Below are 53,114 nucleotides of genomic sequence, written 5' to 3'. Positions count from 1 at the left end.
TGATCTGGCAATCGCTGCCATCACCATCACCGATGAACGCAAGCAGCAAATGCTCTTCACCGACCCCTACATCAACGCCGGGCAGATTGTGGTCATTCGCAAAGGGGATGAGAGCATCAAAACCAAAGACGACCTGGCCGGCAAGACGGTAGCCGCCCAACTGGGCACCACCGGCGAGATTGAAGCCCGCAAGATACCGAATGTCAACTACAAACCATACGACACCTACGATCTGGCATTCCTCGACCTTGCCAATGGTCAGGTGGATGCGGTCATTGCCGACTATCCCACCGCGCTGGGCTTCATCGGGCAAAATCCGGAAAAGTTGACGACTGTTGGTGAGGTATTCACCGATGAATCCTACGGCATCGCCATTTGTAAGAACCGTGAAGATCTGGTCGCTCCGCTCAATGCGGCTCTGGCCGAACTGAAAAACGAAGGCGTGATCGCCGAACTCGAGATGAAGTGGCTGGCAGGTGAATAAACTTCTTTTTTGATAGAATGTGATGCACGGGCAGATGGTTGGTAAACTCCAAAGACCGCCGCTGCCCGTGCTTTTTTGAAACTTCTGGGAGAATGGATACACGGTTCAAGGAGGCTTCTCCACATGCAAATCGCTAATCCCCCGCAGGCAAGCTCAACCGCACGAAAAACCAGCATAGACCAGTGGTGGCTGCTGGTCTTTGCTGTCATTGCACTGATTGTGATATTAGTCATCGCGCAACCAGATCCTTATCGGCGCATTCTCGTCTTTGTAGAAGATGGTGTCTGGGTCACGCTGCGCACGACCATGATTTCCTTCTTTCTGGTACTGATTCTGGGACTGGTAGTCGCTCTGGCGCGCCTTTCTAAGTTATGGTTATTGCGCGGAATTTTTACCATTTACGTTGAAATTATCCGCGGTATTCCGGTGCTGGTGCAGTTGCTCTTCTGGTATTTCGCTTTTCCTCCCATTATTCAAAATTTGGGAACTTCATTGAACAGTCAGGCGTTAATCAATTACAAGGCTGACCCGAACTTCATGGCCATCCTTGGGTTGACCATCTGCTACGCCGCCTACATGAGCGAAGTGTACCGCGCCGGTATTCAAAGCATCCCCAAAGGCCAGATGGAAGCAGCCCGCAGTTTGGGAATGACCTACTTTCAGGCAATGCGTTATGTCATCTTGCCGCAAGCAATCCGCGTCATCCTGCCCCCGGTAGGCAACGAATTTATCACCCTGCTCAAAGATACCTCCCTGATCAGCGTGGTGGCTGTTTCCGACCTTACCCGCCGCGGTCGCGAGTTTATGGCATCCAACTTCATCCCGATTCAACCCTGGATTATGGTATCCTTGCTTTACCTTGTCATGACTCTCATCTCGGCGCGGGTCGTTCACTACATTGAACAAACAACCAAAATCGAGAGGTAACCCCCATGACCTCTGAACCCATTATTCACATCGAAAATGTGCATAAACGCTTTGGAAACGTCCACGCGCTGCGCGGGGTGAATCTGGATGTCTACAAAGGCGAAGTGATTGTCATCATCGGCCCATCCGGTTCGGGTAAATCCACCTTGCTGCGCTGCATTAACCGGTTAGAAGAATTCGACGAAGGCAGAATTGTGGTGGACGGCATTCCGCTGGATACGGCTGCCAACATCAACGCCGTTCGCACCGAAGTCGGCATGGTCTTTCAGCAATTCAACCTCTTTCCGCACCTGACGGTGCTGGAAAACATTTTGCTGGCCCAGCGCATCGTCCGCAAGCGCAGCAAAGAGGAAGCTACCCGCATTGCCGTGGATTTGCTTCACAAAGTCGGCATTCCCGAAAAAGCCAATAATTACCCCATCCAGTTGTCCGGCGGGCAGCAGCAACGGGTAGCCATCGCCCGCGCGCTGGCGATGAACCCAAAAATCATGTTATTCGATGAACCCACCAGCGCGCTTGACCCGGAAATGATCCAGGAAGTTCTGGATGTCATGCTGACGCTGGCCAGAGAAGGCATGACCATGGTGGTCGTTTCGCATGAAATGGGTTTCGCGCGGGCGGCTGCCCATCGCGCCATTCTGATGGATGAGGGTCAAATCGTTGAAGAAGCACCGCCAGATGTCTTGTTTACCAACCCAAAACAGGAGCGCACCAAATCCTTTTTGAGCAAGGTGCTTCATTGAACCCAACCGAAATTATGTTTATTTCGCTTTGATTTTTGTCCCGCGGCAAAGGTATAATCAGTATCATTCGCATTCTGAATACCCACACTCACCCTTCACAGGCTCATGAACCACACTTCCCCTACTCTCAGCCCAGCCCAACGCCGCCCGCTTCAAAGCGCGGGGATTATCCGGCGTGTACTGGCTGTGCTGGCAGTATTCTTCATCCTGAGCCTGCCGCAATCTACCCGCGCCCAAACCGTCCAGTCCACCAGTTTAACCTTACAGGCTCCCGCAGCCTGCCCGCCGGCCGGATGCGCCGCCGGTCAGACCCTCAACGTGCGCGCCTCATTCGACCTGACCGCCTACCTCCCTCCACCAGGCGCGAATGTGCAGGTGTGTATCTACACCCCCATCAACTGGTCAGCAACGGATTTGCGCATCGGGTTGACTGGCGGTGTAACCGGCAACCCTTACCAGATGGGGATTACCAACTGCTCCGCTCCACCGACTGGTTATAATCTGCTGGGCGGTGTTCAAACCACCCTGGCCGTGGGTGCATTTGGCGACTGGCTGGATTTTTCTTTTCGTATCGGTAACACAGCCACCGCTGGCGGTTCGGTACTGACCAGGGTGTTGGAACGCACGGCCGGCGGATGGCAGCAAACCAGTCAGGCATTTTTGGGCATCAGTGTTACTGCCACTGCCGATGTGGTTTATGTAGCCAATGATGCTGCAGCCTGCGGCGCCAGTTCGCCATGTTACATCAACTCCGGAGAAGATTTACCCGGCGGGCTTGGCACAGGTTTAAAAGACGCGATTGACTCACACCCCCTGCCAGGTCAGCCGGCAACCATCCTGATCACAGGAAATTACCTCATCAAGAACAATGCCGTGCTGGTGGATAAACCCCATATCATTCAGGGGGTAAACGACGCGCGGATCACCTACCTGGGCACATTCTGCAGCCAGCCCATGCTGCGGATAACCGCCGGGGCTACCCTGCGCGATTTGACCATCAACGACGGAACATGCAGCTCAACCAGCCGCAGCCTCGTTCAGGTGGAAAGCCCACAAACCGTGAGTTTAATTTCCAACGATCTGACCGGCGGTCAGGATGCGGTTCGGATTCTGGATAACAACGGCGATGTCATTCTCCAATTCAACCACATAACCGGCAACAGCGGTTACGCAATCTGGCGGGAGGCAGGAGCGGGCAGTGGAAAGGTTCAGGCCGTTGCCAACAATTTTTATACCAACCGCAGTGGTTTTCAGGTGGAATGCAGTAACAAAGGTCGGGTGGATCATAACTTTTGGGGGTTCGGGGTCGACCCGCTCACGGCAATTTCACAGTGTACTTTCACCGTCGGCAAACGCCTGGGCGCACCGGCTCTGCCGCGCAGCAACGCCCCCGGTGTAACTGCTGAAAAAGTGACGGTTACATCCACCAAAACCTACACCAGCGACGGGAAGGTTGCCTTTCAACACGCCCCATCCGACAGCGATTTTGACCTGTTCATCGTTAATCACGGCTCCGGCAGCCCGGATAATGTCCCCTTCACCGGCGGTATGCCGGGCAGCCTGACCGCCTGCTCGAATTATTATGATATTTTCCTTGCCAGTGATGTGACCCTTCCACCCTCCTTACTCGATTTGTTCTTCCGCTACGATTCCAGCACGGGATGCACAGCCACGATTGAAAGCACTGCCTATTGTGGCAGCAACGACCCGGCGTTAATTCCTCTGTGGTGGTACGACCCCGCTGCCAATATAACCGATGGCTGGGATACCACCGCCCAAAACCCGGCTGGCAGCGGTGCGGCTGGGGCAACCGGTCAAACCACCGTTTGCAATCCCGTTCTCAAGGAAATTCAGGTTTCCATTGACAGCAGCGGCCGGCCCAACAGCACGGATGACCTCAACTTTACCCCGTTTGTGGTAGGGTTGCTCCCCCTGCCATCCAGTGTCATCTTCAGCCAGTTCACCGCGATTGCAGGCAACACTCAGGCGGCCGTTCAATGGACGACCGTCAGTGAGGTCAACACCAGCGGTTTTTACCTGCTGCGAAGTCAAAGCGAAAGCGGCGGTTTCAGCCGGGTCAGCCCGTTCATTCCGCGGCGCGGTTCCGGAATCGGCGGCGCTTTTTACGAAGTGGTGGACAGCGGTTTGACCAACGGCACCACCTATTACTACCGGTTAGAAATCATCAGCACCACTCAGGAATCATCCTTCAGCGGGGTAATTCGTGTGGTGCCCCAGCAAGCCACGCCAACTTCAACCGTAACCTCCACGCCGACACCTTCATCCTCACCCACACCGACCGCCACAGCCACCTCCACCCCCACTCCAACGGATACCGCCACCTCGTCGGCAACCCCTACCGCTACCGGGACTCAATTCACCTCCACTCCAACAGTTTCACCGACTGCTACGCTGACCTTAACACCCACCATCACCCTGACCGGGACAATTACCCCAACCCGCACAATTACCTTTACCCTCATCCCCACCCGAACTCGAACCCGTACACCGGTGATTTATCCAACGGTGGACTATCGCTCACCCACTTTACCCCCTACCCGAACGCGCTTTCCAACCCGAACCTTTACACCCTTTGGCGGCACTCCCGGCACCGGTACCCCCACCCTGGAAGGCTACCCGGCACCACAAGGAACCGGCAGTATAACCCCCAACCTGACCACCAGCCCTCAGCCGACTTTCCCGCCGGGCAGCGGTTACCCGATTGGTGAAGGCACACCCACGCTGCCCACCGGGGAAGGCTACCCACCACCCCCTGAACCAAATGAAACCCGCTCCACCAGCGGGGTTGAAACCCCTTCACCGCAAAGTACAGCGTGGACGGCAACCGCCTCTGCTACAGGCTCTCCCACCCTTCCGCCGCCTGAGGGTCCCAAACCACCTCTGGCAATCTCCTTTATGAAAGAATACTGGCAATATTTCCTGGGGGCATTGATTGCCGAAATTCTGATTGTTGCGGCGGCGGGATTTTATCTGTACCGTAAAGGTTTACTACGCTTTCCTTTACTGAGGAATAAAAATCAGGCTGACCAATAAACCATCATCCTGTCGAAGCGTTTTTTGACAATTGGCCTCTTTTATGCTATTCTTTGCACCTGTAAGATATCTCACAAACTCTCAATCCAATTCCTGGAGCAGGTATGCAGCGCGAGCGCATCTCTGAAAATGTTTACTGGTTTCAAAGTGAAATCTACGCTCAGGTTACTGCAGGGGCAATCACTGGCCCTCAATGGGCGGTGGTGATTGATACACTGGCAACCCCCGAAGAAACCCTCACCATGCGGTCTTTCATCGAAGAAACCCTTGGGGTACCGGTACGGTATGTCATCAATACCCATCATCATGCCGATCACACCTGGGGAAACTGTTTCTTTCCCGGCGCGACGGTCATTTCGCACGCTCTCTGCCGAGAATTGATGGAACTGCGCGGACCGGCCTCGTTGGAGTCGGCTCGCCGGCAAAATCCCGCTTTCCGGCAGGTAAAACTGGTCTATCCCCATCTCACGTTTGAAGGGGGCGACCTCTCTTTGCGTATTGGTAAAAAGAACTTGATTCTGACCCATACACCCGGTCACAGCCGGGATGGGATTTCGGTGTTGGTGGAAGAAGACCGCGTTTTATTTGCCGGGGATGCCTTCTTACCGCTGCCCTACGTCGTGGATGGCGATCCCGACGTTTTGAGCGAAACAATCCGTAAAATTGGCAAAATGGGACTGGAAAACATCATTCAGGGGCACGGAGACATTATCCTGCGTGGAGAAATTGATGATGCCGTGCAGGAAAACCTGAACTATCTGAATAACGTGCGAAAAGCCGTCCGTGCCGCTGTCCGGCGCAAGAACCCGTTAGAGGTTCTTTCGACGATTGATATAGAATCGTGCGGAAAGAGCCGCGTTTACCTCGGCGGCCTTGCGGAGGAATTGCACAAACGCAATGTGCGTTTTCTTTTCAAACAGATAGCCGCCGAAGAAGGCGTGGTTATCACCCCGGCCGATTAAAGACCTTTGCGGGCGTGTTCCTGTTGATGGCGGTTCGCTTTGAGCGAACCGTTTTCCATTTTTTTACTATTCTCACTTTGCAGTTCTTTGCGTTTTTGCAGATATGCACGCAATCCAACCGCCCGTTCGGTGCCGTTGCGTAAGCGCTCAATGTTGGGACGCAGCGACCACAGCACCGCAGCCAGCGCCCCCACCCCAAATGCCACATACTCCCATGGCGAAAGCCCTTGCAGCGCACGCACCAGAAAGATGATCGTGGCAAAAAAGGCAATGCTCATGGTGGTGACAGACGCATATCCAATCCCAACGTATACCAAGACTCCCAACGGGAAGATGATCAGCGCCGCCGGAGGAAAAAGTGCCAGGGTTGCCCCAAACGCCGGCGCACCCCCTGCACCACCGCGCAGCCGAATACCTCCCCTGGCGCGCGATTCGATCAAGAAGACGGAATAGTTGTGGCCGAGGATTGCCAGCAGACCAGCCGCAGCCCGCACCCAAACCTGTTCAGGGAAAACATAAGCCGCCAGCCAGACCGCTGCCGACCCTTTGAGCACATCAAAAATTGCGGTAAAAAGCCCCGCCAGAAATCCGGCAGCCCGCATGGCATTCGTGCCGCCCGTTCGGCCGCTTTCAATCTGGCGCAGGTCTTTGCCGCGCGCAATCCAGACAATTACCAAACCGAATGGCACCGATCCAATAATGTAAGCCCCCAGCAGTACAACTGCAAGTGTCAACCATCCTTCCATTGCTCTTCCTCCACCAGTTTATAACCCGTAACCTTCCATCCGGTTACGATTCTAACAAAACCAAGGGAATTTCTCGAAAGTTACAACCCTCAATGACAAACGCTTTGACACCCCAGCGGTTTTCATCCATAGGCGACCAGATCAGCATGGCAGTGCCGGGGTAGGCGAACTCCTGAATATCCGTTTCCGATGGATGGCACGGCCCCATTGGATGAGAATGGAACGTGGCAATCATCTCCATTTGCTGCTGCTCTAACCACTCGAAAGCTCGCAACATCTCAACCGGCTGCATGTAGTAGCGAACCGGGCTGTGCGCCTGATTGGTGATCGGGATGACTTCCTCGACCTGATTGCCGCGTCCGCCCAACATGCCACACGCTTCCTCCGGCAGATTTTGAAAAATGTGGTTTTCCATCTGTTGCAGATGTTGGGTTAACAATTTCAAGTCTTCCAATCACACCCTCACCAGCAAAGAAACCCCAACCAGTAACACCGCCATGACCAGAGGTTCCACCCAAACAAAACGCAGACCGCGGCCCTCTTCCAAACCGGCTGCCAGACTGGTTAATCCATACGCTGCTGCCAGTAAAAGCAAACCAAAGCGTAATGGAGTCAGCGGCAGGTAATGAAGAGCAGCCGCCAGCTGGCTCACCACGAGGGTAATACCCGCTGCCCAGCTCAGGTACCACTGCCCGCCGCTGCGCAGGTACAAAGCCCGCAGGCTGATCAGGAACAAGGTGGGGGCCAGCGTCAAAATCAACGTGTAAAGCCGCAAACCGGCTGCGCGTAAACTAACCGCCAGCACCAGATACAAAGCAAAAGAAACAGCGGTCAGGCCAATCGAAGCCAGCGCGTGACGAATGTCCTGCGGGTCAACCACAATGTATTCGGCGAGCACAACCAGAAGAAAAAGTACACCCCCCAATGTAAAAACCACCCACCATTCCACCCCAACTTGCAGCGTAGTCAGTGGCACGCCAATCGCCCAGGCCGTCAGGGCAGGCAGCAGCCAGTGCGGCAGGCGGACTTTCCCTTCCAGGTGAGGGTGGGTCTGAATCAGCCAGTCGGTACCCGCCGCAGCGATCAAGGAAACCAGAACAGCCACAATTGTGGAAAAGTTCAGGCGCAGCTCGAATAAAAACCCCGGCAGCTGCAGGCTGACAAGACGCTCGGGCAGGGAAACGAACGGCGTCAGCGCATACCCCAGCAGGATGACCGCCGCAACCACGCTCAAACGGTCAGCATCGGGCAAATGATGGTGGGTTTGCATGATTCGATTTTACCGCTGACAGGCGATCCCTGCCAGAGGGGATGAGTATGGTAAAATAAAACCTGTATGGCATCTGAAACGGAAATGAATTTAATCAGCCCGCCTCGCCTGATTCCAGCTCTCAGTGCGGGATTTAATACCGTTGCGAGCAGGATTTATCTGATCCTGCTGCCCGTAGTGCTGGATGTTTTCCTGTGGCTTGGGCCGCAGTTTCGCATTGACAAACTGTTTTCACCCTTGCTCACGGATTATGCCAACACCATCGCTCGTTTTGCATCGGCAGAAATCGCCGCTCAAATCAATGAGCTGACCGCCCTGTGGATTGAGAGCCTGAAAGACTACAACCTTGCCAGTACTTTACAAACCTTTCCCATTGGCCTGCCGAGTTTAATGGCAAACCGACCCAGCGGTCTGACCCCGTTTGGCAGCCCGGCCGTGCTGGAAATCAATTCCTTTTCGGCTGCCTTTGGCTGGTGGCTGCTTTTCCTGATTGCAGGTTTTGTACTCGGTTGTCTTTTCCTGAACACGCTGGCGCGTTCCTCCGGCGAAACGCCGGTAAAGTTTGAATTCAAAGCCTTTGCCATCCAGATCGCGTTATGCATGGTTTTCATCCTCACCTTGCTGGCAAGTGTAATCTTAATCAGTTTGCCGGCTTCGGTAATCGTTTCACTTCTCGCCATGGTCAATGCCAGTTTAGGCAGCATTGCCCTTCTGGCGGTGCTTTTCCTGATGATCTGGCTTTTTATCCCGTTGATCTTCACCCCCCACAGCATCTTTCTCGGGCAGCGCAGCCTGCTCGTTTCTGCCCTGACCAGCGTGCGTCTGGTTCGCAACCACCTGACCGGCAGCAGCCTTTTTCTGGTTGCCGCCATCTTAATCGCACAGGGCATGGATGTTTTATGGAAAATCCCTCCCAATAATTCATGGTTGACGCTGGTTGGGATTTTGGGACACGCGTTCATTTACACCAGTCTGCTGACAGCCAGTTTCATTTACTTCCGCAGCGGGTTGCGTTGGCTGATGGAATTGATCAAGCAGCAAAGTGCAAGAATGGTGCAGGCATAACCAAACAAACCCTTCCCTTGTCCATTCAGGGGGAAGGTTAAGGCGTTAAGTTTTTTTGGAGGATTATCCGTGGCTCAATCAATAGACATTTCTTCATACGGAGCAAAAGATATTCAGGTGCTGGAAGGATTGGAAGCCGTCCGCCGCCGTCCGGGCATGTATGTCGGCGGCACCGATCTCAAAGCCCTTCACCATCTGGTTTACGAAGTGGTGGACAACTCGATTGATGAGGCGCTGGCCGGTTTCTGTGACCGGATCATCGTCACCATTCACCCCGACAGTTCGGTAACGGTGGAGGACAACGGACGGGGTATTCCGGTGGACATTCACCCTGAAAAGAAAAAATCTGCGCTGGAAGTGGTCATGACCACCCTGCATGCGGGTGGCAAGTTCAGCCATTCCAGTTATAAAGTTTCGGGCGGTCTGCATGGGGTTGGTGTTTCGGCAGTCAATGCGCTTTCGGAATGGTGCGAAGTGATCGTCTTTCGCAATGGACAACAGTACTTTCAGCGTTACGAGCGCGGCGTTCCGCAGGAAGCCGTCAAGGTCATTGGCAAATGTGAGCCGAACCGCACCGGCACCATTACCACTTTCAAATTTGACCGCGAAATTTTCAAGGATGAGGTGGATTACAAATTTGAAACCCTCAGCCAGCGCTTTCGCGAAATGGCCTTTGTCACCCGCAGGGTATTGATCCGGCTGGTGGATGAGCGCAGTAACCGCGAAACCACCTATTACTTTGAGGGCGGCATCATTTCATTTGTGCGCTACCTGAACCGCAACCGCACAACGCTGCATCCGGTCTTTTTTGTGGAGAAAGAGGTGGACAACATCGGCATTGAGGTTGCTGTGCAATACACGGATGCCTACGCCGAATCGGTTTATTCCTTTGCCAACACCATCAACACCATTGACGGCGGCACCCACATGACCGGCTTGCGCACGGCAATTACCCGTGTCATCAACGACTATGCCCGGCGCACCAGTCTGCTGAAGGACGCTGACCCCAACTTCACCGGCGACGATACGCGCGAAGGCATGACCGCCATCGTCAGTATTAAACACCCCGACCCGCAGTTTGAAAGCCAGACCAAAGTCAAATTGATGAACCCCGAGGTGCAGACCTATGTTCAGCAGGTGGTTGGTGAGGCATTTTATGCCTTTTTAGAAGAAAACCCATCCGCTGCGCGCGCCATTGTTCAAAAGTGCCTCACTTCTGCCCGCGCCCGAGATGCTGCCCGCAAAGCGCGCGACCTGGTCATTCGTAAATCCGCTTTGGAGAGCCTGACTCTGCCCGGTAAACTGGCGGACTGCTCGGAACGTGACCCCAACAAAACCGAATTGTACATCGTTGAGGGAGAAAGCGCCGGCGGTTCTGCCAAACAGGGGCGCGACCGCCATTTTCAGGCCATTTTACCGCTGCGCGGGAAGATCCTCAACACCGAACGCGCCCGTTTGGATAAAATCCTCTCCAACAATGAAGTCAAAGCCCTCATTTCCGCATTGGGCACCGGTATTGGCGAAAACTTTGATCTTTCCGGCTTACGCTACGGTCGGGTGATCATCATGACCGATGCGGATGTGGATGGCAGCCACATTCGCACCCTGTTGCTCACCTTTTTCTTCCGCTACATGCAGCCGCTCATCGAGGCGGGTCATCTCTACATTGCTCAACCGCCCCTCTACCGCATTGCCTACAAAAATCAGGTCAAATATGTGTATACCGAAGCCGAAAAGGATAAAGCGCTCAAAGAATTGGGGGTTGCGGCTGATAAAGTCTCCATTCAGCGCTATAAAGGGTTGGGTGAGATGAACCCCCAGCAATTGTGGGAAACCACCATGAACCCCGCCAATCGCACGCTGCTATCGGTCACCATCGAAGATGCCGCCGCAGCCGACCGCACCTTTGACATGCTGATGGGCGAAGCCGTCCCACCCCGCACCCGCTTCATCACCACCCATGCCCGCAGCGTTCGCAATCTGGACGTATAAACCTGATTCAAATTTCGCCAATTTGGAGGAGGTCAACCATGCCGCTTGCTCAATTATTCCGTGCCGATGATTTAAGAGACTACATCATCCGTTTCTTTACCCGCCTGAATGTGACCGAACAACACGCCCGCATCGCTGCGGACGTGTTAATTTCAGCCGATTTACGCGGGGTCAGTTCACACGGCATCATCCGCCTGCATAGTTACTACGGCAGCCGCATCCTGAAAGGGCTGATTGATCCGGCGTCCCCCTACCAGATCGTACGGGAAACCCCCACCACCCTGCTGGTGGACGGCGGAAACGGACTGGGGATGGTGGTCGGTTACCACACCATGCAGCGTGTCATCCAAAAAGCCCATGAAAACGGAGTTGCGCTTGCTTCGGTACGCAACAGCAATCACTACGGCATTGCCGGTTATTACGCCATGATGGCACTGCCTCACGATATGATCGGCATTTCCTTTACCAATGCCCAGCCGCTGGTAGCTCCAACCTATGGGCGCAGCCGTATTCTCGGCACCAACCCGATCGCTGTGGCAGCCCCCGCCTTGCATGAACGACCCTATGTGCTGGACATGGCAACCAGCATTGTCCCCATCGGCAAAATTACCGTTTACGACAAAGCCGGTGAAAAGATTCCCGAAGGCTGGGGAATTGACCAGAACGGTCAGGTGACCACCGATCCCAAAGCCGTGCTGCAGGGTGGAGCCTTATTGCCATTAGGCGGTACCGACCTCATGCGCGGGTACAAAGGTTATGGTCTGGCCTTGTGGGTGGACATCTTCTCTGGGGTGCTTTCCGGGGCGGCTACCGGACCTTTTGTGGGTTCGGTTGGCAAAGATCAGCCCGCCAATGTCGGCCATTTCTTTGCTGCCATCCGCATTGATGCCTTCCGCGACCCGCAGGAATTCAAAGCCGATTTAGACCGCCTGATCCAAACCCTCAAAAACGCTCCCAAAGCCGAAGGGCAGGAACGCATCTACATTCACGGCGAAAAAGAATTTGAATTAGAGGCTTTGAACCGTCAACGGGGCATTCCCCTGCTGGTCGAGGTGGTAAAAGGCTTACGCGAAGCCGGTGAGCAGGTTGGCGTGCCGTTTGATCTGGAAGTGCTGGGAGAAACCACCGGCGAAGAAGAATAAAGCCGATCAGGTTTCTTGCAGCAGAATCAGGACTTCATAGCCCTCCAGCGGAAGCAGCATACCATCCTTTAAGGGCGGCAGATAGTCGCGCCGGTTGGACAGGATCAGTTTCCAGCCTGCCCGCCGCACCATGCCGCCCAAAGCCAGGCGCACCGGACGTTTTCCAAAATTGAGCGCAACCAGAATGGTCTGCTCAGCGTTTTGGCGCAGGTAAGCCAGCAGCCGTTGGGGTTCAAACGTCAGGGGCTGGAAGAAGCCGTTTCTTAACACCGGGTATTCCTTCCGCAATTGAAGCAGCTTGCGGTAAAAGTGGTACAGCGAATCCGGTTGATTTTGCTGGGCAGATACATTGCGCTGGCGGTAATTGGCATGTACCGGCAACCAGGGCTGCCCGGTGCTGAATCCCGCATTCAGACTGTCGTCCCACTGCATGGGTGAACGGCATCCGTCCCGTCCTTTGTAAAGCGGCCAAAAACGCTTACCCACCGGATCCTGCACCATTTCACGGGTGATGGGAATGTCACGCATTCCAATTTCTTCACCGTAGTAAAGGAAGGGAGTGCCGTGTTGGGTCAGCAGCAGGGCAGCTGCAACTTGCAAGCGATTGTCATCCTCCCCTTGACCGTAACGGGTTGCCGAACGCGGATTATCATGATTATTCAGCACATAAGTCGGCCAGCCTTCCGGTTGCAAAGCCTGCTCCCAATCCTGAATTGCCTTCAAAAAACGCTCCGGTTTCCACGGAGAATGTAAAAAGGTAAAATCAAAAGCAGTATGTAGCAAACCAGGAGCGGAGTAGGAGGCGGCTTTCTGTGGCGTGGAAAGAAATGTTTCGCCCACCGCAAATCGTTCCGGATATGAATCGAGAATGGCACGAATCTCACGCAGCAGGGGGAACATTTCCGGCTGATCGCAGTCATAAATGTGTTTCTGCCGGTCAAAACCGCGTAAGCCAACTGCCGGCGGATTATCGGGAAAGTCAGGATGTTTGAAATACATGTTGAATACATCCAACCGGAAACCGTCCACTCCCCGCTCACACCAGAAGCGGAAAACGTCCAGCAGGGCTTTTCTCACCTGCGTGTTGCGCCAGTTAACATCCGGCTGCTCTTTGTAAAACATGTGATAGTAATACTGCCCGGTTGGAGCATCCCATTCCCAGGCGCTGCCGCCGAAAATGGATTGCCAGTTGTTGGGCGGGCCGCCATCCGGGGCAGGATCGCGCCACAGGTAATAATCCCGAAAGGGGTTATCCCGGCTGCTGCGCGATTGAACAAACCACGGGTGCTGATCCGAGGTGTGATTCAGCACCAGATCCAAAACAATCCGAATACCGCGCTGATGGGCTTCTGCAACCAGCTGGTCAAAGTCGGCCAGTGAGCCGAATTTGGGGTCAATATCCAGATAGTTGCTGACATCATATCCAAAATCCACATCCGGCGAGGGGTTGATCGGCGAAAGCCAGATGGCATCCACCCCCAGTTTTGTCAGATAATCCAAACGCGCACGAATACCGTTCAAATCGCCAATTCCATCACCGTTGCTGTCTGCAAAAGAACGGGGGTAAATTTGATAAATGACCCCATCCCGCCACCACAAAAATTGATCTGTCATTGGCTTAATCCTTTCTAAAAAATATCGGGGAATTCAGTTGGACTCCAGAAAGTTCAGCAAAATGCGGTTGAAATCCTGCGGTTTCTCGCGCTGCGGCCAGTGACCACAAGCCGGTATGATCTCCAGTCGCGAACCGGGCAGTCTGGCATGGGCTTCACGGGCACATTCCAAAGGCACCAGCCGGTCATTTTCGCCATGAATGAAAAGGGTTTCAGCCTCAATTTCACCCAGTCGGTCGAGAAAAACCGTGCGCAGGCCGTTTTTGAGGACTTCATGCTTCTGGAAGGAACGAAAAGCCACCCCTGCCTTGGGACGGCGGATTTCCTCATACACTTCATTCACCAGATCGTCCGGAAGTACGCCGGGGTCATAAAAAATCTGTTGCAGAGAAGCGCGCGTCAAAGCCCGGCTGCGCCCCAGCAGCCACCACGAAAAGCGGTTAAGCCATTCCATCCGCACCAAAATATATCCCCACAATCCTCCGGGGTAACGGCGCTGGATGCCGTACGTATCCACCGGCACAAGCCGCTGAACCCGCTCCGGGTAAGCCAGCGTAAAACCGATGGCAATTCCGCCGCCCATGGAGACTCCCGCAAGGGTCGCCCGCGCCACCCCCAGTTGATCCAGCAGCCGCTTCACAAAATCAATGTAGGTATCCAGCGTATAGGAAATTTGGGGAGTATCGCTTTTACCGTATCCCGGCAGATCAGGGGCAATCACCCGAAAACGGGGCGAAAGCGCCAGAATGACCGGCTGCCACGAAAGCCAGGCCGAATCGGTGCCGCCGCCATGCAATAAAACCACGGTTTCACCCTCTTCGCCAGCAGTGAAGAGGTGAGTGTTTATCCCCTCTACTTTGACCCATGTATCTTCAATTATGGTCATCATTTCCTCCCGGTTCTGGTATAAGCATACCCGAGAGATGCGTTTTTTGTCAAAAGTTTTAATCCAATCATTAAGTAAAATTCTTGCTTGTTAACAAAACCTGTGATAGAATAATGGTTGTTAGGCGAAAGAAAGAAGACCGCATCGAAAAGTGGGCAACCCCCACTTTTCTGCTTAGTAACCGTAACTATCTGGAGAAAGTTGAAGCATGAAGAACGAATTTACGCTGGCGTTCAATGAAGTATTGGAAGAAAAACAACTTCCAAAAGAAGTGATTCTCAAAGCGCTCGAATCGGCCATGGTTTCAGCCTACCGCCGGGCAGTGAATGCTTCCAATGCTCAACACGTGGAAGCCAAAGTGGATATCGAAACAGGCAAGGTTACCATCTATGCCGAAAAAGAAATCGTCGAGGAAGTAGAAGACCCGCGCACCGAAGTGAGTCTGGAAGAAGCCCGCAAAATTGATCCGGATGCACAATTGGGCGGCATGATTGTGGTCGAAAGCACCCCGCGCGATTTCGGCCGCGTTGCTGCCCAAACCGCCCGTCAGGTGATTCAGCAACGCATCCGTGATGCCGAACGTCAGGCGCAATTGAATTATTACCAGAAACAGCTCGGTGAAATTGTCAGCGGCGTCGTACAGGCCGTCAGCGCCCAGGGACTGACCATTGGACTGGAAATGAAAGCCGAAGGCTCCATGCCCCGCAAAGAAATGATCCCCGGTGAACGCTTTCGCATTCACGACCGTGTGCGCGCTTTGGTTGCCGAGGTCAAGGATAACAATCGTGGGCCGCAGATCATCCTTTCGCGCACCCACCGCAATTTTCTGCGCCGCCTGCTGGAAAATGAAGTGCCCGAAATCTACCATGGTGTGGTGGAGATTCGTTCGATTGCCCGTGAACCGGGCGAACGCGCCAAAGTAGCCGTTTCAGCCACCCAAAGCGGCATTGACCCGGTTGGCGCCTGTGTGGGTATCCGCGGCGTCCGCATTCAAGCCATTGTGCGAGAACTGCACGATGAAAAAATTGATGTGATTGAATGGAACCCGGACCCGGCCGTTTTCATTGCCAAAGCCATCAGCCCGGCGCGTGTGAGCGGGGTTTACCTGAACGAGCAACAATCCAGCGGTAAAACCGCTACAGTGGTGGTGCCGGAGGATCAATTAAGTCTGGCAATTGGACGGGATGGACAAAATGCCCGCCTGGCTGCCAAACTGACCGGCTGGCGCATTGATATCAAGAGCCTGCCGGAAGCAGCTGCTGATGCGCTTTACAAACTGCAAAAAGACGAAAGCCTTGCCGAACTGGCCGCTCAGGAGGCCGAAACGATGCGCAAGGTGGAAGATATGCTGGCCCGTAAAGCCGAAGGACGCCCGTTACAGCCGGAAGAATACGATCTGATGGCGCGCTTCGTTGACCGGGTTGAACGCCGCATTACCCGCCGTCCTGAAGCCGAAAAGGTCAGTGAAGATCAATTCTCAAAGGCCAAGGCCCTGGTGCCAGCCGACTCTTTCGAGATTAACATTCTGGACAGCGGCTTGCCAGAACACGTTGCCTATATCTTACAGGAAGCCGGTTACAGCACACTTGGGGAAATGGCCGTTCAGATGAAGATTGCCCCGGATGAGATCCTGCGGCTGAACGGAATCGGCCCGCGTGCCATGCAAGAGATTACCCGGTTAATGGAAAAACTGGACGCTCAAATGGAAGCCGAGAAGGCCGCTCAGGCAGCAGTGGAAGAAATGCCGCAGCCAACACCGGAAACCATCGAAACAGCCGAAGAGATTAAATCCATCACAGAAAGCGCTCCAGAACTTGTTGCGGAATTTGAGCCATTCATTGAAGAGATCAAACCCGAACTGGAAGTGGAAGCGCCCAAGGCAGAAGTTGAAACGGAATCCACCATTGAGGAACCTGTCGAGGAAGAAGAACCCTCCTTCGAGCAGATTTTTGATCTGAAATTGGCCCCGGTGGACGAAACCATCTTTGAAGATGAAGAAGAGAGCGAAGGCATTGCCGGGCGCAAAGAAAAGAAAAAGGGTAAAAAGAAGAAAAAACATACCCAGATTGAGTATGACCCCGACCGCGATACCATCATTGTCCGCAAAAAGCACCGTCGTGGCGATGGCGGTTGGGATTGGGACGAGTAATCCGGTGCAGATGATTTTAGAGTAGGAAAGGTGGCCAGGAAACCAGTCCAGCGTACGAAACACATTCCCCAGCGCACTTGTGTAGGTTGCCGTCAGGTGATGGCAAAAAGAGCGCTCATTCGGATTGTCCGTACCCCGCAAGGTGTGCAGATTGATCCAACGGGAAAACTTGCCGGTCGCGGCGCGTATGTTCACGAGGATCGTCAATGCTGGGAACGCGCTCTGAAAGGAGCTCTTGCCCACGCCTTAAAAACCGAGTTGACCGAACAGGAACGGATCGTTCTTACCGAATACATGCAATCCCTGCCGGAAGAAAGCCATGTAGCCTGAATTCGTATCCTGTTATTTGAGGAAAGAGCACAACAGAAGGAACCTGTAAAGCGACCCTTCTACCGCTCAAAAAATCCGACGCCCTTTCCCCGGTCAACCCACTCACCAGCCAGAGGCAACGATCCAAAGGGGAAGCAGGGAGAAACCAATTGAAAGAGGTGTACTATGAGCGATAATGGGTCCAAAACAATCGAACTGCCAGCCAGTATCACGGTTCGTGACCTTGCCCAACGAATGGAAGCCAGCCCCATTCAGGTCATCAAGATTCTGATGTCGAATGGGGTGATGGCCAATATTAACCAACAAATTGATTTTGATACCGCCGCAGTGGTTGCTTCCGAACTGGGTTATGAAGCTCAGCCGGAAGTTTACGAAGAAGTGGAAGAAAAAGAAGTCGGCGAAATTCCGCTGTGGCGGCAGTTAATTGCCAAAGAAAAACCGGAAGCCCTGCAGGACCGCCCGCCGGTTGTGACCATTTTGGGTCATGTGGATCACGGCAAAACTACACTGCTGGATGCGATTCGGGATACCAACGTTGCCGGCGGCGAAGCCGGCGGTATCACACAGCACATTGGCGCTTATCAGGTAGAACATAAAAATCGCCTGATCACCTTTCTGGATACACCGGGCCATGCCGCTTTTACCGCCATGCGTTCGCGCGGCGCCCAGGGAGCAGATATCGTTGTGCTGGTGGTAGCGGCAAATGATGGGGTAATGCCCCAAACCCGCGAAGCAATCGCCCATGCCCGTGCTGCGCGCGTGCCGATTATCGTTGCAATGAACAAAATTGACCGCCCGGATGCCAATCCCGATTTTACAAAAAAGCAACTGGCTGAGGTCGGACTGGTGCCGGATGATTGGGACGGCGATACGATGGTTGTGCCGGTTTCTGCCAAACTGCGTAAAGGCATTGATGATTTGCTGGAAGCCATCTTACTGGTAGCAGATACGTTAGATATCAAAGCCAATCCTGATGGGCGTGTCTTCGGCACCGTTATTGAGGCTAAAGTGGATCGCGCGAAGGGAGTGGTGGCAACCTTACTGGTTTATAACGGGACGCTGGAAACCGGCGATCTGGTGGTTGCCGGTAAAGCCTACGGGCGCATCCGGGCGATGTTCGATTTCCGCGGGCGTAAACTGCGCAAGGCCGGCCCTTCCACACCCGTTCAAATCATGGGTCTCAACGATGTGCCGGATGCCGGCGACCTCTTCCTTGTGTATGAGAATGAACGCGAAGCTCGTGCCGTGGTTGAGGAACGCATTCAGCAGCAACAAAAACGGCTGGCTTCGGCCCCCAAAGCCAGTCTCGAGGAGCTCTTCAAAAAGGTGCAATCCGGTGAAGACCATGAACTTCGGCTGATCATTAAAGCCGATGTGCAGGGTTCCCTGGAACCGATCATCTCATCTTTGAATGATCTGGGGAAAGGTGGTGAAATCCGTATCAACATTCTGCATGCCGAAACCGGCAACATCAGTGAGAATGATGTCATGCTTGCGGCGGCATCCAGTGCCATTGTGGTCGGATTTAATGTGCAGGCTGATGCCGCTGCCCGCCGTCTGGCGGAAACCGAAGGCGTTTCCATTCGCCTGTACGACATCATCTACCGCCTTACGGAAGACATTGAAAAAGCCATGAAAGGCTTGCTCGAACCGGAAATCAAAGAAGTTGTTATTGGCCACGGCAAGGTTCTGGCGGTTTTCCGCATCTCCAAAGTTGGTGTAGTGGCTGGCTGCCGCGTTGTGAGCGGTGAGTTCCGACGCAATGCCAAAGTGCGCATCCGTCGGGAAGGAACTATCATCTACGAAGGCGAGTTTGCCTCGCTCAAGCATGAAAAAGAGGATGTCCGCGAAGTACGCACCGGTTTTGAATGTGGCGCCGCTTTCAAGAACTTTAACGATATTCTGGTTGGCGATGAAATAGAATGCTACATTTTTGAAAGGGGTAGTTGAATCAATCTTCAACCACTCTTAAAAAGGTAAGTGAACGATGCCCTCAAATCTTCGACTTCAACGAATTGCTGATCGAATCCGACAGGATCTTTCAGAGATGCTGGTCATGGGTCAAATCCGCGACCCGCGCCTGACTGGCATTACCATTACCGATGTGAAAGTGGACCGCGAACTGGCTTACGCCGATATTTACGTTTCGGCGGTGGAAGGCAGCCAGCGCGCTCAGGAAATTCTGGATGGACTGCAAAGCGCCTCCGGCTTCATGCGCCGCACGCTGGCAGATCAGATCGAATTGCGGGTTTTCCCCCGTCTTCGCTTTCACTGGGATCCAACACCGGAACGCGCCGACCGCATCGAACGCCTGCTGGCTTCCCTGCGCAGCGAAAATTCCTCTTCTTCGGAAGAATCCGCTCAAGGTGAAGAAAATGAAAATGACTGACCCGCAAACCCTGACCGCCATGCGAGAGACGTTGCAAGCCGCCCATCGCATCCTGATCACCTCCCACATCCGTCCCGATGGAGATGCCATTGGCTCGATGCTGGGTTTGGGTCTGGCGCTGCGTCAGGCCGGAAAGGACGTGGTCATGGGATTGAGTGACTCGATTCCGCAAAATCTGCTACACTTACCTGGCAGCCGCGAAATCGTCCGCACACCGCAAGGCAAATTCGATACCTTTATTGTTGTGGATGCTGCCGATTTCAAACGCATTGGCGCAGCCTTCAATGCACACCAGCCGGATATCCAGGTAGATCACCATATCACCAACCCGGGTTACGCCCGTCTCAATTGGGTGGACCCTGATTCGGTTGCCACCGCAGCCATTCTGGCAGAAATTTTGCCCCAATTGGGGCTGGAAATTACCCAACCGGTAGCAGAGGCATTACTTACCGGAATCGTTACCGATACGATTGGTTTCCGTACTTCGAACATGAATCCAAAAGCCCTTCGGTTGGCAGCCGATTTGATGGAGAAAGGCGCCAATCTGCCGGAATTGTACTATCGGGGTTTAGTTCAACGCTCCTTTGAAGAAGCCCGCTATTGGGGGGTAGGGCTTTCCACATTACAGAAAAAAGGGCGGATCATTTGGTCAACACTAACTCAAGCAGATCGGCGCACTGTCGGGTATAATGGCAACGATGACGCTGATCTGGCCAACTTGCTCTCCAGCATCAGTGAGTGTGATATTGCCATCCTGTTTAACGAGCAAAAACACGATCATGTCAAAGTATCGTGGCGCGCTCAGCCGGGTTGGGATGTTTCCAAACTGGCTGCGCAGTTTGGCGGTGGCGGTCATCCGGCCGCTGCCGGTGCAGAAATAACCGGCAGTCTGGAAGAAGTGCAGGCCAGGGTGCTGGCTGCCACCGAAGATTTTATGAGCAGCAGTCCAAACTCCTGACGAACGAGGGGAAAGATTCTTCGCAAGGAATTGCATAAGATGAACGATAACACAAACCCAAACAACACCATCTCAGGCGTGCTGGTCGTGGATAAACCCGTCGGCTACACCTCTCATGACATCGTCCAGATTATCCGGCGAGGGACGGGCATTCGCCGGGCAGGTCATACAGGTACTTTGGACCCGCGAGCATCCGGCGTTTTGGTTGTTCTTTTGGGTCCGGCTGTTCGACTCTCCGAATACGTATCTGCCTCAGACAAGCGTTATCAGGCGGTCATTCAACTGGGCACAACCACCGACACCTACGACGCCGATGGACAGATCCTGACCAACAATCCGGTCAACATCACCGAAGAACAGTTTGTGGCAGCCTTGCAATCGTTCATTGGCGAAATTGAACAGGTGCCTCCTCCCTACTCCGCCGTAAAAGTAAAAGGACGCAAAGCCTACGAAATGGCCCGCGAGGGTGAAGAGATTGATCTGCAACCCCGCAAAATAACCGTGTACAGTCTGGAACTGCTGGAATGGGCACCCCCTGAGGCAGTGATTGATGTATATTGTTCGAGCGGCACCTACATCCGTTCTCTGGCAAATGATTTGGGCAAAATGCTGGGCTGCGGGGCGCACCTGGTTGGCCTGCGGCGCACCAAATCCGGACGCTTTACCCTGCGGGATGCCGTCCCGCTGCGGAAACTCAAAGAAGCCTTTGAACAGGGCAACTGGTATCAATACGTCATCCCGGCTGCCGAAGCCCTCTCCGACTGGCCATCCGTGGAATTGACCAGTGAACAGGTGGAAGCCGTACGGCATGGTCATCGCATCCCCGGCAAGGCGGGCATTGGAAAAATGACACGCGGCATCAGCGAGCAGGGAGAGCTGATTGCTCTGCTGGAGTTTGACCCGGCCACCAGTGAATGGCAGCCGAAAAAAGTTTTTTACCAGTAGCCGGCGACCATAAAACCGTACCTTCGCTGCCGGCTTTACTGGCTAAAGCAGCCTTTTACAGGTGATCATGCAGCATTATTCCTCCTTTGAAGAAGCCCCCCCCTCACCCGTCTGGTTGACAATCGGCGTGTTCGATGGCGTACACCGCGGACATCAAGCCATCCTGCGCCGACTGGTAGAGGGCGCGCATCACGACTCGGCCGCCAGTCTCGTGGTTACCTTCCATCCGCACCCGGCTGTTGTTCTGGGAAAAATCGAGAATCCGCGCTATCTCACCTCTCCTCAGGAACGCGCCAGACTGCTGGGAGAAGCGGGTGTGGATATGATCATTACACTTCCTTTCACCCTGCAAATGGCGGCTTTAAGCGCGGAAGAGTTTATGCGCTGGATTTCTTCGCGCTTTGAAATCCGGCAAGTGCTCGCCGGTTCAGATTTCGCACTTGGCAGAGGGAGAGAGGGCAACCTTACCCGCCTGAAACAGATTGGTGAACAAATGGGCTTTGGCTTGCAGGTCATTCAACCCGTTTTGCTGGATGGTGAGCGGATTTCCTCCAGCCTGATCCGCGATCACTTGCAAAAAGGCGAGGTGCATCAGGCAAGCCGTCTGTTGGGAAGATATTACCGCATCAGCGGCAGCGTTATTCATGGGGATGGGCGTGGCAAACAACTCGGTTTTCCAACTGCCAATCTCCAGTTTTGGGAAGAACAACTGTTGCCGGCCGGCGGCGTGTATGCCACCTGGGCATGGGTGAGCGGTGTCCGTTATCCCTCGGTCACCAATCTCGGCTTTCGGCCGACCTTTGACCAACACAACCTGCAGCCCCATCTGGAAACCCATCTGCTGGATTTTCAACAGAATCTTTACAATCAATCGCTCGCGCTAGACTTTGTCCAGCACTTGCGTTCCGAAATTCGGTTTACTTCGGTGGATGCACTGATTGAACAGGTCAATCAGGATAAGAAAAGGGCTGAGGAGGTGCTCAAATATGCCCCCTAAACGACAGGTTTATTTGCTCGACCCGAAAAATCTCCCCCCTGAAACGATCGCCGTCACCTTTGCCAAAACATCACGCTCTCCCCAGCGGTTCAGCGAAATTGCCGCTGAATTGACTGATGAAAAAAGCGCTGAATTTCACGAAAAGTGGGTTGTGGGTTATGGGCACGCCTCAGTAGCCGAACATGCCGTGCTGCACATCGCGGTTGAAAATATCTCGCGTCTCGCCGTCGAAAGCCTGGAATCCTGCCGCCTGGCTTCTTACACCGAAAAATCCACCCGTTACCAGAAGTGGACAAAAGAAGATTACCATCTACCGGCCGAGCTGGAAGATCATCCGCTGAAATCGCTCTATGAGGATACCGTGTTAGGACTTTTCCAGGCTTATGAGGAGGCTCTGCCCCATGTCCGCGCCCTGATTCAGCAGCAGCACCCCGCCCGCGAAGGGGAAAGCGAAACCGCCTGGGAAAGGCGCATCCGCTCAAAATATGTGGATGTTGCCCGCTTTTACCTGCCGGCTGCTGCGCTGGCCAATGTCGGCGTGACCATCAATGCCCGCGCCCTTGAACATACTCTCTCCAAAATGCTCAGCCACCCGCTCCGTGAAGTGCGTCAGGCTGGTGAGGAAATCAAAAGCGTTGCTCAGGCCTGCGTGCCCACCCTGGTCAAATACGCCAATCCCCTGCCCTATTTACAAAATTCCCGCCAGCAATTGCAGAAACTGGCTCAACAATTCTCACCAGATTCTGTGCCGGCGGATTGGTGCAGGCTGATTTTCTGGGATGCGGAAGCCGAGGAGCATATTCTGGCGGCGGCTCTTTACCGTTTCGCATCACTTGACTATACGCAGTGTTTGTCAGCGATTAAACAGGCTGACCCCGCTCTGCGCCGCCAGATTGCCGAAACGCTGCTGGGCAGCCTGGAAAAACACACCATCCCCCTGCGTGAACTGGAGTATTCCAGCTTTACTTTTGATCTGGTTCTCGATCAGGGAGCATATTTCGAGCTCAAACGCCACCGCATGATGACCCAGACGCCTCAGCCATTGTCCACCCATCTGGGGTATGCTTTGCCGCGCGCAATTGTCCTCGCCGGACTGGAAGACCACTTCCGGCAAGCCATGCGGATGGCTCATCAAGCCTATCAGCAGCTGACAGCCTTCAATCGCGAAGTGGCGGCTTATGTCGTACCAAATGCCTATAACCGCCGTGTTTTATTGCAAATGAACCTGCGCTCGGCTGACCACCTGATCTCTCTGCGCAGCGCAGATAATGCTCATTTTTCTCTGCGGCGGGTTGTTCAACGCATCGCCGAGCAAATCAAACAGGTAATGCCGTTATTTGCCCCCTTCCTGCGCAACAATCCTGCCGAAACCTGGCAAAGCATTCAGCAAAATTACTTTCAGGAAACCTGTGTGATGATCGAAGAATAAGTCAAGGGGTGCCACTCACCTCATTCAATCCAAGCAGGTCCAGAATTTCCCGCACGGTTTCGGACTGCAAGCCTTGCTCATACCATTCTTCCATCTCAACCAGTAACTGATCCAACACATCCTTGAGCATTTGCCGTTTTTCTTCGGCAGATAAATCTGCCCGGCGACGGATTTGTTCAACTTCGGGATGCGCTAGTTTCCACTCCGCCAGCTTTTGATGCGCCGCTCGCGGACGCTCGATCCAGGTGACCAGCGGTTGAAACTGCTCATCTAAAAAAGTGGCAACCGGAATGCTGGGAATATCCTGACTTTGATAAAAAGAGCGCAAATTTTGCCACTCGCGGCGGATAAAGATCCTTACTTCAATTCTTCCGGAGGTTTCGGCAATTTTGACCAGAATCGGCAGCACCATCAGACAATCAGAACACCAGTCTTCGGTCATCACCGCCAGATAAAGAGGTCTGTCCAGCTTTTGAATTTGTTTAATTTCCTGCGGCTGGAGTTTTACCTGCTGCAAACGCCGCCGCATCGGTTTTTGATGCTGGGTCATGCTCTCGACAAATTCTTCTACGGTCAATCCTTGCTGCCATGTTGCGCGGTCTATTGGAAAGTTGGACACAAACTGCCTCCAATTGTCAGGTTCTACCTGATTTTAACCGATATTCGATGCTATACTGGAAAATAAAAGAGCACCTGAGGATGAGTTGAATGGAAACCCAATTGATTGATGCAAGAGACCTGATTCAAACGCTGAAAGAAAGCCATCGGTCCATGCTTAATTTCGTGGATAGCCTTTCTGCAGACCAGCGTCTCCAGCCCGGCGCGTGTGGATTCTGGTCGGTCAAGGACGTACTGGCTCACCTGTTATTGTGGGAGTCCGAGACCATCAAACTCCTTTTTCAGGCTCGTCAGGGAATCAAGCCGTCCACCGTGCACTTTAAAAAAATCAGCGCTGATGAGCAGAATGCCATCTGGTATGAACAGTTCAAGGATCGTTCTTTTGATCGGGTGTGGGGTGATTATCAAATCATCCGCGATCAAACCATCCGCAGAATTAAGGAATATACATCGGAGGAATTGAACAATCCAGCTCTGTTTGGGTGGCTGAAAGGAAAAAATACGCTGGCGAAGATCATCACCAGCGATATTCTCGACCACGAAAAAGAGCATTTGAACGGCTTAATCGCCTGGCAGAAAACCCTTTCTTAATTCATCAACTGCCGTAGGCTTCATCGTAATCGGCTATCGCCGCCTCGATGACTTTCATGGCATGTTCGGCATTATAGACGGAATGAATGTAGGTCTGATTTTCTTTACCCGGTACAAGTTTATACGTACTGAAATAATGCCGCAGCCGTTCAACCAGAACATCGGGTAAATCCTCTACATCATGCGCATTTTCCCAGAATTTATCGTTATGCAGCACACCAATGATCTTATCGTCGGCCTCGTTATTGTCAATCATCAGCAAACCGCCCACTACCCGTACGGTTAAAATCACTTCGGATTTGGTAATAGGCCTTTCACTGATCACGCAAATATCCAGCGGATCACCATCACCGCGCGCCGCCATGGGGGTCAGGTCACCGACCCGTTTTCCGCAGTAAGTCCGCGGAACAAAGCCATACAGCGTAGGCGGCTGAGACGAACTGCGCTGCGGACGATCCACCTTAAGATAACCGGTGGTCTTTTCCACTTCGTACTTGACCAGATCGAAGGGGGTAATTTCAATGTAGGCGTGCACCAATTGAGGAGGGTTGGGTCCGATTTCAAGACCATGCCACGGATGCGGTCGCCAGCGGTAAAAAGGATTCGGGAATGTCAAGGCAAAACTCCTGCTGCGAAAATTTCAACCCACCCTTAAATTATAACCCAACCGCGCCAAATTCATGCTTGACAAATGCCATAAAATCATTATAATCTTCCAAAACACATCCAAAAAGACGATGAAGAGGACGAGTAATCGTCGAAATGGCGGTACAGAGAGCAGGAAGCGGTGAGAACCTGCCCGTACAGCGGCGATGAATGGACCTCGGAGTTGCAGGGCGAACGGGTTTCTTCCCCAGTAGTCTGGGCCGGAGTTGCCACCGTTATCTGGGCAAAGGGTATCGCCAAAATGGCCGTACCCGCAACGAGTGAGGCTGGCTTCTTTCCCCTGTGTGCATCACCGGGGAATTTTTTTACCAGCAGCCTAACTGGGGTGGCACCACGGACCTGTGTTCGTCCCCACGAGCACAGGCCGTTTTGTTTTAAGTCCACCAAATGGAGATTGAGATAATGACCCTTAGAACCTATCGTATCCTTACCGGACATCGTCCCACCGGACCCCGTCACCTGGGACATCTGGTTGGCACGCTTCAAAACTGGGTGCGTTTGCAGCAAACCCATGAATGTTTCTTTCTGGTAGCCGACTTGCATGTGCTCACCACAGATTATCAAAACCCGGCCGACATCCGCCCCAACACCTTAGAAGTGGTTGCTGACTGGCTGGCGGCCGGCATTGACCCCCAGCGCAGCACCCTTGTGCTGCAATCGGCTGTACCGGAACACAGTCAACTGGCTTTACTGCTCAGCATGCTGGTCAGTGAGACCCGTCTGCACCGTGTGCCCACCTACAAAGAACAGGTCAAACAACTGGGTATTCAACCCTCCCTGGGACTGCTGACCTATCCTGTCTTACAGGCGGCCGATATTCTGCTTTACAAAGCATCGCTGGTGCCGGTCGGCGAGGATCAACTGCCGCACATCGAATTGACCCGCGAGATTGCCCGCCGCTTCAACAGCCTGTATGGGGAATTATTCCCCGAACCGGATGCTCTGCTTTCCACCATGCCGCGCCTGCCGGGGATTGACAACCGCACCATGCACACTTCGTATGGCAACGCCATCTTCCTGCGGGATTCTGAAGAAGAAACCACCCGCAAGGTGATGGGCATGTTTACAGATCCCAATCGCATCCATCCTACCGATCCGGGAAAAGTGGAGGGTAACCCCCTTTTCATCTATCTGGATCAGTTTGACGCTGACCGCGAGCAGGTCGAGGAATACAAAGCCCGTTACCGTCAGGGAAAGGTCGGCGATGTCGAAATCAAGCAATATCTGGCGCGCAAACTCAACCAAACGCTTGAACCGCTGCGTGAGCGGCGCGCAAGGTTCATTGCACAGCCTGCCTATTTGCGCGAAATTCTTTATCACGGCAGCAACCGCGCCCGGCAAATTGCCCGCCAGACTCTGGAAGAGGTACTCGGCGCGATGGGCCTGACCCTTGGACTGGCCTTGCAGCCCGAAAGCGGACAAAGCAACCCCGCCGCCGGCGCATTTTGCTAATCTCATTTGTCCATTAATTTCCAATTTCAAGGAGGTTTACCATGTCTGAATTAACCCGTTTCCTGTTGAGCGAAAATGATTTGCCGCGCTACTGGTACAACGTGCTGGCAGACAGCCCGGTGCCCATGCCGCCGGTGCTGCATCCGGCTACCAAAGAACCTGTCACGCCGGATTTTCTCAGTGCATTGTTCCCAATGGAATTGATTCTGCAGGAAATCAGCACCGAGCGATACATCGAAATTCCCGAAGAAGTACGGGAAGCCTACAAACTCTACCGCCCCACTCCCTTGATCCGTGCGCGCCGGCTGGAAAAGGCGCTCGGCACACCGGCTCACATTTACTACAAGTATGAAGGCGCTTCTCCGTCCGGCAGCCATAAATCCAACACAGCGCTGGCACAGGCCTTTTACAACAAAGCGGCCGGCACTAAAGCACTCACCACCGAAACGGGGGCTGGTCAGTGGGGTTCTGCGCTTTCAATGGCATGTGCCTTTTTTGACATGGAACTGGAAGTCTACATGGTCAAGGTTTCCTACAATCAAAAACCCTACCGCCGCTTTTTGATGGAAACGTTTGGCGCAAAAGTGTTTGCTTCTCCCACCAATCTCACCAACGCCGGGCGTTCTATTCTCGAAAAGGACCCGGAAAGCCCCGGCTCGCTGGGTATTGCCATTAGCGAGGCGGTTGAGGTAGCGGCCACTTCCAACGGCGTAAAAAAGTATTCTCTCGGCTCGGTGTTGAACCACGTCTTGCTGCACCAGACTGTCATCGGTGAAGAAGCCCTCAAACAGATGGATTTAGCCGGTGAATACCCGGATGTGGTCATCGGCTGCGTCGGCGGCGGATCGAACTTTGGCGGGATTGCCTATCCTTTCCTGCGGGAAAACCTGCGCAACGGTCAGCGCACCCGCTTGCTGGCGGTGGAACCCACTGCTGCTCCTTCCCTGACCCGCGGCGTCTATGCTTTTGACTACGGTGATACCGCCCAAATGGCGCCGATTGTCAAAATGCACACTCTGGGGCATTCTTTCATCCCGCCTTCCATTCATGCCGGTGGATTGCGTTATCACGGTATGGCGCCTTCGATCTGTGCGCTTTATGATGCCGGTTTGATTGAAGCGGTTGCCGTTCCCCAGCGGGCCACCTTTGAAGCCGCCGTGCTGTTTGCCCGCCACGAAGGGATTGTACCTGCACCCGAATCAGCCCATGCCATTCGGGCAGCCATTGACGAAGCGCTGCTTGCCAAACAGCGGGGCGAAAAGCGAGTCATCTTATTCAACCTATCCGGGCATGGTAATTTTGACTTGACCGCCTACGACGCCTATAATCACGGCCGTCTGGAAGACTACCAGTTGCCCGAAGAAGCCATCCACTCCATCCGTGAGCGGCTGCCTCAGGTGCCTGAGCAAATTGGAGCTTAATGGAACAGATGATTTTTCGTCTCTTCTCCTCCTGAGAGAACAGAGGTGCGCGGAAGTTGCGCACCTCTGTTCTCTCTACTCGTTGCCGGTTGTTTCTTTTTGATCCAGCTCATTCAGCAGGGCTTCATCCTGCTTCAAGTTGCGCCAGCGGATGATCAAACTGGCGAGATAAAAAATCATCACACCAAAGATGAACCCATATCCGGCAATAAAGTAGGAGATCGTGTTGGCGGGTTGATCCATCATTCACCTTCCTTCAGGCTTGAACTTTGAGGCGCAGGCTTTCCACCCGCTCGGCCAACCTGCCCAGCCGAATGCGATGCCACAGCAGGTCAAAGTACACAATGGTGAACGCCAGCAGACTGAACAGGAAAACCTGGGTCATGGTTGGCGTCATGTCAAATGCGCCCATAGCACCGGGGTCATTGCTGCCGATGACCACCGGATGAATGGTGCGGAACAGGCGGATGGAAAAGAAGGTCAGCGGCACACTGAGAAAGCCGACAATTGCGTAGACCGCCCCAAAGCGCGCCCGCCGTTCCGGTTCTTCAATACCGGCGCGCAGCATCAGGTAAGCCAAGTAAACCAGTTCCATGATGGTGGCCGTTGTCAGGCGCGGATCCCACGTCCACCAGGTGTTCCAGATTGGGCGCGCCCAAATGGCACCCGTTACCACATTGATCAGGGTAAAGGCAATTCCAATTTCCACTGCCGCCACTCCGACCGAATCCCATTTGAGATCCTTGCGAATCAGGTAGATGATGCCAACAATCGCCGCCACCAGAAAACTGAGCATCCCCACCCAACCGCTGGCCACATGGAAATAGAACACTTTTTGGACGGCACCCATCACCCGTTCCAGCGGTGCGTAAAAGAACACCAGCGCTGTTGCTGCAAGAAAAGAAGCAATTGCAGCCACATCCAGAACCGTTAATAATTTGGGTTTTTGAAGCATACTGCACCTCCAAAATTAGTTTATTCTTCAACCACCGAATCGAACACCATAAACGCCACCGAAGTAAAGATGACGTCATAAACAACCAGTAAAGTAAACCACGGCTGAATTTCCTCCCAACCCAAACCGGCCAGATAACCGCCGGTGGCTTTGACGGCCGAAACGACCACCGGTACTGCTACTGGAAAGAGTAAAATCGGCAGGAGAATATCACGGGTGCGAGCCTGAACCGCCATACTGGCGAGCAGTGTTCCTACTGCCACATATCCCTCACTGCCTAACAAAATCACCAGCAGCAAACCGGGGATGATCATGTTGGTATTGTACAAAATGCCGTAAACCGGCAGAACAATGAATGCCACCAGGAGCATGAAAAGCAGGTTGGCAAACGCCTTGCCCAGATAAATGGCAGCCCGGTCAACCGGCGCAAGCAGTAAACCATCCAGACAGCCGCGGTCTTTTTCCACCGCCATGGAACGGTTCAGCCCCAATGTTCCGGCAAATGCCAGCGTTACCCATAACACACCGGAAGAGATGCCGGCGCGAACATTGGGCTGCAAATCTAACGCAAAGTTAAAAATAAGGATGACCAGCAGGGCAAACACCAGCATGGCTGAAATGACCTCACGACTGCGCCATTCTGCCCGCAAATCCTTCCAGATGACTGCGCCCATGGCGCTCATAAACGGTGTTAATCCGCTCATCGGACTGCCCCCTGCAGGTTTCGTTGAACTTCCAGCGCCTGCCGGTAAAAAGCCAGCAGGCCATCCCGCGGCAAACCATCCGCCGATCGGCTGGCCGTTATACGCCCGGCGGTCAGCACATCAAAACGCGAGGCCAGGTCTTCCACCCGTGCCAGATCGTGGCTGGTCATTACCACCGTGCGGCCTTGTCCGGCAATTTGCCGTAAAACCCCATCCAGCATATCACAGGCATCCTGATCCAGCCCGGTATGGGGTTCATCCAGCAGCAGCACATCGGGGTCATGTAAAATGGCGCGTCCGATGGCCAGTCTCTGCTGCATTCCGCGCGAGAAGGTGCGCACCAGATCCCGCCGCCGCGCAGCAAGACCGACCAGTTCCAGCACTTCGTTGATCCGTGTACCCAGTTGAGGTACGGCGTACATGCGCCCGTAAAAACGCAGGTTTTCTTCTGCGCTCAAATCGCCGTAGAGCAAAGGTTGATGACTGACCACCCCCAAACGGCGGCGTACATGGGCAGCCTGCTGGGGCAGCCGAAAACCGGCCACCCATACTTCTCCCAACGAAGGCCTTGCCAGCGAAGCAAGGATGCGCAAAAAAGTAGTTTTGCCCGCTCCGTTTGGGCCGAGCAGAGCAACAAATTCACCGGCCTGAACCGTAAAATTCAACTGGCGCAGGACGATTTTTGCCCCAAAGCGTTTTACCAGCGAGCGGACTTCAATCAATGAGCTCATCCAACCTCAATCCAGCATTGCCCGTAAACGTTCTTTCAATTCAGCACGGCGCTGTTGATAGGTTTCTTCGCTCAACTGACCGGATTTATACAGGTCATCCAGCGCGATGATCGCATCCATCAGCGTTTCGCGGCTTTCGCTTTCGGCTGGTGCGTTGCTTTCCACCGCCGGTGCCAATTTTTGCACGCGGACATACCAGTATACTCCTCCGCCTGCAACCAGTACCAGCGCCAGCGCCCCGGCAATCAAGGCGCCCGTTTGACCGGTTTGCAGGTTGATTGGGCTGCTCATGCGCCCGCTGAGGGTCATTTCGAGCGTGCTACCGGCCTGTAAATCGGTTGTGCTGAACAGATCCAACGTTACTCCTTGAATCTGGCGCTGACCCATCGGCTGCAGCTGGCTGCTTTGGAGGGTCATGCTGCCCTGTGGAATCATGACAATCGCAGCATCTACCGGCAGGTTGATAGGGATGCGCACCGTCGTCCGGCGAGAGAGCGGCAGATCATAGGCAAACAAAATCTGGCTGCCGCTTCCGGGGGGAACAGGCTGCGTATCCGCAAAACCCTTTTCAGTCATGATGAACCGCCCGCCAACCGCACCGCTCTGGAATTGTAAATTGGTTGCACCTTCGGGCAATTCAAAATAGACTACCGGTTGGCCGGGTGCCTCACCGCTAATTACTTTGCTGCCGGTGTTGTTCAACAAGAACAATTCCGCAACTTGAATTGCATCGGGATTGGTGAAGTCAAAGAAAACATGCAGACGATCCACCCGTAATGCCGATATATCGGTCGTAGTGTCATAGACCGTGACGGGCAGTTCAATCGGATTACTCAGCGGATCACCCAGATTATGAAACACATCCGAATTGAAGGTAAAACCCTGATAATTGACCGATACGATGAAAGCGCGGCCGGGGACGATTTCGACATCCGGAAAGGTGTAGGTACCGTCCGCTGCTACCTCGGCTTCCGCCCCATACACTTGCGCCATTCCATCATAGCCGGCCAGTTCAGCGGTCAAACCGGCGGGCAACGGTCCGCCGGAGCCGTTGATCTTTCCCCTGAATGGCAACTCGCAAATCAGATGCCGGTTGCGATTGTTCGCTCTGATTTTGATCAGCCGTACCGGGGACAATCTGCTCCAGCGCGGGGGTTTGAACAGCGGGAGAAGTTTCAAAACTCAAAGTACGCGAAAAGGCCGCCAGCGCCAAAATTTGGGAGTCGTTAAATTCGCTGGCAAAGGCAGGCATGTTGCCTTTTCCACGCTGAATAATACTGGCCATCTCCACCAGTGAAAGGGATGCCAGCCGCGAAGTATCATCCCGCCAGCCGGGCGCCTGTGCACTGCCCTGCCCATCAACCCCATGACAGTTCTGGCATTTTTGCTGATACAGTTCAGCGCCTTGTGTCAGCAAATCTTGCGGCAGGGAAAGGCTCAGGGCATACGCCACTACATCCCAGCGTTGACGTTCATCGAGCGAACGGAAAGGCGGCATAAACCGCTCGATATTGCCGTTGGTCACAATCCGGTACCATTCCACCGGTCGCGCGCCTTGCGCCAGCGATAAGTCGCCCAATGGCGGCACGGGCACCGTCAATTGAGAGGCCTGCGCCCCATCCCCCATGCCGCGTTCCCCATGACAGGCGGCACATTTCTCGGCGTAAATCTGAGCGCCGCGCTGCGGGTTGGGCGGAACGGTTGGGTACAAGACTTCACCGGTTGCCGCAGGAGTCTGTTGAGCGACAAAAGACTGGGCATTCGGCGGCGGCGTAACATCTGCTGCCAGCGAAACAGTGCAGCCGCTCACCCCTGCCCAGATGAGGACAAGAAGCAAACCACGAAAACAGGCAGTTCCTTTTTTAAGAAACATGGTCATCCATTCTAAAGTGATTTTTCAACGGGATTCCCGCATTTGGAGCAAAAGCGGTCATTTTGGGTAACTGGATTTCCACACTGAGGACAAAAACCGGCCGGACGAGTCTGCTGCTGCCGCTTGCGTTCCAGAATGGCCAGTTCAACCTCATCCAGCTCAGCCAGGGCAGCCGGGCGGCTGGCCGCATCTGCCCGGCGTGCGGCAACGGCTGCCTCAATCCGTTCTTCGGCTGATTTTTGCCTGCCATTGCCCGGTTGAAGCGCATCCAGTTGGCGAAGGATGTCTGCCCCGTGTTTCAATAAAGCCGCCCGTTCGTGCGGGTAATCTTCAGCGGGGATCTTTCCAAGGGCGTAATCAAATTCCAGTTCCTGCAAGGCAGAAAGGACACGTTCCTGCTCGGCAAGCAGTGCAGACCTCAAATGATCTTTTTCCTGAGAGGTTTTACGCTCCTGGATCAATTTTTCGGTTTCTTTAATTCGCAGAAAAGGCTGTGTCAAAATCATCCCTACCAGTAATGCCAGCGCAAGGATTAGCAGAACGGAGCCTAAATCCATGAAATTGATTCTCCTCGCATCAAAGTTTAAGGTAGCAGCGGGTCAACTGCGCCCCGAATTTCGGTAACAGACAGGAACGGCCCTTTTTTGACGAACGCCAATCTTCCCTCACGGTCAATGATGTAGGTTTCAGGTACACCCTGAATACGGAACATCTGCGAAATGCGCGTGCGCAAATCGGGGCCGTTGGGGTAAGTCAGTCCAAATTGCTGAATGAAGGCCTTGGCTTCCGGTTCCGTATCCACGTAATCCACACCCAAAAAAACCACATCACCGCGCGGCTTGTAGAATTGCCAGGCTTCTTCCAGTTCAAAGGCTTCCTGCTCGCAGGGTTTACACCACGAAGCCCAAAAGTTTACCACAATCACTTTACCCTGCATTTGCTGGGTGTTATATACTTCCCCGTCAAAGGTTTTAAGTTCAAAATAGGGCACCTTCTGGCCGATGACAATTGGGCCTTCCTGAGTTCGGCGCAAACCCAAACCAATCAGCACCAGAAAACCGATCAGCGCTGCGAACACCAGACCGACCACCCAACGCGGCAAGGTCTGGCGATTCGTTCTTTCAGCGTTGTTGATTCGCTCCTCAACCATTCAATCTTCTCCTCGTCCCATCCCATTGAAAGGGAATGCTTATCTGCCTTCGCGCTCCCGACGGCGTAGTTCTTCCTCAATCCGCGCCAGATAAGGGTCTTCCGCTGATTCGGGAGATGTTCCGCTTGCAGCAGAATCGCCGGTCACGGCGGGAGCAGGTTTTTGCATCGAACGGAAAACCCGCACAACGATCCATACCCCGCCTAACAGAAAAAGCGGCGGCAGAACATACACCAGCCAGTTCAAACCCCGCGCAGGGGGAACATCCAGCACACGGTCCCCGTACTGCTCGGCAAAATACTGGCGGATTTCTTCATCCGTCAACCCCTCGGAAAGTTTCAGGCGGATCAACGCGCGCCATTGGGCACAGGCCTGGGTAGGACAGACATCCAGGGGAATGTTTTCACACACCGGGCAGTACATTTGTTTTGCCACGCGGTTAACATCGTCATCCGAAGGGGTGGGCTGCTGAGCGAAAGCCGAATCAACTGCCATTGCCAGCAGAATGCCCGCCAGCACCACCAGTAAAGCCAACCGCTGCAAAAAGCCTGTTTTTCCGTCCATACGCATCAATCTCCGCTCGAACGGCTGGGAATCACCTGACCCCGCCGCACCGCCACCGCCACCGGCTGAGGATCCTTATCCGGCCAGGCTGCTACCAGCATCCCCAAAATAAAGACAAAGCCGCCAATCCACAACCAGTTGATCAGAGGATTGTGATAAACCTTGAAAGTCACACCGGTGGAGGAGATCGGCTCCCAGTCCACCAGCAGCACATACAGGTCATCCTCAATCGTGCTCCTGACCCCGGGAATCGTCATCGGCTGCATGGAGTCAAAGTACAGGTCGCGGCGCGGGTGCAACTCTCCCAGCATACGGCCGTCACGACTGACCAGCACCGTCGCGCGGGCAACATTGCGCCCATCGTTGGCATCAAAGATATCCAGCCGCGTAAAGGTGACTTCATAACGCCCCAGGCGCAGTGAACCGCCCGGCGGAATGGTGCCCTGGGTTTCGGTCTGGAACATTTCAATACCGATGATTCCCAGCGCCATCAACACCACCCCCAGATGGATAATATACCCCCCGTAACGGCGGCGGTTGCGCGCCATCAGGTTGAAAAGCGCCGCCAGTAACCCTTCGCCGGTGCGGCGGCGGCGGGCAGTGACTCCACGGTAGTATTCAAACAAGGTGATAAAAATGACCAGTGCGACCAGCAGAAAACCGAGCAGCGCTCCAACGTTGCGAATTCCGCCGGCAAATACCGCAATGACCACCACCAGAGCCGCCAGAGCCGGCTTCCAGAGCGCCTTGCCCAGTGTTTTCAGCGTGGAATGCCCCCACGCCGAGAGCGGTGCTATCCCCATCAACAGCAAAAGCCCGGCAAACAGCGGCCCGGTGGAGCGTTCGTAAAACGCCGGTCCCACCGTTACTTTTTGTCCGGTGAACAACTCCGAAATGAGCGGGAAGACCGTCCCCCAGAAAACAACCACAAGGATGCCCATGAAAAGCAGATTGTTCAGGAGAAACAGCGCCTCACGGGAAAGCAGGGAGTGCATCGTCCCTTCGGAGCGCAGAATGTCCCAGCGCCACACCAGCAGCCACACAGAAATGATCATGGACAGGGCAATAAAGCCAAAAAACATCGGGCCAATCGCGCTTTGTGCAAAGGAATGAACGCTGGAAAGAACGCCGGAACGTGTCAAAAAGGTGCCAAAGATGACCAAAGCATAGGTGAGAACAATCAGGATCATGTTCCAGCGTTTGAACAAACCGCGTTTTTCCTGAATCATCACCGAGTGCAGGAAGGCGGTTCCGGTCAGCCACGGCATGAACGCGGCATTTTCAACCGGGTCCCACGCCCAGTAACCACCCCAACCCAGCACATCATACGCCCAACGGCTGCCCAAAACCAGACCCAGAGAAAGGAACAGCCAGGCCACCAGCGTCCAGCGGCGGGTGATGCGGATCCAACGGTCATCGGTACGTCCCGTGACCAGCGCCGCCACTGCAAAGGCATACGGAATGACGAAAGAAACAAACCCAAGGTAGAGCATCGGCGGGTGAATGATCATACCCGGATGACGCAGCAACGGGTTAAGCCCACGGCCATCCGCCGGAATCAACGGCGCAGCGCCGGCAGGCGGAAGCATGGCAATCACCTGATTGCCAGCCGCCGTTACCCAGAAACGCACAAACGGATTTTCAAAGAAAAGGATTAACGCCAGGAAAAAGGTTAGGGTGACCAGTCCAACCAGAATCACCCAAGGGAGAAATTCGCGGTCGCGTTCCCACTTGCGCAGGGTAACCGCAGTGGTGAAGGCTGACATCAGCCATGCCCAGAAGACCAGCGAGCCGGACTGTCCACCCCACAGCGCCGTGATCTTGAGGTAAAGCGGCATGGTACTGCTGGTGACATTGTAAACATACTGGACCTGATACTGCCCGGTGACCAGCAGCAAAATGATTGAAAAGGCAACGATACTGATCAATGGAAAGGTGATCTGCATGGCTTTGCGGGCGCTTTCCACCCACGCCAGCGAATTCTTGCGCACTCCGACAATCGAGGCAAAGATACCATACAATGAGGTGATGAAACTCACAACCAGTACACCAAAACCGATATTTGCAAGCATATCCTCTCCTCTACTCCCTTAGGCGTAAACAGCAAAGCGCCGGGGGCATCTCATCCCGGCAGAAAAATCTGGATTGGAGCACACTCCCGCCGAATCAGCCATCCATCGCCTGATCGGGAACGGCTTCCTCATAGCGGGTGGGACATTTAAGTAATAATTCCTCAGCATAAAAAATGCCATCCTGCCCCAATTTTCCCGTCACAATCGCCTGAGCTTCATTGCGCATCAGATCGGGCATGACGCCATTGTAAACCACTTTCAACCGAGGTTGAGCAGGGTCATTGACCGCGGAATGAAGCACCGCCGCAAGCCCGCCCTGCGCTGTGATCTCTTTCTGGTCACCGGGGATATGGGCAATGACAAATTCCAGCCGCAGGGTGCTGGAATCGTATTGAATCGAATCGCCAATCACCGCACCGGAAATGCGCAATTCGCGATCTCCAATTTCGGCCGCTTTTTCTTCCAGTTCTGCTACCGTCATAAAATACTGCGCACTGGCCTGCATTGAAGAAGCAATTAAATAAATAACCGCTGCAACGATCAGCAGTCCGCCAATTAAGAATTTCGTTCGGCTTCCTGAGGATGTGCGCGCGGTGGATTGAGAGTCGTTCATCGGACCTCCTGTAAAGATAAATCACAATGGATGAATCATGCTCCGTTTTCAATTTTCCATGCAAACATTAATCGAAAATGAGAAATACCGAAAAGAGGGATGAGAATGTATAACCTCAGGTGAAAATTGGCACAATCTCATTGGAGGGTATTATAACCTGTTTTATCGGATTTCAGTTTGCGCCAGCACAAACTTGACTTTTTGCTGGTTGATTCATGACAATTGACAACACGACAGCCATGCTGGTAAATGCCGCCAGAGATCATTCATTACTCTTTGGGTCGCCTGAGCAAAGACATCCCAGCGCCCATATGCCTCTCCATCGCTGTTATCCACCAGATCCGTAACCCCCCGCAAGATCAGGCAAGGGGTTTGGTTGCGCTGAGCCACCCAGGCAATGGCACCGCTTTCCCAATCGCCGGCAATGCCATTAAATTGAGCAATCAAACCGGGAATTTGAGATGGGTCGAGGTCACGATCCGCGGAGAGCAGCGCCGCACGGTGTACAGCCTGCGGATAGGGCTGAGTCAGCCAGTCAAGATTCAGCCGGATATGGCAGGCCTCCAGCGCTTCCCAACTGTCCGACATTCTTTCTTCAATATCGTACATCCACGTTTCTTCTGCCAGAACAATCTCACCCCGCTCAATCCTTCCAGAAAAGCCGCCGCAAGTACCTAAATTAATCACCAGTTTGGGCTGCCAGCGTTGAATGGCATACTGGGTAGAAGCCGCCGCTGCGGTTTTCCCCCAACCGCCGTGTAAAATTATCAGCGGCCGGTTTGCAATAACGCCTTCCACGAAAGTCCCCAGCGGGTATGACCTGTGATTCATCCCCCGTAAATGAGGATCGAGGGCTTTCCATTCCTCATTTGCAGATATGATGACCACTCCCCAGATGAATGAATCCATCCTCAATCCTCAGTAAGCGGTTCGTCTTCTTTTGGGAAGATCTGGTTACTGGTCAACAAATCCAGCAGCGACTTCCGGCGGGGGGTTTCCAACCGGCGGGTACCGGTTTGAGCTGCCTGCCAGATCCATTCAGCCGCTTCATAGGCGGCTCTCGGCTTTCCGAGTCGGCGTGCCTGTGCGGCACGCTTTTTCAGTAAGGCCTGTTGGTTAATCCATAAATGCGAAAGCGCCTCTAACATCTCCATGGGGGATTCAACCCGCTCGCCGGCTCCGTTATTGACTACATACTCCATATTGCCGGTTTCCTGCCCGGGCAACACATCCACCAGAATCATCGGCAGTCCGCATGCCAGCGATTCGGTCACAATCAACCCGCCAGCCTTGCAGACGATCAGATCAGAGGCGCGCATGAACGACGGCATTTCACTGGTGTATTCGTACAAATGCACCGGCACATGCCAGATGACCTCGTGCAACTCACGGAAAGTATCCCGATCTTTGCCGCACACTACCACCAGTTGAAGAGGCGCGCCAAAGTGATTGATCACCTGCAAGGCGTCCATCAGTCCACTTACCCGCCGGCTGCCCACCGCCAGAATGGTGAATAGATCGGGCTGCCACCCCAATTGAGTTCTCAACTCCAGAGGGGAGCGTTTCTCCTCCGCAATTTGGGGATGTACCGGTATGCCGGTAATGTGAATTTTCTCTGCAGCCACGCCAGCTTCAATGGCCAGTTCCCGCACTTCCGGTGTGGGCACGAGCAGCATATCCACGTTGGCATGGAACCACAACCGATGCACCGAGACCAGATCGGTCACCACCGTAATCAGCGGGACAAAGGTGCGGAAGATGGAAAATACCGCCGATAGCGGCGCCTGATACAAAGGATACGTGGTTACAATCACATCCGGCTTTTGTCTGCGCACCAAATCACGCAATACTTCAAACAACATCACGGTTAAGGCGCTTTCCAGCAGCAGACTGGTCAGGGTCGTATCCGAGGCATCGTAGCCGAGTTTGTACAGTTCAGGCGCTTTGCGCACCAGCAAATCATAATCCGACTGGCTTTCCCGCAATAAAATGGGTGTCTTTTTATCATCCAGCGGGTTGACAATTTCCACCTGCACCTGCTCGCCGTATTGACGCTGTAATGCCGCTGCCAGCGCGTTCGCCGCGCTGCGATGCCCAAAACCGGCATCGGCCGTCAAAATTAACACTTTTTTCTTATTTGCCTGGCTCATCATTCACCCGACTTTCCCAAAGTCAGTTTTCCTTCAAGGTAGGCATGTAATGCTTCCAACGCACAACGGGCTGAGAAGGCTTTGTTTTCCTCCCGGCTGCCCTGCCCATAGAAAGCGGCTGCCCAATTGCCCTCCACCGCGCTCAGCCCGATCCATACCAGTCCAACCGGCTTGCCCGGCTGGGCACCCCCCGGCCCGGCAATCCCGCTGACGGCAACCCCAACCAGTCTTTCCTCCGCCACCTGATCGGAAAACAGTCGCCGCACGCCTTGCGCCATTTCCAGCACCGTTTCCCGGCTGACCGCGCCGAACTGGATGAGGGTTTCCGGCTTGACCCCCAGCAGCGATTGTTTGGCTTCGTAAGAGTAAGCCGTTATTCCTCCCAGAAAATACTCTGAACTGCCGGGCACATTGGTGATCAAGTGCCCCAATAACCCCCCCGTACAGGATTCTGCCAGCACCAGTTTCTGACCGCGCTGGATGAATAAGCGACCAATACGGTTTTCGAGCGGAGCTTCCATAACTCCGATTATAACCGAGTATAATTGGGCCGGACGCTATCCATGATCCAATGGAGGGAAAACCCATCATGCCGCAGGCCACCTATCATTTTCCAAACGGATTTTTGTGGGGAACGGCCACCTCTTCTCATCAGGTGGAAGGCAACAATACCAACAACAACTGGGCTGCCTGGGAAGCTCAGGAAGGGCGTATCAAATTCGGACATAAAGCCGGTCTGGCGTGTGACTGGTGGGGCGGCCGCTGGAAAGAAGATTTTGACCGCGCCGCCGATACGGGACAAAATGCGCACCGTTTGTCCATCGAGTGGAGCCGTATCCAGCCCAAACCGGATAGCTGGAACGAAGAAGCCCTGAATTATTACCGCGAGATGATTCGCGGTCTTGAACAGCGCAATATGACACCCATGGTCACCCTGCACCACTTCAGTGACCCGCTCTGGCTGATGGACCTGGGCGGATGGGAAAACCCGGATGTGCCAGCGCTGTTTGATAAGTTTGTGGCAAAAGTGGTCGAGGCACTTAAAGAATACGTCAGCCTGTGGGTAACTATCAATGAACCGAATGTATATACCTACGGGGGCTATCTGGGCGGCGGCTTCCCGCCGGGTAAAAATGACTTAAAGTCAGCCTTTGCCGTTTTGAGCAATATGGTGCAGGCACATGCGCTGGCTTACCGCACCATTCACCGCATCCAAAAACATGCCCGCGTCGGCATTGCCCTCAATTACCGCAGTTTTGCCCCAGCCCGCCCAGCCTCGCCCTTTGACCGCTGGATGGCTGGTTTTCTGCATAACAACTTCAACCTCTCCTTCATCCGCGCCATCAGCGAGGGTACGTTTCGCTTTGCCCTGCAAAAGACGACTATTCCCGAAGCCGCCAAAACGCAGGATTTTGTGGGAATCAATTACTACTCGCGCGATTTGGTTGCCTTCAAACCGCTGGCCTTCAACTCACTCTTTCATAAACTTTCCTATCCCAAAAACGCCGACTTGAGCGACACTGGCTTTATTGCCAACATTCCGGAGGGGATGTTTGAAGCGCTCAAATGGGCAAACCGTTTCAAATTGCCCATCATCGTCACCGAAAACGGCGTAGAGGACGCTGACGATCACCTGCGCCCGCGCTATACCATTCAGCACATTCATCAGATGTGGCGGGCGGTCAACTTCAATTACCCGATTAAGGGCTATTTTCACTGGTCGCTGGTAGATAATTTTGAGTGGGAACGCGGCTGGACGCAGCGTTTTGGCCTGTGGGGGCTCGATCCCGAAACCCAGGTGCGCACCCGCCGGCCCAGCGTGGACGTGTATGCCGATATTTGCCAGCGCAACGGGATTGCCTCCGAGATGGTGGAAAAATACGCCCCAGAGGTATTTGCCTCTCTCTTCCCCGCCTGAGCGCTGACCGGGGCGGTCCAAGCGGCCAACGGACAACGGCATCTTACGGCTGGCTGTCCGCCTTACGCTTACGGTGAAGACAATTGGATGCTTTCAACAATTGCATCCGCCAGCTGTTGAATTTCGGGTGAGAGTTCAATCTCCTCATAAGGCCCGGAGCTGAAATCATCCAGACTGATGGTGAAGATCAGATTACCGGCGGGAATTTGATAGGGCAAATCCTCTTTGTAACCGTACAGAACAACTTTATCCTTGCCCTCGTAACGGATCATCCTCTTGCGAATGGTTTGCCCGAGGAATTGAACCGTTCCGCCATCAACGACATCACCCGCCGGTACACCGGTTCTCAGAATATGGGTTTCATCATCGGCAAATTTTGTTCCAATTACCAGCGTCAGGACGCGACGGTCATTGAGGAAAAACAAATTCAAGTAGTGATCGCGAATACAGGCACCCCACTCCACAGGAATCAATACAGAATAGTGATATTGGGGATGAATGTAAAGCCGCCAGCCCTGATACTTTCCTTCTGTTTGTTGGGGCAATGCGTTCACATCAAGAACTTTATAGGACTCACATGCGGGAATTAATGTCGGTGTCCGAGTCGGGCGGGGAGAAGGGATTACTTTGTCCTGGATGGTTGGCGTAAATGTGAGGAACGGTGATGGGGTTGAGGTTGTTTCCGTTTGCGGGGTGGCTGACAGGGTGGAAGTTGATTCTGTGTCAATGGGCTCATTTGGCGTGCAAGCCGCTAAAGCCATTGCCAATATTGTTCCCAATAGAAGCCATCGGTACATTCTATTTACCTCCATTGATACCCGTTGGAACATGCTTTGCCTCAAAGATATACCCGTTTGCGCTGCTGACATTGATCGTCCTCGTTCGGCCGCAATTATTACAATATAACATCTCTGAAATCGTAATGGTACTTCCACCGGTATAGGTTGCCGCAAATGCTACATGTCCATAAGGTGGATATGATGTTTTATTCCACCAGACGATGTTTCGCCAATCTCTACGAGGTTGATATGCTCGACTCCAGTCTGTGTAATCAAGAACTTGGCCCCACCATGTCCATGCGTGTCCTCTAAATGGTACAGAGCCATAGCGGTAATACACCCACCAGACACAATTTCCCTTATTATCACAGCACTCAAATGGATTGCCAGATGAAGAATATCCACAGCATGTTGTGACAAGAGGATTTACTGTGGAAAAACTCTCTGGTGACATGCCTTGAAGTGAACGGGAGACATCTTCTCTCTTGATGGGGTCATCCTTCATAAAATGAAAGGATTTCAAAACCGTTTTATAAAATTCCTCATCGAATATATTCCCCTGATAGGTATGCCATAACCGAAAGATATACTTTTCTCCTGCCCAGAATGTAGTTTGCAACGTGGATTCTTTTAATTGAACCACTTCAATTTCACCAATGGAAGAGCGTGACACCGCATCTCCCAAAGGCTGGCGCGTAATTCCATACCAGATTAACCATTCGTCCAGATTCATCCCCTGCGAATTCCAGATATCAAAATCCAGTAATCCTTGCGAACACCAAGCTGTGTAGCGTCGGATAATTGCCTGTGGTTCGGAATATGGTTGTGGTTGATCGATGGTGATGATGATTTGGCAATCCTTTGGAACTTGAAATTCAATACCATATCTTTGATCTTGAATTACACTCCATTCCTCCTCTATTTCACCATAGGCCATATTCGCAGCTTCTGGCGAAGAATTCCGATTTGAGCAACGATTTGCTTCTATACCATATCCATATAACGATCCCTCATCGTTCTTTTTACTAATTTCTCCATCTTGTAATGGTTTTCCGACTACAACAGAAACGCCTGTTGCAAATACCAGATATACCGTCAGTAGATAATAAATTTGTTTCTTAATCATCTTATCCCTCACAAATCTTTGCTATTCCCATTCCATTTATCTTTATTCTAAAGACCCACGGAAGAGTCAGCAATATAGGGATTTCCCTAAAATTCCTTCCGATTCATCCCAACACAATATACGGCAACGGCTGATGAACGATTGTGTACTCCAAGTTTTCGATACAACCTGGTCAGATATGATTCGACAGTTTTTGGGGAAATTTTCAAATCGAGTGCAATTTGATGATGGGTTTTTCCCTCGCATAACAACTCCATGATTTGCCTCTCCCGGTGAGTTAATTCCATTTTCATCGTGGTCCTCCTGGATTTTTTCGGCTTCCATTCTATTCCATTGATAAGCGGGGTCGGTTGGCAAAATCATTCGCCCAATCAATCTAAACCTCAGAAAGATCAATCTGTATCCAACATCAACCCGAAGAGGGATAATTTAATTATACGAACGGGGTGGCTGCCAAAGAGGCTTCCGCAAGTTTATCGTCCTGTTGAAGCTGGAACTTGAAAAATAATTTGGTGCAACGATTGGGATATATATGAAAATTGCCTATTGACAAAATAGAATATATGTTCTATTATATGAAAAAGCCAGTTGCTTTTTCTCAAATAGCAGATAAAAAGGAGATAACGAAAATGAACCTCTCTTCCCACCCCGACAGTTGGTCTTTGTCGAAATTGTTTTCCGGCGTTCGGCTGCGGCCCGGGCTGCTCTTCGGCTTGATCATTCTTTCCGCTTTAATCGCCTTTGAGATCTTCAACTACTCCACCACCGATTTTGCCTTGCGTGACCTGCTCGGAGATTTACGTTTCGCTGGCATCCGCTGGGCTACCATTCTCTCGATTGCCTTTTGCGGGATTGACTTCGCCGGCATTGCCCGCCTGTTCACCCCCGAACAGGGCCGTGATGAGCCCAAGGAAGTCTGGTACCTGCTGGGCGCCTGGCTGCTGGCAGCTACCATGAATGCCGTGTTAACCTGGTGGGGTGTTTCAATGGCCATTGCCAGCCATCCCGTTTCCAGCACGGCGGTCATTGATCAGGACACCCTGATGAATGTTGTCCCGGTTTTCGTTGCTTTGATGGTCTGGATCATCCGCATTTTGATTATCGGTTCTCTCTCCATCGCCGGTGAGCGAATCTTCTCTACTGCGCCAACGCGTCCAACCTTTGCTGGCTCAAGTCAGCGCACCAGCCGGCCGGCAACCATGCCAACTGCCAGCGCTTCTCCCGCCGGGCTGAACAACGCCAGCCTGTCCAGTCGCCGCACGGTTGTTCCCCGCCCCGGCCTGAGCAGCGAAGGGCTGGCACCCCGTCCGGAACCTACCTACCACAACATGCAGGCACGTTCTTCGCTGCGCGCACCCACTACTTCACAGACGACCAGCTCACGACAAACCAACCTCAAGTTGTGAGCGTACCTTTCCCACAGCGGGCAGGCATGGACGTTCCTCCGCCGTCCACCTGCCCTTTTTTTATTACGCCAGCGGCAGCCAGACGGTAAAACGCGTCCCCTTACCGACCTGCGACTCCACCTCAATCTGCCCCCCATGCCGGTCAACAATCCACTTTGCAATGGACAGCCCCAGCCCAAAACCGCTGCTCTCGGTGCGCTTGCGGGATGGGTCGCCGCGATAAAAGCGGTCGAAGATGTACGGCAGGTCTTCGGGTGGTATGCCCGGCCCGGTGTCTTCCACTTTCAAACAGGCACGCTGTTCTATCTTACCGAGCCACAAGCGCACTTCTCCACCCACCGGAGTGTAATTGACCGCATTGGACACCAGATTGAGAATAACCTGTTTCAGGCGGTCGCGGTCACCGTTGATCAGTACCTGATCAATTTCCTCCAGGCGCAAATTGACCTTGCCGCTCGCCAGCACTTGCATTTGCTGGATGACCTCCAGTAGAATGGTATCCAGCTCGACCGGTTTCAGCTCCAACGGCAGCTGACCCGATTCCGCCTGCGCCAGCAGCAACAAATCCCCCACCAGACGGCTCAGGCGGTCCACTTCTTTCTCAATGCTGCGCAGCGATTCTTCATCCAATTCGTTCGTCAGGCGCATTAACCCCACCTCGCCCTTAATCACCGTCAGCGGGGTGCGCAATTCGTGGCTGACATCCGCTAGAAATCTGCGCTGGGTGGCAAATAATTTTTCCAACCGCTCCAGAGTCTGGTTGAAGGCTCGAATCAGGCGGCTGACCTCATCCTCAGCCGTTGCTGCCACCGGAATGCGCCGTGAAAGGTCATCGGCCTGGGTGATTTGCGTGGCAACCTGGGTCACCGTTTCCAGCTGAGCCAGCGCCTCACCCGTCAACGCCCATGTGGTTACCAGTACCACAATCATCAAGGTAATCGTCAGCGCAATCAACACGGTTGCCAGTGTGTTTTGGGTAATTTCTACCAGCGCCAGGCTCAATCCCACCTGCAGATAGCCCACCGGCCCGCGGTTGGTACGCAGCGGCACCGAAAGCACCCGCACCCGAACACCGTTGATGGATTGAGAACTGAAAAACACCTGCCCCAATCGTACACCGGCCTCATCCAGTGGACTGGTCAGCCCAACCGGACGACTGAACTGCAAGCGCCGTTCGGTATCCCACACTTGAAAGAGTAAATTTTCGGTCGGCTGGTAGGCGGATAACTGGCGAATATCAAACTGATTATTAGCGCTCACCCGCAGCCGTTCGATGATCTGATTGGCAGACTGGCTGAGCCGGCTGTCAATTTGTTCCAGCAGCACCTGACTGACGATTGAAAAAACCAGAAATCCGAATAACAACAAGACTACGCCAACCAGCGCACTGTATGTGATTGAAAGGCGCAGTCGCAGGGACATTCCTTATTCGTCTTCGCGCAGGACATAGCCCACACCGCGCACGGTGTGAATCAGGCGGTTTTCCCCCTCGCTCTCCAGTTTTTGGCGCAGGTAACGAATATACACATCCAGCACATTGCTTTCACCGCCAAAATCATAACCCCATACCCGGTCGAAGATCATTTCACGGGTAAGCACCTGGCGCGGATGGCGCATGAACAGCTCTAACAAGTCATACTCTTTAGCGGTTAGGGAAATTGTACGGCCTTTACGCATTGCCTGTCGGGTAGAGGTATCCAGCACCAGGTCGGCAAAATTGAGCACCGGCACGCGCTCCGGTTGAGTGCGGCGCAGCAAGGCCCGTACGCGCGCCAGCAATTCTTCCAGCTGGAAGGGCTTGACCATGTAATCATCCGCGCCGGCATCCAGTCCCTGCACCCGGTCACTGACCGTATCCTTGGCGGTCAACATGAGAATGGGCACATTCCCACCGGCCCGCAAACGCTGGCATACTTCCAGCCCATCCATGCCGGGCAGCATCCAATCCAATATGACCAGATCGGGGTGCGCATCCCGTGCCAGAGCCAACCCTGTTTCACCGTCAAACGCAGCATCCACCGTATAGCCCTCATAAGCCAGACTGCGCCGCAAGACCCGCACGATTGCTTCATCATCTTCAATGATCAGAATTCGCTCTTTCATAGCCCCTCCTTATGGTTAATATATCCTATCTGCGCCAAAAATTTTTTCATCCTATACCCCACACGGGGGACACTATTGAAGAAATTTTAATCTAAAGCCGCCATTTTTACTCGAAATTTAGTGTACCTATTTTGATAAAACGAAAATCGGCTATAATCCACACCATGACCGATAACGCTTTACCGCCGCCCGTATGGGTGGACCAACCTGAAACCCTCCATCGAATGGTCAACGACCTGCTGAAATTTTCACACGTTGCGGTGGACACCGAATCGAACAGTTTGTTTGCCTATCGTGAGCAGGTCTGTTTGATTCAATTTTCAACCCCCTCCGTAGATTATCTGGTAGACCCGCTGGCTCTTGCCGATCTTTCTGCGCTTGCCCCACTTTTTGCAAGCCGTGAGATTGAAAAAATCTTTCATGCTGCCGAGTATGACCTGATCTGCCTCAAACGTGATTTTAGTTTTGAATTCCACCAGATTTTCGATACGATGCAGGCAGCCCGCATTCTGGGCAGAAAGAAAATCGGCCTGGGGGATATTCTCGAAGAGGAATTTGGCATCAAACTGGAAAAACGTTACCAGCGTGCCAACTGGGGAGAAAGACCTCTATCCCCGGCGATGCTTTCATATGCCCGTTTGGACACCCACTATCTTATCCAGCTGCGTAACCGGCTGGCCGAAGAACTGGAAAAACGCCGCCTGATGCTGCTGGCTCAGGAAGATTTCGACTATCTGGCTCGTAATGCTGCCCCCAATCCCGAACCTCAGCCGCTCAACGCCTGGCGAATTGGCAGCGGTAAAGACCTGACCCCCCAGCAGCACGCCATTTTGCAGGCGCTCATTGAATACCGCGATCAGCAGGCGCGTCTTGCCAATCTGCCACCGTTTAAAATTCTCCCGAACGAAGTGCTGATTCGCCTTTCTGAAACCGCTCCCCAAAGCACAGAAGAGCTGTTTCACTTGCAATTACTTTCTCCTGTTCAGTGGAGACGCCACGCCGCAGGGGTCATTCAGGCAATCCGCAGCGGCCTGCACACCTCCCCTCCGCCGCGCAATTCCAACCACCGCCCTGATGAGCACATTCTGGAACGCATGGAACTCCTCAAAGAATGGCGCAAGAAAACCGCCCGCCAGATGGGCGTTGAATCGGATGTCATCTTGCCGCGCAGTGCGTTGGAGAAAATTGCCTTCGCTTCACCCACCTGCCGTGCCGACCTGGATATCCTGATGAAAGACTTCCCCTGGCGGCGTGAAAAATTTGGCAATCAGATCTGGAAAATTCTTCAAAAAGGGAACTAAACGATGCGCATTCACTTTAATGGCGCCGCCCAAACCGTTACCGGTTCTCAATATCTTCTGGAAGTCAACGGAGATCGGTTGCTGCTGGAATGTGGCTTGTTTCAAGGTCACCGCAAAGACACCTATCAAACCAACCTGCACTTTCCTTTTGAACCCGATTCACTGAATGCGGTGATCCTCTCGCACGCTCACATTGACCACAGCGGAAACCTGCCCAACCTGATCAAGCAGGGTTTTGAGGGCAATATCTATGCCACACCCGCCACGGCTGATCTGGCGGACATCATGCTGCAAGATTCAGGGCATATCCAGCAAGCCGACGCAGAATTTGTTAACCGCAAACGCGCCAAACGCGGCGACCCCCCCATTGAACCGTTGTACAACCAGGCGGATGCCGCAGAGGTCGCCAGCCACTTGAAAGGCATTCCCTACACCCGGGTCTTCGAGCCAATTCGCGGCGTGCAGGCCCGCTTTGAAGATGCCGGCCACATCCTCGGTTCAGCCGCCGTAGTGCTGGACATCGAAGAAAAAGGCCGCCGCTTTCGGTTGTGGTTTTCCGGGGATATTGGCAGAGAACGGCTGCCGTTAATGCACGATCCGGTTCTGCCACAACAAGCCGACCTGCTCATCATGGAGTGTACTTACGGCGATAAACCCCACCGCGACCCCGAAGAAGCCTACATGGAATTGCGCGACACCATCCGCCGCACGGTTGCGCGCAGGGGAAAAATCATCATCCCGGCGTTTGCAGTTGGGCGCACACAGGAGCTGGTGTATTGTTTGAATCGTTTGGTCAGCGAGGGTGAAATTGACCCACTGCCGGTCTATGTGGATAGTCCGCTGGCGGTCAACGCAACCCGCGTGTTCCAAAAACACGCTGATTTGTTCGATGCCGAAACGCAGGAATTTGTGCGGAATGGCACACATCCCGCCTTGAGCTTTCCACAACTGACCTACATCCAATCGGTGGAAGAATCCAAAGCCCTGAACGATCGGCACGAGCCGATGATTATCATTTCCGCCTCCGGCATGGCGGAAAACGGACGGATTTTACACCATTTACGCAACAATCTGCAGAATCCGCGTAACACCGTGTTGATCGTTTCATGGCAGGCGCCCAACACGCTCGGACGCCGGCTGGCGGAGCGCGAACCGGTTGTGCGCATTTTTGGGGAATTGTGCGAACGCCGCGCCGAAGTGGTCACCATTGGCGGTTTTTCGGCGCACGCCGGCCAGGATATGCTGGTCAAGTATGCCCAGGCCAGCCAGTCTTCCATCCAGAAATTGTTTCTGGTACACGGTGAAGCCAACGCTGCAGGTGCACTCATCGAAAAATTAAATCAAGCCGGCTTTCGGGACATCCGCTACCCTGCGCGAGGCAGCTTTTTTGACTGGTAAAACCAGCCAGCCATACAAAAAATTGAGCAGTTCTGCTATAATACCACCACCCCGGAGAGGTGCCAGAGCGGCCGATTGGGGCGGTCTCGAAAACCGTTGTGGAGGCTTCCTCCACCGTGGGTTCGAATCCCACCCTCTCCGCCAAGAAAAAAAAATTCCAAACCGCTTGTAAAAATCGAAAAAAGCGTGGGAAGCTTTTATCATTTATAATAGATTGCTTCAATTTCTATCCTTGTATCCAATAATTAAGGCTATAATATCAAAATATAGGTTGTTCAAGCTCTCATGGCGCAAGTAGATCTTTAAGGGGAAATTACTTGGAGAGTGTTTCTCGCCGCGATTTTTTGAAATTAATGCTATGTCTTGTCTGTTACCCTGCTATCAGACCATTTGTGGAGTCTGCTTGTTATCCCCCTATTCACTGGAACGGCAACCGTAAAATATCTGCTATCGCTGTCACATTTGATGACTGTCTAAATTATGACCAACTGAAAGAACTGGAAAGTGTTCTTGACTCAAATCCAGACCTTCAAGTTACATTTTTTCCAACCGGTTCTGGTTTACTAAGCACTTCTTCAAAGGAATCTGAAATTTGGAAGAGACTTTTTAGCAAAGGTCATGAAATCGGTTATCACAGCTATTCCCATTCTCAACCCTCATCGCTTTCATATGATAATACCTTGCATGAATTTTATGAGTGGAGAAGGGCGTTAACAAAAATCCTTGGGGAAGAAACAGTAATTAAGTATGCTCGCCCACCTTTTGGGGATATAAGTTGGAATTTTTTAAGACTATGCTGCAACCAAAATTTATCTGTAGTGATGTGGTCACAAAATTGGAGCCTTGTCCACAAAAATAACTTCCTTGAGCTTAAGAGCACTCAAAATGGGGATATTGTGTTATTCCATATACGTAAACAAGATATCCAAAATTTCAAAGATTGCGTTCCTCGGGTTCGAGATTTGGGCTTTAGAATGGTGAACCTAACCTCCCTGTTTGAAGAGAAAAATACTACAGCCAATCCACATAATAAGAAAAATAATTCACCAGAATTAATTTGTTATACTACTAATTCAGGCAACTCGAACTGTATTCGTTAGAAACAATTACGCAACTCTTTTTTTCAGTAAATTTGAGGCAGAAGTATCCACAGTTCTTTAGCATTTGATCGGTGTTTGTTTCCATGAAAACCTGCCTTTTCCTCTCCCTGGTTCTGATCGGCGCACTCACGATCGGTTGTGTAAGCTTGTTGAGTAAAGCTACTCCCCTTCCCATGCCCACCGATCTCAACGCTGCCCCCCTGCCCGAAGATTCAACCATCGGCGGGCTGGATGGAGTATTCATCTCGCGTAATTCCGAAGCCGGATATCAGGGCAGTAGCTGTTTCCAAATGTTTCGATTTTATCCCGATGGCCTCGTCTTGTTTGCCTACCGCGCTTGCGTGGATAAACCACCAACTCGAGATGATACACCTGACATTCACGGTTGGTTCAACCGCGAGAATCCAGACATGTGGCGCGGGGATTACAGCGTCAATCAAAACCGGCTCTTTCTGCGCATCACAGGGTATGACCCAATCCACGAAATCACATTTTTGCGCTACTTTCGCGGCAGTTTTTGCGGAGAGCAAATGGTCTTACAGGAACCAGCCGTCAGATTTTATTCTGGCGTGGCTTCTCCACTCACACAGCCGGTTCAGGAATTCTTAGCCCTTTCTTCCGTTACAAGCAGCATTGCCGATCAAAGTCTGCCACCAGCCAGTAAAAAAGGCCGCAACGAAGAATGCCAGTTTATCGGCTTCAGATTCATCTCGCGACCGACTACTACCACGAAAAACGGGCAGTCCAGACTGGAAATCCAGACCAACCCCAACCAGACCTGTATACTGACCTATATCTCGCCGGCTGGCATTACTCTTCTGACTGCAGAAGAGGGAACAATCCGTGCAGACAACGAAGGGATCTGCCGCTGGTTGTTTGATATTGGCAGCGAGGCCGGCACCGGTACACTCATTGTCCAAATTGGGGATATTACCCAGTCGCTCTCCATTGATATTCGTTGAGCCTCTAAAACCGCCGCCATTCTCAATTTCTCCAGTAAAATTAAACCGGTAACAAACGGGTAGAGAGGCCTGGTGGATTTTGTCAATTAGAGCTTCGCCAATACACGGCTTGCCAGCGCTTCCAGGCCATTCAGGTCATCCAGATTCAGCCATTGCAGAATCAAACGCTGAACGCCTGCTTCACCCAGAGCGTGGATTTGTTCCAAAACCTCATCGGCAGTACCCACAACCAGCCCCCGGGCACGTAAATCCTCGCTTTTCCAACCCCCGCCCCCGTAGGCTTGCATATTTTCTTCCAAAGCCGCCTGATTTTTACCAAATACCAGCCCGGTCATCATTGAACGCTCCACCTCTGCAGGCTGGCGTCCTGCCTGCAGAATAAGCTCATCTAAATAGCGGTTCAATTCGGAGAAGTCGGACGGTGTGAGGAAAATCGCATTCCATTCATCGGCATATCTGGCTGCCAGGGGCAGAGTGCGCTTTCTGCCATTGCCGCCAATCAAAATGGGCAAGTCCGCACCCCGCTGCGGGGTAGGCAGCACCTGAGCCTCCTTAAGATGATAGTACTTTCCGGCAAAGTTGACCGGCTGGCTTGCCCCCAGTAATTGCCTGAGCACCCGTACCCCTTCTTCAAATCGTTCAAAGCGCTCACGGGGCAGCAACAAGTCAAAGCCAAACAAATCGTGTTCGCGTTCCTGCCAGCCAGCCCCCACCCCCAGGGTCAATCGTCCACCGGAAAGGTCGTCCACGGCAGCTGCCATGCGTGCTGTCAGCGCCGGATGACGGAATGAAAACGGCGTTACCAGCGGCCCAAAACGGATACGGCGGGTATGGTCCGCCAGCCAGGTGAGCGAAACCCATAATTCGAGCGAGTCCTTATCCGGCGGGCGGGCGTTGGTAAAGTGATCCGAACGATATAGCCCGGCGAAACCCAGTTCCTCCACAGCCGTAACAATCCCCTGCCAGCGCGGCCAGTTCAAACCATTTTGACCCTCAATCATGATGGCTAATTCCATTGGCAACCCTCCCGCTTAATCTACACCCATTCTACCAGACAGCCACCCTGCAAACATCCAGCGCCGTCATCAAATTCATAACGGCGCTGGAGATTCGGATATTCAGTTATAAAACAGGACGTAACCCTACTGCGCAGATTCCACCGGCTTGGGAGCCAGATCACGGATGATGACGTTGATTACTGGGGTATTATCCACCAGGCGGGCTTGGAAGATGACTTTTTTGCAGCCAGGAATTTCTGTCGGACCCACCGTCATGGTTTCAACATATTGCTCCAACTCAACCGAAAAAACCTTGATGAGGTAAGTTCCCCGTGGAAGCTCTCCGGTGAAGCTTTCCTTGTACTTCAAATCAATTTTATCC

General features: G+C 53.2%; 53 protein-coding genes, 1 tRNA gene and 1 other annotated feature. Of the genes, 26 read left to right on the top strand and 28 right to left on the bottom strand.

The features are described 5' to 3' along the window. From ACWIZX_RS03220 to ACWIZX_RS03200, 5 genes are all read left to right on the top strand, one after another. A partial coding sequence (locus tag ACWIZX_RS03220) for a transporter substrate-binding domain-containing protein (RefSeq protein ID WP_448334787.1) occupies positions 1–484 on the top strand: 484 nt, incomplete at its 5' end. Positions 485–607: 123 nt separating this feature from the next. After that, positions 608–1,411, top strand: coding sequence for an amino acid ABC transporter permease (locus ACWIZX_RS03215; protein ID WP_322793310.1), 804 nt, complete (start codon positions 608–610; stop codon positions 1,409–1,411). Positions 1,412–1,416: 5 nt separating this feature from the next. After that, a complete protein-coding gene (locus ACWIZX_RS03210) occupies positions 1,417–2,154 on the top strand; it encodes an amino acid ABC transporter ATP-binding protein (RefSeq protein WP_322793311.1) in 738 nt (245 codons plus the stop codon). Between the two features lie 105 nt (positions 2,155–2,259). Beyond that, on the top strand, positions 2,260–5,208 hold the full coding sequence (locus ACWIZX_RS03205; RefSeq protein ID WP_448334786.1) for a hypothetical protein: 2,949 nt from the start codon (positions 2,260–2,262) through the stop codon (positions 5,206–5,208). A gap of 104 nt (positions 5,209–5,312) precedes the next feature. Then, entirely contained in the window at positions 5,313–6,170 is an 858-nt protein-coding gene (locus ACWIZX_RS03200; RefSeq protein WP_322793313.1) for an MBL fold metallo-hydrolase, read from the top strand. On the opposite strand, the gene ACWIZX_RS03195 is transcribed toward ACWIZX_RS03200, so the two are convergent. From ACWIZX_RS03195 to ACWIZX_RS03185, 3 genes are read right to left on the bottom strand one after another with little or no spacing between them, the layout of a single operon-like run. Then, positions 6,167–6,916 (bottom strand): glycerol-3-phosphate acyltransferase, encoded by a 750-nt coding sequence (locus tag ACWIZX_RS03195; RefSeq protein WP_448334785.1) that lies wholly within the window; start codon positions 6,914–6,916, stop codon positions 6,167–6,169. The two genes, ACWIZX_RS03200 and ACWIZX_RS03195, sit on opposite strands and share 4 nt — an antisense overlap. Before the next feature lie 43 nt (positions 6,917–6,959). Beyond that, positions 6,960–7,370: a M67 family metallopeptidase gene (locus ACWIZX_RS03190; protein ID WP_322793315.1), complete on the bottom strand. Its 411-nt coding sequence runs from the start codon at positions 7,368–7,370 to the stop codon at positions 6,960–6,962. Continuing rightward, positions 7,371–8,186 (bottom strand): DUF5656 family protein, encoded by an 816-nt coding sequence (locus ACWIZX_RS03185; RefSeq protein ID WP_322793316.1) that lies wholly within the window; start codon positions 8,184–8,186, stop codon positions 7,371–7,373. It lies immediately after the preceding gene. Between the two features lie 66 nt (positions 8,187–8,252). Between ACWIZX_RS03185 and ACWIZX_RS03180 the strand changes: the two genes are divergently transcribed. From ACWIZX_RS03180 to ACWIZX_RS03170, 3 genes are all read left to right on the top strand, one after another. Continuing rightward, positions 8,253–9,251 carry a hypothetical protein gene (locus tag ACWIZX_RS03180; protein ID WP_448334784.1) on the top strand — a complete coding sequence of 333 codons (999 nt, stop codon included), beginning with the start codon at positions 8,253–8,255 and terminating at the stop codon, positions 9,249–9,251. A gap of 69 nt (positions 9,252–9,320) precedes the next feature. Then, the gene (gene gyrB / locus ACWIZX_RS03175) at positions 9,321–11,243 is read left to right on the top strand and encodes a DNA topoisomerase (ATP-hydrolyzing) subunit B (RefSeq protein WP_448334783.1); all 1,923 of its coding nucleotides are present in this window, start codon (positions 9,321–9,323) and stop codon (positions 11,241–11,243) included. 38 nt (positions 11,244–11,281) lie between these two features. Next, entirely contained in the window at positions 11,282–12,385 is a 1,104-nt protein-coding gene (locus ACWIZX_RS03170; protein ID WP_322792998.1) for an Ldh family oxidoreductase, read from the top strand. A gap of 6 nt (positions 12,386–12,391) precedes the next feature. Here ACWIZX_RS03170 and ACWIZX_RS03165 read toward each other — a convergent pair whose 3' ends face one another. Both ACWIZX_RS03165 and ACWIZX_RS03160 read right to left on the bottom strand, forming a co-directional pair. After that, positions 12,392–13,999 (bottom strand): alpha-glucosidase, encoded by a 1,608-nt coding sequence (locus tag ACWIZX_RS03165; protein WP_448334782.1) that lies wholly within the window; start codon positions 13,997–13,999, stop codon positions 12,392–12,394. Between the two features lie 33 nt (positions 14,000–14,032). Beyond that, positions 14,033–14,887 carry an alpha/beta fold hydrolase gene (locus tag ACWIZX_RS03160; RefSeq protein ID WP_448334781.1) on the bottom strand — a complete coding sequence of 285 codons (855 nt, stop codon included), beginning with the start codon at positions 14,885–14,887 and terminating at the stop codon, positions 14,033–14,035. Between the two features lie 205 nt (positions 14,888–15,092). Between ACWIZX_RS03160 and nusA the strand changes: the two genes are divergently transcribed. From nusA to ACWIZX_RS03120, 8 genes are all read left to right on the top strand, one after another. Beyond that, entirely contained in the window at positions 15,093–17,033 is a 1,941-nt protein-coding gene (gene nusA / locus ACWIZX_RS03155) for a transcription termination factor NusA (RefSeq protein ID WP_448334780.1), read from the top strand. 30 nt (positions 17,034–17,063) lie between these two features. Further along, positions 17,064–17,363, top strand: coding sequence for an RNase P modulator RnpM (gene rnpM / locus ACWIZX_RS03150; RefSeq protein WP_322792598.1), 300 nt, complete (start codon positions 17,064–17,066; stop codon positions 17,361–17,363). A gap of 165 nt (positions 17,364–17,528) precedes the next feature. Further along, entirely contained in the window at positions 17,529–19,313 is a 1,785-nt protein-coding gene (gene infB, locus ACWIZX_RS03145; protein ID WP_322792597.1) for a translation initiation factor IF-2, read from the top strand. Positions 19,314–19,350: 37 nt separating this feature from the next. Then, positions 19,351–19,752, top strand: a complete 402-nt coding sequence (gene rbfA, locus ACWIZX_RS03140) for a 30S ribosome-binding factor RbfA (protein ID WP_448334779.1) — start codon at positions 19,351–19,353, stop codon at positions 19,750–19,752. Then, positions 19,739–20,710: a DHH family phosphoesterase gene (locus ACWIZX_RS03135; protein WP_322792595.1), complete on the top strand. Its 972-nt coding sequence runs from the start codon at positions 19,739–19,741 to the stop codon at positions 20,708–20,710. Before rbfA ends, ACWIZX_RS03135 begins: the two co-directional genes overlap by 14 nt. A gap of 39 nt (positions 20,711–20,749) precedes the next feature. Beyond that, a complete protein-coding gene (truB, locus tag ACWIZX_RS03130; RefSeq protein ID WP_322792594.1) occupies positions 20,750–21,655 on the top strand; it encodes a tRNA pseudouridine(55) synthase TruB in 906 nt (301 codons plus the stop codon). Positions 21,656–21,722: 67 nt separating this feature from the next. Then, complete coding sequence (locus tag ACWIZX_RS03125) at positions 21,723–22,652, top strand: bifunctional riboflavin kinase/FAD synthetase (protein WP_322792593.1); 930 nt, start codon at positions 21,723–21,725, stop codon at positions 22,650–22,652. After that, on the top strand, positions 22,642–24,081 hold the full coding sequence (locus tag ACWIZX_RS03120) for an FAD-dependent thymidylate synthase (protein ID WP_448334778.1): 1,440 nt from the start codon (positions 22,642–22,644) through the stop codon (positions 24,079–24,081). The genes ACWIZX_RS03125 and ACWIZX_RS03120 overlap by 11 nt, the downstream gene beginning before the upstream one ends. A 1-nt stretch (position 24,082) precedes the next feature. On the opposite strand, the gene ACWIZX_RS03115 is transcribed toward ACWIZX_RS03120, so the two are convergent. Then, on the bottom strand, positions 24,083–24,700 hold the full coding sequence (locus ACWIZX_RS03115; protein ID WP_448334777.1) for a thioredoxin family protein: 618 nt from the start codon (positions 24,698–24,700) through the stop codon (positions 24,083–24,085). 89 nt (positions 24,701–24,789) lie between these two features. On the opposite strand from ACWIZX_RS03115, the gene ACWIZX_RS03110 reads away from it, so the two are divergent. Beyond that, complete coding sequence (locus ACWIZX_RS03110; protein ID WP_448334776.1) at positions 24,790–25,290, top strand: ClbS/DfsB family four-helix bundle protein; 501 nt, start codon at positions 24,790–24,792, stop codon at positions 25,288–25,290. A 4-nt stretch (positions 25,291–25,294) separates the two neighbouring features. Here the strand turns inward: ACWIZX_RS03110 and ACWIZX_RS03105 are convergent, their stop codons facing one another. After that, entirely contained in the window at positions 25,295–25,906 is a 612-nt protein-coding gene (locus tag ACWIZX_RS03105; protein WP_322792589.1) for an inorganic pyrophosphatase, read from the bottom strand. 112 nt (positions 25,907–26,018) lie between these two features. Then, positions 26,019–26,312 (top strand) — a binding site (T-box leader). Between the two features lie 46 nt (positions 26,313–26,358). Between ACWIZX_RS03105 and trpS the strand changes: the two genes are divergently transcribed. Together trpS and ACWIZX_RS03095 are read left to right on the top strand one after the other, a co-directional pair. Next, positions 26,359–27,408 carry a tryptophan--tRNA ligase gene (trpS, locus tag ACWIZX_RS03100; protein ID WP_322792109.1) on the top strand — a complete coding sequence of 350 codons (1,050 nt, stop codon included), beginning with the start codon at positions 26,359–26,361 and terminating at the stop codon, positions 27,406–27,408. Between the two features lie 41 nt (positions 27,409–27,449). After that, positions 27,450–28,829 (top strand): TrpB-like pyridoxal phosphate-dependent enzyme, encoded by a 1,380-nt coding sequence (locus ACWIZX_RS03095; RefSeq protein WP_322792108.1) that lies wholly within the window; start codon positions 27,450–27,452, stop codon positions 28,827–28,829. 75 nt (positions 28,830–28,904) lie between these two features. On the opposite strand, the gene ACWIZX_RS03090 is transcribed toward ACWIZX_RS03095, so the two are convergent. The 14 genes from ACWIZX_RS03090 to ACWIZX_RS03025 all read right to left on the bottom strand — a co-directional run bounded on the left by ACWIZX_RS03090 (position 28,905) and on the right by ACWIZX_RS03025 (position 40,162). Further along, complete coding sequence (locus ACWIZX_RS03090; RefSeq protein WP_322792107.1) at positions 28,905–29,075, bottom strand: hypothetical protein; 171 nt, start codon at positions 29,073–29,075, stop codon at positions 28,905–28,907. Positions 29,076–29,085: 10 nt separating this feature from the next. Continuing rightward, a complete protein-coding gene (locus ACWIZX_RS03085; protein ID WP_322792106.1) occupies positions 29,086–29,784 on the bottom strand; it encodes a cytochrome c biogenesis protein in 699 nt (232 codons plus the stop codon). A 20-nt stretch (positions 29,785–29,804) separates the two neighbouring features. Beyond that, positions 29,805–30,488: a heme exporter protein CcmB gene (locus ACWIZX_RS03080; RefSeq protein WP_322792105.1), complete on the bottom strand. Its 684-nt coding sequence runs from the start codon at positions 30,486–30,488 to the stop codon at positions 29,805–29,807. Continuing rightward, positions 30,485–31,219, bottom strand: a complete 735-nt coding sequence (gene ccmA, locus ACWIZX_RS03075; RefSeq protein WP_448334775.1) for a heme ABC exporter ATP-binding protein CcmA — start codon at positions 31,217–31,219, stop codon at positions 30,485–30,487. Before ccmA ends, ACWIZX_RS03080 begins: the two co-directional genes overlap by 4 nt. Positions 31,220–31,225: 6 nt before the next feature. After that, positions 31,226–32,254 carry an SHOCT domain-containing protein gene (locus ACWIZX_RS03070; RefSeq protein ID WP_448334774.1) on the bottom strand — a complete coding sequence of 343 codons (1,029 nt, stop codon included), beginning with the start codon at positions 32,252–32,254 and terminating at the stop codon, positions 31,226–31,228. Beyond that, positions 32,232–33,092 (bottom strand): c-type cytochrome, encoded by an 861-nt coding sequence (locus tag ACWIZX_RS03065; protein ID WP_448334773.1) that lies wholly within the window; start codon positions 33,090–33,092, stop codon positions 32,232–32,234. The genes ACWIZX_RS03070 and ACWIZX_RS03065 overlap by 23 nt, the downstream gene beginning before the upstream one ends. Positions 33,093–33,103: 11 nt before the next feature. Then, complete coding sequence (locus ACWIZX_RS03060) at positions 33,104–33,649, bottom strand: zinc ribbon domain-containing protein (RefSeq protein WP_448334772.1); 546 nt, start codon at positions 33,647–33,649, stop codon at positions 33,104–33,106. Between the two features lie 26 nt (positions 33,650–33,675). After that, positions 33,676–34,242 carry a TlpA family protein disulfide reductase gene (locus ACWIZX_RS03055; protein ID WP_322792491.1) on the bottom strand — a complete coding sequence of 189 codons (567 nt, stop codon included), beginning with the start codon at positions 34,240–34,242 and terminating at the stop codon, positions 33,676–33,678. Between the two features lie 39 nt (positions 34,243–34,281). Continuing rightward, positions 34,282–34,806, bottom strand: coding sequence for a cytochrome c-type biogenesis protein (locus ACWIZX_RS03050; protein ID WP_322792490.1), 525 nt, complete (start codon positions 34,804–34,806; stop codon positions 34,282–34,284). Positions 34,807–34,811: 5 nt separating this feature from the next. Further along, positions 34,812–36,878 (bottom strand): heme lyase CcmF/NrfE family subunit, encoded by a 2,067-nt coding sequence (locus tag ACWIZX_RS03045; protein ID WP_448334771.1) that lies wholly within the window; start codon positions 36,876–36,878, stop codon positions 34,812–34,814. A 94-nt stretch (positions 36,879–36,972) separates the two neighbouring features. Further along, positions 36,973–37,491, bottom strand: a complete 519-nt coding sequence (locus tag ACWIZX_RS03040; protein WP_448334770.1) for a cytochrome c maturation protein CcmE — start codon at positions 37,489–37,491, stop codon at positions 36,973–36,975. A gap of 213 nt (positions 37,492–37,704) precedes the next feature. Further along, positions 37,705–38,400 carry a 5'-methylthioadenosine/S-adenosylhomocysteine nucleosidase family protein gene (locus ACWIZX_RS03035; protein ID WP_448334769.1) on the bottom strand — a complete coding sequence of 232 codons (696 nt, stop codon included), beginning with the start codon at positions 38,398–38,400 and terminating at the stop codon, positions 37,705–37,707. A gap of 2 nt (positions 38,401–38,402) precedes the next feature. Then, complete coding sequence (locus ACWIZX_RS03030; protein WP_448334768.1) at positions 38,403–39,644, bottom strand: MGDG synthase family glycosyltransferase; 1,242 nt, start codon at positions 39,642–39,644, stop codon at positions 38,403–38,405. Beyond that, on the bottom strand, positions 39,641–40,162 hold the full coding sequence (locus ACWIZX_RS03025; protein WP_448334767.1) for a CinA family protein: 522 nt from the start codon (positions 40,160–40,162) through the stop codon (positions 39,641–39,643). The genes ACWIZX_RS03030 and ACWIZX_RS03025 overlap by 4 nt, the downstream gene beginning before the upstream one ends. A 68-nt stretch (positions 40,163–40,230) precedes the next feature. Here ACWIZX_RS03025 and ACWIZX_RS03020 point away from each other — a divergent pair, with 68 nt between their 5' ends. Continuing rightward, entirely contained in the window at positions 40,231–41,559 is a 1,329-nt protein-coding gene (locus ACWIZX_RS03020; RefSeq protein WP_448334766.1) for a glycoside hydrolase family 1 protein, read from the top strand. Between the two features lie 68 nt (positions 41,560–41,627). On the opposite strand, the gene ACWIZX_RS03015 is transcribed toward ACWIZX_RS03020, so the two are convergent. The 3 genes from ACWIZX_RS03015 to ACWIZX_RS03005 all read right to left on the bottom strand — a co-directional run bounded on the left by ACWIZX_RS03015 (position 41,628) and on the right by ACWIZX_RS03005 (position 43,751). Continuing rightward, entirely contained in the window at positions 41,628–42,356 is a 729-nt protein-coding gene (locus ACWIZX_RS03015) for a hypothetical protein (protein ID WP_448334765.1), read from the bottom strand. A 1-nt stretch (position 42,357) separates the two neighbouring features. After that, complete coding sequence (locus ACWIZX_RS03010; protein WP_448334764.1) at positions 42,358–43,464, bottom strand: CHAP domain-containing protein; 1,107 nt, start codon at positions 43,462–43,464, stop codon at positions 42,358–42,360. Between the two features lie 86 nt (positions 43,465–43,550). Continuing rightward, on the bottom strand, positions 43,551–43,751 hold the full coding sequence (locus ACWIZX_RS03005) for a response regulator transcription factor (protein WP_448334788.1): 201 nt from the start codon (positions 43,749–43,751) through the stop codon (positions 43,551–43,553). Between the two features lie 342 nt (positions 43,752–44,093). Between ACWIZX_RS03005 and ACWIZX_RS03000 the strand changes: the two genes are divergently transcribed. Beyond that, positions 44,094–44,870, top strand: coding sequence for a hypothetical protein (locus tag ACWIZX_RS03000; RefSeq protein WP_322792482.1), 777 nt, complete (start codon positions 44,094–44,096; stop codon positions 44,868–44,870). Between the two features lie 63 nt (positions 44,871–44,933). Here ACWIZX_RS03000 and ACWIZX_RS02995 read toward each other — a convergent pair whose 3' ends face one another. Then, entirely contained in the window at positions 44,934–46,292 is a 1,359-nt protein-coding gene (locus ACWIZX_RS02995) for a sensor histidine kinase (protein ID WP_322792481.1), read from the bottom strand. Between the two features lie 3 nt (positions 46,293–46,295). Beyond that, positions 46,296–46,973 carry a response regulator transcription factor gene (locus ACWIZX_RS02990; protein ID WP_322792480.1) on the bottom strand — a complete coding sequence of 226 codons (678 nt, stop codon included), beginning with the start codon at positions 46,971–46,973 and terminating at the stop codon, positions 46,296–46,298. Positions 46,974–47,137: 164 nt separating this feature from the next. On the opposite strand from ACWIZX_RS02990, the gene ACWIZX_RS02985 reads away from it, so the two are divergent. The 5 genes from ACWIZX_RS02985 to ACWIZX_RS02965 all read left to right on the top strand — a co-directional run bounded on the left by ACWIZX_RS02985 (position 47,138) and on the right by ACWIZX_RS02965 (position 51,734). Next, positions 47,138–48,274, top strand: a complete 1,137-nt coding sequence (locus ACWIZX_RS02985; protein WP_322792479.1) for a ribonuclease D — start codon at positions 47,138–47,140, stop codon at positions 48,272–48,274. A 3-nt stretch (positions 48,275–48,277) separates the two neighbouring features. Then, a complete protein-coding gene (locus tag ACWIZX_RS02980; RefSeq protein ID WP_448334763.1) occupies positions 48,278–49,672 on the top strand; it encodes an MBL fold metallo-hydrolase RNA specificity domain-containing protein in 1,395 nt (464 codons plus the stop codon). 53 nt (positions 49,673–49,725) lie between these two features. After that, positions 49,726–49,816, top strand: a tRNA-Ser gene (locus ACWIZX_RS02975). A gap of 173 nt (positions 49,817–49,989) precedes the next feature. After that, positions 49,990–50,772, top strand: coding sequence for a polysaccharide deacetylase family protein (locus ACWIZX_RS02970; RefSeq protein WP_448334762.1), 783 nt, complete (start codon positions 49,990–49,992; stop codon positions 50,770–50,772). A gap of 83 nt (positions 50,773–50,855) precedes the next feature. Then, positions 50,856–51,734, top strand: a complete 879-nt coding sequence (locus ACWIZX_RS02965; protein WP_448334761.1) for a hypothetical protein — start codon at positions 50,856–50,858, stop codon at positions 51,732–51,734. Positions 51,735–51,820: 86 nt separating this feature from the next. Here ACWIZX_RS02965 and ACWIZX_RS02960 read toward each other — a convergent pair whose 3' ends face one another. Then, positions 51,821–52,750, bottom strand: a complete 930-nt coding sequence (locus ACWIZX_RS02960; protein ID WP_448334760.1) for a TIGR03560 family F420-dependent LLM class oxidoreductase — start codon at positions 52,748–52,750, stop codon at positions 51,821–51,823. Between the two features lie 126 nt (positions 52,751–52,876). Next, positions 52,877–53,114, bottom strand: a 238-nt coding sequence (locus ACWIZX_RS02955) for a hypothetical protein (RefSeq protein WP_448334759.1), incomplete at its 5' end; no start/stop codon positions are given.

This window comes from Bellilinea sp. (assembly GCF_053501535.1).
Note: the sequence above shows the minus strand (reverse complement) of the source record. Positions and strands in the feature narration are given on the sequence as shown.

What these genes read in the sequence shown, in the direction of transcription:
- ACWIZX_RS03035 (WP_448334769.1), bottom strand. Translation starts at nt 38,400, where the DNA reads ATGGATTCATTCATCTGGGGAGTGGTCATCATATCTGCAAATGAGGAA.
- ACWIZX_RS03095 (WP_322792108.1), top strand. Translation starts at nt 27,450, where the DNA reads ATGTCTGAATTAACCCGTTTCCTGTTGAGCGAAAATGATTTGCCGCGC.
- ACWIZX_RS03215 (WP_322793310.1), top strand. Translation starts at nt 608, where the DNA reads ATGCAAATCGCTAATCCCCCGCAGGCAAGCTCAACCGCACGAAAAACC.
- ccmA (WP_448334775.1), bottom strand. Translation starts at nt 31,219, where the DNA reads ATGAGCTCATTGATTGAAGTCCGCTCGCTGGTAAAACGCTTTGGGGCA.
- ACWIZX_RS03090 (WP_322792107.1), bottom strand. Translation starts at nt 29,075, where the DNA reads ATGATGGATCAACCCGCCAACACGATCTCCTACTTTATTGCCGGATAT.
- ACWIZX_RS03120 (WP_448334778.1), top strand. Translation starts at nt 22,642, where the DNA reads ATGCCCCCTAAACGACAGGTTTATTTGCTCGACCCGAAAAATCTCCCC.
- ACWIZX_RS02980 (WP_448334763.1), top strand. Translation starts at nt 48,278, where the DNA reads ATGCGCATTCACTTTAATGGCGCCGCCCAAACCGTTACCGGTTCTCAA.
- ACWIZX_RS03040 (WP_448334770.1), bottom strand. Translation starts at nt 37,491, where the DNA reads ATGAACGACTCTCAATCCACCGCGCGCACATCCTCAGGAAGCCGAACG.
- ACWIZX_RS03180 (WP_448334784.1), top strand. Translation starts at nt 8,253, where the DNA reads ATGGCATCTGAAACGGAAATGAATTTAATCAGCCCGCCTCGCCTGATT.
- ACWIZX_RS03210 (WP_322793311.1), top strand. Translation starts at nt 1,417, where the DNA reads ATGACCTCTGAACCCATTATTCACATCGAAAATGTGCATAAACGCTTT.
- ACWIZX_RS03185 (WP_322793316.1), bottom strand. Translation starts at nt 8,186, where the DNA reads ATGCAAACCCACCATCATTTGCCCGATGCTGACCGTTTGAGCGTGGTT.
- ACWIZX_RS03160 (WP_448334781.1), bottom strand. Translation starts at nt 14,887, where the DNA reads ATGATGACCATAATTGAAGATACATGGGTCAAAGTAGAGGGGATAAAC.
- rbfA (WP_448334779.1), top strand. Translation starts at nt 19,351, where the DNA reads ATGCCCTCAAATCTTCGACTTCAACGAATTGCTGATCGAATCCGACAG.
- trpS (WP_322792109.1), top strand. Translation starts at nt 26,359, where the DNA reads ATGACCCTTAGAACCTATCGTATCCTTACCGGACATCGTCCCACCGGA.
- ACWIZX_RS03170 (WP_322792998.1), top strand. Translation starts at nt 11,282, where the DNA reads ATGCCGCTTGCTCAATTATTCCGTGCCGATGATTTAAGAGACTACATC.
- ACWIZX_RS02995 (WP_322792481.1), bottom strand. Translation starts at nt 46,292, where the DNA reads ATGTCCCTGCGACTGCGCCTTTCAATCACATACAGTGCGCTGGTTGGC.
- ACWIZX_RS03060 (WP_448334772.1), bottom strand. Translation starts at nt 33,649, where the DNA reads ATGGATTTAGGCTCCGTTCTGCTAATCCTTGCGCTGGCATTACTGGTA.
- ACWIZX_RS03000 (WP_322792482.1), top strand. Translation starts at nt 44,094, where the DNA reads ATGAACCTCTCTTCCCACCCCGACAGTTGGTCTTTGTCGAAATTGTTT.
- ACWIZX_RS03085 (WP_322792106.1), bottom strand. Translation starts at nt 29,784, where the DNA reads ATGCTTCAAAAACCCAAATTATTAACGGTTCTGGATGTGGCTGCAATT.
- ACWIZX_RS03050 (WP_322792490.1), bottom strand. Translation starts at nt 34,806, where the DNA reads ATGGACGGAAAAACAGGCTTTTTGCAGCGGTTGGCTTTACTGGTGGTG.
- ACWIZX_RS03025 (WP_448334767.1), bottom strand. Translation starts at nt 40,162, where the DNA reads ATGGAAGCTCCGCTCGAAAACCGTATTGGTCGCTTATTCATCCAGCGC.
- ACWIZX_RS03005 (WP_448334788.1), bottom strand. Translation starts at nt 43,751, where the DNA reads ATGGAATTAACTCACCGGGAGAGGCAAATCATGGAGTTGTTATGCGAG.
- ACWIZX_RS03080 (WP_322792105.1), bottom strand. Translation starts at nt 30,488, where the DNA reads ATGAGCGGATTAACACCGTTTATGAGCGCCATGGGCGCAGTCATCTGG.
- ACWIZX_RS03015 (WP_448334765.1), bottom strand. Translation starts at nt 42,356, where the DNA reads ATGTACCGATGGCTTCTATTGGGAACAATATTGGCAATGGCTTTAGCG.
- nusA (WP_448334780.1), top strand. Translation starts at nt 15,093, where the DNA reads ATGAAGAACGAATTTACGCTGGCGTTCAATGAAGTATTGGAAGAAAAA.
- ACWIZX_RS03125 (WP_322792593.1), top strand. Translation starts at nt 21,723, where the DNA reads ATGCAGCATTATTCCTCCTTTGAAGAAGCCCCCCCCTCACCCGTCTGG.
- ACWIZX_RS02985 (WP_322792479.1), top strand. Translation starts at nt 47,138, where the DNA reads ATGACCGATAACGCTTTACCGCCGCCCGTATGGGTGGACCAACCTGAA.
- ACWIZX_RS03065 (WP_448334773.1), bottom strand. Translation starts at nt 33,092, where the DNA reads ATGTTTCTTAAAAAAGGAACTGCCTGTTTTCGTGGTTTGCTTCTTGTC.
- ACWIZX_RS03020 (WP_448334766.1), top strand. Translation starts at nt 40,231, where the DNA reads ATGCCGCAGGCCACCTATCATTTTCCAAACGGATTTTTGTGGGGAACG.
- ACWIZX_RS03055 (WP_322792491.1), bottom strand. Translation starts at nt 34,242, where the DNA reads ATGGTTGAGGAGCGAATCAACAACGCTGAAAGAACGAATCGCCAGACC.
- infB (WP_322792597.1), top strand. Translation starts at nt 17,529, where the DNA reads ATGAGCGATAATGGGTCCAAAACAATCGAACTGCCAGCCAGTATCACG.
- truB (WP_322792594.1), top strand. Translation starts at nt 20,750, where the DNA reads ATGAACGATAACACAAACCCAAACAACACCATCTCAGGCGTGCTGGTC.
- ACWIZX_RS02960 (WP_448334760.1), bottom strand. Translation starts at nt 52,750, where the DNA reads ATGGAATTAGCCATCATGATTGAGGGTCAAAATGGTTTGAACTGGCCG.
- ACWIZX_RS03195 (WP_448334785.1), bottom strand. Translation starts at nt 6,916, where the DNA reads ATGGAAGGATGGTTGACACTTGCAGTTGTACTGCTGGGGGCTTACATT.
- ACWIZX_RS03165 (WP_448334782.1), bottom strand. Translation starts at nt 13,999, where the DNA reads ATGACAGATCAATTTTTGTGGTGGCGGGATGGGGTCATTTATCAAATT.
- ACWIZX_RS03200 (WP_322793313.1), top strand. Translation starts at nt 5,313, where the DNA reads ATGCAGCGCGAGCGCATCTCTGAAAATGTTTACTGGTTTCAAAGTGAA.
- ACWIZX_RS03205 (WP_448334786.1), top strand. Translation starts at nt 2,260, where the DNA reads ATGAACCACACTTCCCCTACTCTCAGCCCAGCCCAACGCCGCCCGCTT.
- ACWIZX_RS02965 (WP_448334761.1), top strand. Translation starts at nt 50,856, where the DNA reads ATGAAAACCTGCCTTTTCCTCTCCCTGGTTCTGATCGGCGCACTCACG.
- ACWIZX_RS03045 (WP_448334771.1), bottom strand. Translation starts at nt 36,878, where the DNA reads ATGCTTGCAAATATCGGTTTTGGTGTACTGGTTGTGAGTTTCATCACC.
- ACWIZX_RS02990 (WP_322792480.1), bottom strand. Translation starts at nt 46,973, where the DNA reads ATGAAAGAGCGAATTCTGATCATTGAAGATGATGAAGCAATCGTGCGG.
- ACWIZX_RS03010 (WP_448334764.1), bottom strand. Translation starts at nt 43,464, where the DNA reads ATGATTAAGAAACAAATTTATTATCTACTGACGGTATATCTGGTATTT.
- ACWIZX_RS03110 (WP_448334776.1), top strand. Translation starts at nt 24,790, where the DNA reads ATGGAAACCCAATTGATTGATGCAAGAGACCTGATTCAAACGCTGAAA.
- ACWIZX_RS03030 (WP_448334768.1), bottom strand. Translation starts at nt 39,644, where the DNA reads ATGATGAGCCAGGCAAATAAGAAAAAAGTGTTAATTTTGACGGCCGAT.
- ACWIZX_RS03135 (WP_322792595.1), top strand. Translation starts at nt 19,739, where the DNA reads ATGAAAATGACTGACCCGCAAACCCTGACCGCCATGCGAGAGACGTTG.